The 56,868-nt window shown below is 71.4% G+C and carries 49 protein-coding genes, 1 tRNA gene and 1 riboswitch (2 of these 51 running past the window's edge); of the genes, 20 read left to right on the top strand and 30 right to left on the bottom strand.

Going from position 1 to position 56,868, the window contains the following annotated elements; translation table 11 throughout:
- The 9 genes from eno to AB0K80_RS18160 form a co-directional block, all read right to left on the bottom strand.
- Window positions 1-1,084, bottom strand: the 5' portion of a protein-coding gene (eno, locus tag AB0K80_RS18200) for a phosphopyruvate hydratase (protein WP_365670684.1). 197 nt of this gene lie to the left of the window's left edge; the window shows 1,084 of its 1,281 coding nt (coding positions 1-1,084); its start codon is at window positions 1,082-1,084; its stop codon lies off the left edge, out of view.
- Window positions 1,085-1,323: 239 nt separating this feature from the next.
- On the bottom strand, window positions 1,324-2,016 hold the full coding sequence (locus AB0K80_RS18195; protein WP_365670682.1) for a transglycosylase family protein: 693 nt from the start codon (window positions 2,014-2,016) through the stop codon (window positions 1,324-1,326).
- A 4-nt stretch (window positions 2,017-2,020) separates the two neighbouring features.
- Window positions 2,021-2,189, bottom strand: a riboswitch (cyclic di-AMP (ydaO/yuaA leader).
- 187 nt (window positions 2,190-2,376) lie between these two features.
- Entirely contained in the window at window positions 2,377-3,363 is a 987-nt protein-coding gene (locus AB0K80_RS18190; RefSeq protein ID WP_365670680.1) for a transglycosylase family protein, read from the bottom strand.
- Window positions 3,364-3,509: 146 nt separating this feature from the next.
- Entirely contained in the window at window positions 3,510-4,820 is a 1,311-nt protein-coding gene (locus AB0K80_RS18185) for a cytochrome P450 (RefSeq protein ID WP_365670678.1), read from the bottom strand.
- Window positions 4,817-5,857 (bottom strand): nucleoside triphosphate pyrophosphohydrolase, encoded by a 1,041-nt coding sequence (locus tag AB0K80_RS18180; protein WP_365670676.1) that lies wholly within the window; start codon window positions 5,855-5,857, stop codon window positions 4,817-4,819. Before AB0K80_RS18180 ends, AB0K80_RS18185 begins: the two co-directional genes overlap by 4 nt.
- Before the next feature lie 87 nt (window positions 5,858-5,944).
- Entirely contained in the window at window positions 5,945-6,592 is a 648-nt protein-coding gene (locus AB0K80_RS18175; protein ID WP_365670674.1) for a SurA N-terminal domain-containing protein, read from the bottom strand.
- A gap of 212 nt (window positions 6,593-6,804) precedes the next feature.
- A complete protein-coding gene (locus AB0K80_RS18170) occupies window positions 6,805-8,307 on the bottom strand; it encodes a protein kinase (RefSeq protein ID WP_365670843.1) in 1,503 nt (500 codons plus the stop codon).
- 38 nt (window positions 8,308-8,345) lie between these two features.
- Window positions 8,346-9,020, bottom strand: coding sequence for a hypothetical protein (locus AB0K80_RS18165; RefSeq protein WP_365670672.1), 675 nt, complete (start codon window positions 9,018-9,020; stop codon window positions 8,346-8,348).
- Window positions 9,021-9,228: 208 nt separating this feature from the next.
- Window positions 9,229-11,451 carry an N-6 DNA methylase gene (locus AB0K80_RS18160; RefSeq protein WP_365670671.1) on the bottom strand — a complete coding sequence of 741 codons (2,223 nt, stop codon included), beginning with the start codon at window positions 11,449-11,451 and terminating at the stop codon, window positions 9,229-9,231.
- 216 nt (window positions 11,452-11,667) lie between these two features.
- On the opposite strand from AB0K80_RS18160, the gene AB0K80_RS18155 reads away from it, so the two are divergent.
- Entirely contained in the window at window positions 11,668-12,456 is a 789-nt protein-coding gene (locus AB0K80_RS18155; protein WP_365670669.1) for a hypothetical protein, read from the top strand.
- A 97-nt stretch (window positions 12,457-12,553) separates the two neighbouring features.
- Here AB0K80_RS18155 and AB0K80_RS18150 read toward each other — a convergent pair whose 3' ends face one another.
- The 11 genes from AB0K80_RS18150 to AB0K80_RS18100 all read right to left on the bottom strand — a co-directional run bounded on the left by AB0K80_RS18150 (window position 12,554) and on the right by AB0K80_RS18100 (window position 23,101).
- On the bottom strand, window positions 12,554-13,177 hold the full coding sequence (locus tag AB0K80_RS18150; RefSeq protein WP_365670666.1) for a LysE family translocator: 624 nt from the start codon (window positions 13,175-13,177) through the stop codon (window positions 12,554-12,556).
- 242 nt (window positions 13,178-13,419) lie between these two features.
- On the bottom strand, window positions 13,420-14,652 hold the full coding sequence (locus AB0K80_RS18145; RefSeq protein WP_365670665.1) for a cytochrome P450: 1,233 nt from the start codon (window positions 14,650-14,652) through the stop codon (window positions 13,420-13,422).
- A 7-nt stretch (window positions 14,653-14,659) separates the two neighbouring features.
- On the bottom strand, window positions 14,660-15,199 hold the full coding sequence (gene ectA, locus AB0K80_RS18140; protein WP_365670662.1) for a diaminobutyrate acetyltransferase: 540 nt from the start codon (window positions 15,197-15,199) through the stop codon (window positions 14,660-14,662).
- A gap of 85 nt (window positions 15,200-15,284) precedes the next feature.
- Window positions 15,285-16,547, bottom strand: coding sequence for a diaminobutyrate--2-oxoglutarate transaminase (ectB, locus tag AB0K80_RS18135; protein WP_365670660.1), 1,263 nt, complete (start codon window positions 16,545-16,547; stop codon window positions 15,285-15,287).
- A complete protein-coding gene (locus AB0K80_RS18130) occupies window positions 16,544-16,807 on the bottom strand; it encodes a phosphopantetheine-binding protein (protein ID WP_365670658.1) in 264 nt (87 codons plus the stop codon). The genes ectB and AB0K80_RS18130 overlap by 4 nt, the downstream gene beginning before the upstream one ends.
- Before the next feature lie 51 nt (window positions 16,808-16,858).
- Window positions 16,859-18,409 carry a class I adenylate-forming enzyme family protein gene (locus tag AB0K80_RS18125; RefSeq protein ID WP_365670656.1) on the bottom strand — a complete coding sequence of 517 codons (1,551 nt, stop codon included), beginning with the start codon at window positions 18,407-18,409 and terminating at the stop codon, window positions 16,859-16,861.
- Window positions 18,409-19,338 carry a holo-ACP synthase gene (locus AB0K80_RS18120; protein WP_365670654.1) on the bottom strand — a complete coding sequence of 310 codons (930 nt, stop codon included), beginning with the start codon at window positions 19,336-19,338 and terminating at the stop codon, window positions 18,409-18,411. The genes AB0K80_RS18125 and AB0K80_RS18120 overlap by 1 nt, the downstream gene beginning before the upstream one ends.
- Window positions 19,335-20,618 (bottom strand): diaminopimelate decarboxylase, encoded by a 1,284-nt coding sequence (locus tag AB0K80_RS18115; protein WP_365670652.1) that lies wholly within the window; start codon window positions 20,616-20,618, stop codon window positions 19,335-19,337. The genes AB0K80_RS18120 and AB0K80_RS18115 overlap by 4 nt, the downstream gene beginning before the upstream one ends.
- Window positions 20,619-21,094: 476 nt before the next feature.
- Window positions 21,095-21,382: a hypothetical protein gene (locus tag AB0K80_RS18110; protein WP_365670650.1), complete on the bottom strand. Its 288-nt coding sequence runs from the start codon at window positions 21,380-21,382 to the stop codon at window positions 21,095-21,097.
- Between the two features lie 69 nt (window positions 21,383-21,451).
- Window positions 21,452-22,429 carry a LuxR C-terminal-related transcriptional regulator gene (locus AB0K80_RS18105; RefSeq protein ID WP_365670648.1) on the bottom strand — a complete coding sequence of 326 codons (978 nt, stop codon included), beginning with the start codon at window positions 22,427-22,429 and terminating at the stop codon, window positions 21,452-21,454.
- A 96-nt stretch (window positions 22,430-22,525) separates the two neighbouring features.
- Window positions 22,526-23,101, bottom strand: coding sequence for a CGNR zinc finger domain-containing protein (locus tag AB0K80_RS18100; protein WP_365670646.1), 576 nt, complete (start codon window positions 23,099-23,101; stop codon window positions 22,526-22,528).
- Window positions 23,102-23,416: 315 nt separating this feature from the next.
- On the opposite strand from AB0K80_RS18100, the gene AB0K80_RS18095 reads away from it, so the two are divergent.
- Window positions 23,417-23,605 carry a ferredoxin gene (locus AB0K80_RS18095; protein ID WP_365670644.1) on the top strand — a complete coding sequence of 63 codons (189 nt, stop codon included), beginning with the start codon at window positions 23,417-23,419 and terminating at the stop codon, window positions 23,603-23,605.
- A complete protein-coding gene (locus AB0K80_RS18090) occupies window positions 23,605-24,837 on the top strand; it encodes an FAD/NAD(P)-binding oxidoreductase (protein WP_365670841.1) in 1,233 nt (410 codons plus the stop codon). Before AB0K80_RS18095 ends, AB0K80_RS18090 begins: the two co-directional genes overlap by 1 nt.
- 6 nt (window positions 24,838-24,843) lie before the next feature.
- On the opposite strand, the gene AB0K80_RS18085 is transcribed toward AB0K80_RS18090, so the two are convergent.
- Complete coding sequence (locus AB0K80_RS18085) at window positions 24,844-25,554, bottom strand: HNH endonuclease family protein (protein WP_365670839.1); 711 nt, start codon at window positions 25,552-25,554, stop codon at window positions 24,844-24,846.
- A gap of 416 nt (window positions 25,555-25,970) precedes the next feature.
- On the opposite strand from AB0K80_RS18085, the gene AB0K80_RS18080 reads away from it, so the two are divergent.
- Entirely contained in the window at window positions 25,971-26,744 is a 774-nt protein-coding gene (locus AB0K80_RS18080) for an SDR family oxidoreductase (protein ID WP_365670642.1), read from the top strand.
- Between the two features lie 11 nt (window positions 26,745-26,755).
- Window positions 26,756-27,187: a MerR family transcriptional regulator gene (locus tag AB0K80_RS18075; protein ID WP_365670641.1), complete on the top strand. Its 432-nt coding sequence runs from the start codon at window positions 26,756-26,758 to the stop codon at window positions 27,185-27,187.
- Window positions 27,188-27,196: 9 nt separating this feature from the next.
- Here AB0K80_RS18075 and mfd read toward each other — a convergent pair whose 3' ends face one another.
- From mfd to AB0K80_RS18060, 3 genes are all read right to left on the bottom strand, one after another.
- Window positions 27,197-30,730, bottom strand: a complete 3,534-nt coding sequence (gene mfd, locus AB0K80_RS18070) for a transcription-repair coupling factor (protein WP_365670639.1) — start codon at window positions 30,728-30,730, stop codon at window positions 27,197-27,199.
- Between the two features lie 221 nt (window positions 30,731-30,951).
- Complete coding sequence (locus tag AB0K80_RS18065; RefSeq protein WP_365670637.1) at window positions 30,952-33,516, bottom strand: FtsX-like permease family protein; 2,565 nt, start codon at window positions 33,514-33,516, stop codon at window positions 30,952-30,954.
- Window positions 33,513-34,301, bottom strand: a complete 789-nt coding sequence (locus tag AB0K80_RS18060) for an ABC transporter ATP-binding protein (RefSeq protein WP_365670635.1) — start codon at window positions 34,299-34,301, stop codon at window positions 33,513-33,515. The genes AB0K80_RS18065 and AB0K80_RS18060 overlap by 4 nt, the downstream gene beginning before the upstream one ends.
- A 433-nt stretch (window positions 34,302-34,734) precedes the next feature.
- Here AB0K80_RS18060 and AB0K80_RS18055 point away from each other — a divergent pair, with 433 nt between their 5' ends.
- Window positions 34,735-36,228 (top strand): MFS transporter, encoded by a 1,494-nt coding sequence (locus AB0K80_RS18055; RefSeq protein WP_365670634.1) that lies wholly within the window; start codon window positions 34,735-34,737, stop codon window positions 36,226-36,228.
- Between the two features lie 14 nt (window positions 36,229-36,242).
- Here AB0K80_RS18055 and AB0K80_RS18050 read toward each other — a convergent pair whose 3' ends face one another.
- The gene (locus tag AB0K80_RS18050; RefSeq protein ID WP_365670632.1) at window positions 36,243-37,319 is read right to left on the bottom strand and encodes an alpha/beta hydrolase; all 1,077 of its coding nucleotides are present in this window, start codon (window positions 37,317-37,319) and stop codon (window positions 36,243-36,245) included.
- Window positions 37,320-37,338: 19 nt separating this feature from the next.
- On the opposite strand from AB0K80_RS18050, the gene AB0K80_RS18045 reads away from it, so the two are divergent.
- Both AB0K80_RS18045 and AB0K80_RS18040 read left to right on the top strand, forming a co-directional pair.
- Window positions 37,339-37,557, top strand: coding sequence for a hypothetical protein (locus tag AB0K80_RS18045; RefSeq protein WP_365670630.1), 219 nt, complete (start codon window positions 37,339-37,341; stop codon window positions 37,555-37,557).
- 155 nt (window positions 37,558-37,712) lie between these two features.
- Entirely contained in the window at window positions 37,713-38,231 is a 519-nt protein-coding gene (locus AB0K80_RS18040; RefSeq protein WP_365670628.1) for a GNAT family N-acetyltransferase, read from the top strand.
- Here AB0K80_RS18040 and AB0K80_RS18035 read toward each other — a convergent pair.
- On the bottom strand, window positions 38,215-38,610 hold the full coding sequence (locus tag AB0K80_RS18035; protein WP_365670626.1) for a hypothetical protein: 396 nt from the start codon (window positions 38,608-38,610) through the stop codon (window positions 38,215-38,217). The genes AB0K80_RS18040 and AB0K80_RS18035 overlap by 17 nt on opposite strands.
- Window positions 38,611-38,888: 278 nt before the next feature.
- Here AB0K80_RS18035 and AB0K80_RS18030 point away from each other — a divergent pair, with 278 nt between their 5' ends.
- The gene (locus tag AB0K80_RS18030; protein WP_365670624.1) at window positions 38,889-39,335 is read left to right on the top strand and encodes a DUF485 domain-containing protein; all 447 of its coding nucleotides are present in this window, start codon (window positions 38,889-38,891) and stop codon (window positions 39,333-39,335) included.
- Window positions 39,332-40,945, top strand: a complete 1,614-nt coding sequence (locus AB0K80_RS18025; RefSeq protein ID WP_365670622.1) for a cation acetate symporter — start codon at window positions 39,332-39,334, stop codon at window positions 40,943-40,945. The genes AB0K80_RS18030 and AB0K80_RS18025 overlap by 4 nt, the downstream gene beginning before the upstream one ends.
- A 123-nt stretch (window positions 40,946-41,068) precedes the next feature.
- Here AB0K80_RS18025 and AB0K80_RS18020 read toward each other — a convergent pair whose 3' ends face one another.
- Both AB0K80_RS18020 and AB0K80_RS18015 read right to left on the bottom strand, forming a co-directional pair.
- Window positions 41,069-43,828 (bottom strand): SUKH-4 family immunity protein, encoded by a 2,760-nt coding sequence (locus AB0K80_RS18020; protein WP_365670621.1) that lies wholly within the window; start codon window positions 43,826-43,828, stop codon window positions 41,069-41,071.
- 7 nt (window positions 43,829-43,835) lie between these two features.
- On the bottom strand, window positions 43,836-44,843 hold the full coding sequence (locus AB0K80_RS18015; protein WP_365670619.1) for an SMI1/KNR4 family protein: 1,008 nt from the start codon (window positions 44,841-44,843) through the stop codon (window positions 43,836-43,838).
- 311 nt (window positions 44,844-45,154) lie between these two features.
- Here AB0K80_RS18015 and AB0K80_RS18010 point away from each other — a divergent pair, with 311 nt between their 5' ends.
- Together AB0K80_RS18010 and AB0K80_RS18005 are read left to right on the top strand one after the other, a co-directional pair.
- Window positions 45,155-45,772, top strand: a complete 618-nt coding sequence (locus tag AB0K80_RS18010) for a YwqJ-related putative deaminase (RefSeq protein ID WP_365670617.1) — start codon at window positions 45,155-45,157, stop codon at window positions 45,770-45,772.
- A gap of 78 nt (window positions 45,773-45,850) precedes the next feature.
- Window positions 45,851-46,345, top strand: coding sequence for an SUKH-3 domain-containing protein (locus tag AB0K80_RS18005; protein ID WP_365670615.1), 495 nt, complete (start codon window positions 45,851-45,853; stop codon window positions 46,343-46,345).
- A 27-nt stretch (window positions 46,346-46,372) separates the two neighbouring features.
- Here the strand turns inward: AB0K80_RS18005 and AB0K80_RS18000 are convergent, their stop codons facing one another.
- On the bottom strand, window positions 46,373-47,671 hold the full coding sequence (locus AB0K80_RS18000; protein WP_365670613.1) for a histidine kinase: 1,299 nt from the start codon (window positions 47,669-47,671) through the stop codon (window positions 46,373-46,375).
- A 164-nt stretch (window positions 47,672-47,835) separates the two neighbouring features.
- Here AB0K80_RS18000 and AB0K80_RS17995 point away from each other — a divergent pair, with 164 nt between their 5' ends.
- From AB0K80_RS17995 to AB0K80_RS17960, 8 genes are all read left to right on the top strand, one after another.
- Window positions 47,836-48,696, top strand: a complete 861-nt coding sequence (locus AB0K80_RS17995) for a hypothetical protein (RefSeq protein ID WP_365670611.1) — start codon at window positions 47,836-47,838, stop codon at window positions 48,694-48,696.
- A gap of 14 nt (window positions 48,697-48,710) precedes the next feature.
- Window positions 48,711-48,786 (top strand) — tRNA-Gln (locus tag AB0K80_RS17990).
- Between the two features lie 131 nt (window positions 48,787-48,917).
- Entirely contained in the window at window positions 48,918-50,366 is a 1,449-nt protein-coding gene (gene glmU, locus AB0K80_RS17985) for a bifunctional UDP-N-acetylglucosamine diphosphorylase/glucosamine-1-phosphate N-acetyltransferase GlmU (protein WP_365670609.1), read from the top strand.
- A gap of 138 nt (window positions 50,367-50,504) precedes the next feature.
- Window positions 50,505-51,485: a ribose-phosphate diphosphokinase gene (locus AB0K80_RS17980; protein WP_365670607.1), complete on the top strand. Its 981-nt coding sequence runs from the start codon at window positions 50,505-50,507 to the stop codon at window positions 51,483-51,485.
- Between the two features lie 197 nt (window positions 51,486-51,682).
- Window positions 51,683-52,279, top strand: a complete 597-nt coding sequence (locus AB0K80_RS17975) for a 50S ribosomal protein L25/general stress protein Ctc (protein ID WP_365670604.1) — start codon at window positions 51,683-51,685, stop codon at window positions 52,277-52,279.
- Window positions 52,280-52,352: 73 nt separating this feature from the next.
- On the top strand, window positions 52,353-52,955 hold the full coding sequence (pth, locus tag AB0K80_RS17970; protein ID WP_365670602.1) for an aminoacyl-tRNA hydrolase: 603 nt from the start codon (window positions 52,353-52,355) through the stop codon (window positions 52,953-52,955).
- A gap of 42 nt (window positions 52,956-52,997) precedes the next feature.
- On the top strand, window positions 52,998-53,495 hold the full coding sequence (locus AB0K80_RS17965; RefSeq protein WP_365670837.1) for a hypothetical protein: 498 nt from the start codon (window positions 52,998-53,000) through the stop codon (window positions 53,493-53,495).
- A gap of 138 nt (window positions 53,496-53,633) precedes the next feature.
- On the top strand, window positions 53,634-54,332 hold the full coding sequence (locus AB0K80_RS17960) for an LPXTG cell wall anchor domain-containing protein (protein WP_365670601.1): 699 nt from the start codon (window positions 53,634-53,636) through the stop codon (window positions 54,330-54,332).
- A 68-nt stretch (window positions 54,333-54,400) separates the two neighbouring features.
- Here AB0K80_RS17960 and ppc read toward each other — a convergent pair whose 3' ends face one another.
- On the bottom strand, window positions 54,401-56,868 hold the 3' portion of the coding sequence (ppc, locus tag AB0K80_RS17955) for a phosphoenolpyruvate carboxylase (protein ID WP_365670599.1). Its footprint extends 274 nt past the window's final position; 2,468 of the gene's 2,742 nt are visible here — the last part of the coding sequence; its start codon lies beyond the right edge, outside the window; the stop codon is at window positions 54,401-54,403.

Genomic DNA, 56,868 nt, shown 5'->3' with positions numbered 1-56,868 from the left:
ACATCATGCACTTGTAGCCGTTGCGCTGGGCCAGCTCGACGGCGTCCAGGGTCTCGGTCAGGGAGCCGATCTGGTTGACCTTGACCAGCAGGGCGTTGCCGGCGCCCTCCTCGATGCCGCGCTGGAGGCGCTCGGGGTTGGTGACGAACAGGTCGTCGCCGACGAGCTGGACCTTGTCACCGAGCTTGGCGGTGATGTCCTTCCAGCCCTCCCAGTCCTCCTCGCTCAGCGGGTCCTCGATGGAGACGAGCGGGTAGGCGTCGACGAGCTCGGCGTAGTAGGCGGTCATCTCCTCGGCGGTGCGCTCCTTGCCCTCGAAGACGTAGCGCCCGTCCTTGTGGAACTCGGTGGCGGCCACGTCCAGGGCGAGGGCGATCTGCTCGCCGGGGGTGTAGCCGGCCTCCTTGATCGCCTCGAGGATGAGGTCGAGGGCCTCGCGGTTGGAGCCGAGGTTCGGGGCGAAGCCGCCCTCGTCGCCGAGGCCGGTGGACAGGCCCTTGGACTTCAGGACCTTCTTCAGGGTGTGGTAGACCTCGGCGCCCCAGCGCAGGGCCTCGGAGAAGGACTCCGCGCCGATCGGGGCGATCATGAACTCCTGGATGTCCACGTTGGAGTCGGCGTGCGCGCCGCCGTTCAGGATGTTCATCATCGGCACCGGCAGCAGGTGCGCGTTGGGACCGCCCAGGTAGCGGAAGAGCGGCAGGTCGCTGGCCTCGGAGGCGGCGTGGGCGACGGCGAGCGAGACCCCGAGGATGGCGTTGGCGCCGAGCGAGCCCTTGTTGTCGGTGGCGTCCAGGTCGAACATGGCCTGGTCGATCAGGCGCTGCTCGGTGGCGTCGTAGCCGACCAGCTCCGGGCCGATCTGCTCGATGACGGCGAGGACGGCCTTCTCGACGCCCTTGCCCTGGTAGCGGTTGGGGTCACCGTCGCGGAGCTCGATGGCCTCGAAGGCGCCCGTGGAGGCGCCGGACGGGACGGCGGCACGACCCGTGCTGCCGTCGTCGAGGCCGACCTCGACCTCGACCGTGGGATTGCCTCGGGAGTCCAGGATTTCCCGGGCTACGACGACGTCGATGGACGGCACGAGCATCTCCTTCTTGGGATGTGACGCGGGTTGGCAGTGCCGCGGGGGCTCTGCGAGACGAGCCTAACCGGCCGGGGGCGATCGGCCAGCCGGTCACCCACCCCTTGGACAGAACTGAGCGTAAATTGTTTCCGAACGGAACAAAGGAGCGCCGAGCGCCACAGATGTGCCGCCGGACATGACCCCGCCCCGGCGCGTACGGGGGAACACGCACCGGGGCGGGGAGCAGGGCAGGCCGATCAGCTCAGGTGCAGCTGCTGGCCCGGGTAGATGAGGTTGGCGTCCTCGATGATGTCCTTGTTCAGCTGGTAGAGCTTCTCCCAGCCGCCCTTGACGTCGTGCTGCGCGGCGATCGAGCTCAGGGTGTCGCCCTTGACGACCTTGTACTCGCCGTCGCCCTTCTTGACCTTCTTGCCGGTCGGGGTGGTGACCGTCTTCTGGCTCTGGGTCTTCGGGGTCTGGGTCTGGGCCGGGCGCTCGGTGGAGCGGGAGGCCGTCTGCTGCTCGCTCTGGCGGGTCTCGGTGGAGCCGGAGCTCTGCGCCGAGCCGCCGTTGTACGAGGCGCCGGACAGGTTCTTGCCGCAGACCGGCCAGGCACCCTTGCCCTGGCTCGCGAGGACCTTCTCGGCGATCTGGATCTGCTGGGCCTTGGTGGCCTTGTCGGCGGTGGAGGCGTACTGCGTGCCGCCGTACGCGGCCCAGGTGGAGGCGGAGAACTGCAGACCGCCGTAGTAGCCGTTGCCGGTGTTGATGGACCAGTTGCCGCCGGACTCGCACTGGGCGACGGCGTCCCACTCGGACTCGGTGGCGGCGGAGGCGGTGCCGGCGGCCATCAGCGGCGCGGCCACGGCGGCGCCGGTGACACCGGCCAGGGCGACGGCGCGAACGGCCTTGGACGGACGGCGGTGCTTGCCCTTGCTGGAAAACAGCATGGATGGATCCCCTCACCGACGCCTGCGAGGTGAGCTGTCGGGTTCGGGCCGGTTGAGTTGCCCGGCCGGGTCCCTTGCGGGACTCGGCTTCACCCCTAGCCGGATCCAGCCTCATGTGCTGGGCCCGGCGCCTACCTTGGGTCCCCCGCTCCTGCCCGCGGCGCTTGACGCGACGACTGTTCCCGGGCTGCCACTGGCAGGATTCGGCGTTGCGGCAGCCGGGGCTCGCGGTGGCGAGCGGTCACGACCGTAGCCAGGTGATCCGCGGAATTTCAAAGACGATCAGGGCTTCTGAGATCTATCTCTCATCACGCTTACATGGGACATTAACCGCGAACCGCGAGGGAAACTGCCGCCCTTTCAGGGGTTCTTCTGCCCCGGTTCGACCCCTATGGCAAGCGTCTGACCGGGGAGGATGAGGTCGGGGTCGGCGCCGACGGTGCGCTCGTTGGCCGCGTAGAGCGCGTGCCATCCGCCGCCGAGGTCAAGGGAGTCGGCGATGGACGACAGACTGTCGCCGGTACGCACGGTGTACGAGCCGTCCACCGCGTCCCGCGCGGCCGCGTCCCCGCGCGAGGCGTGCCGTCCCCCCTCCCCGGCCGTACTGCCGGGCGCCGGGGTCTCCTCGGCGCTGGGGCCGCGGTGCCGGCCGGTGCCGGCCGGGGCGGCCTCCGCGTCCGTGCCGGCCAGGGCCGAAGGACCGCCCGCGCGGCTCGAGTTGCCCGAGTCGCCGGAGTGCGAGGTGTCCGCGGAGGAGCCGTCGATGTGCGGCGCGTCGCCCTCCGTGCCTGACGGGGCGTCGGAGGAGGTGGAGGGCGCCGGCGCGTCCGGCGACGCAGAGTCCGGCGACGCCGAGGAACGGAACGACTCGGAAGAGTCGGACAAACCCGATGAGTCTCGCGAGTCGGATGATTCCGCGGCCTTCGGCGAGGAGTCGCCGGCCACGCCCGTGTCGATGTCGGCCGAGGCCGAGTCCTTGTCCAGGCCCGCGAGCAGACCGCAGGTGCGCCAGACGCCGACCCCCTCGTCGGCGAGGACTCTCTCGGCGACGGCTATCTGCTGGTTACGGCTGGCCAGGTCCGGGCTGGCCGCGTAGTCGAGGCCGCCGTGCTTCTCCCAGTCCTCCTGGGACAGTTGCAGGCCGCCGTACAGGCCGTTGCCGCTGTTCTGGCTCCAGGCGCCGCCGGTCTCGCAGTCCGCGACCCGGTCCCAGGTCGTCCCGTCGGCCGCGCTCGCGCCGGTGGCTCCGAGGAGCGGGATCGCGATGGCGGAACCGGTCACTCCGGCCGCGACGAGGAGAGCCGGAGCCTGACGGGGGCGACGGTGACGACCGTTCCCGGAGAGCATACGGAGACCTTTCACGAGACAGCACTGACCCGCGTGGCGGCCGTGACGGGGGCCGCCGCGCTGATGGGTGAACGTATCGGCAGACGATCACCCATCACAAGTTCGTTCCGCGCAGATCACGTGAAGATCACAGTGTTGAGCGTGTGTCACCTTTGCGCAGCGTGCGCCCCTTGCCCCACCGGCGTGAACGCCACCGGCAGGGTGCGCAGTCCCCGCATGATGAGCCCGCCGCGCCAGCGCAGTTCGGACGGGTCCGCCGCGAGCCGCAGGTCGGGGAGGCGGGTGAGGAGGGTGGCGAGCGCGGTCTGGCCCTCCAGGCGGGCGAGCGGGGCGCCGAGGCAGTAGTGGATGCCGTGGCCGTACCCGAGGTGCTGGTTGTCGCGCCGGGACAGGTCCAGCACGTCCGGGTCGGCGAAGCGGTCCGGGTCGCGGTCGGCGGCGGCCAGGACCACGAGGACGGGGTCGCCGGGGGCGATGTCCTGCCCGCCGATGGTCAGCGGCTGGGTGGCGAACCGCCAGGTGGCCAGCTCCACGGGCCCGTCGAAGCGCAGGAGTTCCTCCACACCGGTCTCCAGCAGCTCGCGCTCGCCGGCGGCGAGGGACTTCTGCAGCCGGTCCCGCTGCCCGGGGTGGGTGAGCAGGGCGTAGGTGCCGTTCCCGATGAGGTTGACGGTCGTCTCGAAGCCGGCGAACAGCAGGATGAAGGCCATCGCCGCGGCTTCGTTCTCGGTGAGGTGCTCGCCGTGGTCGGAGGCGCGGATGAGGCCCGAGATGAGGTCCTCACCGGGGGCCGGCTCGGGCGGCAGCGCCGCACGCTTGCGGTGGATGAGGTCGGCGAGGTACCCGCGCATCTTCTTCACCGACCGCGCGACCCCGCCCCTCGGGCCGCCCTGGTGACGGATCATCATCCCCGCCCAGTCCCGGAAGTCGTCCTGGTCCTCGCGCGGGACGCCGAGCAGGTCGCAGATGGCGTGGATGGGCAGCGGGAAGGCGAACTCGTGGATCAGGTCGGCCTCTCCCCGGGCGGCGAACCCGTCGATGAGGCGGTCGGTCAGCTCCTGCACCCGGGGCGCGAACTCGGCGACGCGGCGCGGTGTGAACGCCTTGCTGACCAGCCGCCGCAGCCGGGTGTGGTCCGGCGGGTCGATGTTGAGCAGGTGCGTCATCAACTCGGCCTTGCGCTCCCCGGGGATCCCGGTCTTGCCCTTGGCGTGCGCGGGCTCGTCGTGATGCGCCGGGTTCTTGGACAGCCGGTTGTCGGCGAGCGCCTGCCTGGCGTCGGCGTACCGGGTGACCAGCCAGGCCTCGACACCGCTGGGCAGCCGGGTGCGGTGCACGGGGGCGTGCTCGCGCAGCCAGGCGTACGCCGGGTACGGGTCGGTGGCGAACTCCCAGGTGAACAGCTCCGGGGGTTCGGGCTGCGGGCTGTCCGGGGTGGGCCGGGGCCGGTCGGTCACGTGTCCTGCGCTCCGCCCTGCTGCCCGGCCGGGTCCGTCCGCCGGGCCGTCTCCGTCTGCCTGATCGCGTCGCGGTACGCCCGGGCCGCCGCCCGCAGTGCCGCCTCCGGGTCCACGCCCTGCGCCTCGGCCCGGACCGCCAGTTCCAGCAGTTCGTAGCCGATGCCCTCGGTCCTGGGCAGCGGCACGTCGAGTCCCGCCGTGCGCACCCGGGAGGCCAGTTTGGCGGCGAGCGCCAGGCCCGGCTGGCCGAGCGGGATGCCCTCGGTGACGGAGGTGCGCTGCTTCTCGGCGGCCTTGGTACGCAGCCAGTGCTCCTTGACCTCCTCGGGGGTGGTCGCCGTCGCGTCGCCGAAGACGTGCGGGTGGCGGTGGATGAGCTTGGCGACGATGCCGCCGGCGACGTCGTCGACGGAGAAGGGTTCCTCGGGGTGCTCCTCGGCGATCCGGGCGTGGAAGACGACCTGGAGCAGCACGTCGCCGAGTTCCTCGCGCAGCTCCTCGCGGTCGCCGTCCTCGATCGCCTCGACGAGCTCGTACGCCTCCTCGATGCCGTACTTCGCCAGGCCCTGGTGGGTCTGCTGGGAGGACCAGGGGCACTCGGCGCGGATGCGGTCCATGACCTGCACCAGGTCGAGGAGGCGGGCGCCCGGCAGGTCGTAGGAGGCGGGCAGCAGCTCCAGCTCGGGCATGCGGACCCGGCCGGAGCCGGCCAGCCGCGCCAGGCCGTCGGTGAGGGCCGGCTCGCCCTCGCCGGTCGCGACGAGCACCACCGTGCGGCCGCCTGCGCAGGCGCGGACCAGGTCCTCGGCCGTCGGGGACGCTTGGTCGACCGCTATGCCCGCCTCGCGCAGATACGGCAGCTGCGGATGGGCCGCGTCCGCGCACAGCACCCGGTCGGCCGCGTGCAGGGCCTGCCAGGCGGGCCAGGACAGCAGGCCGGGGGCGACCCGGTGGCTGGTGGTGAGCAGGACGATCCGGCCGGGGGCGGTGTCCGGGCCGGCGCCGGGGGTGGCTTCGGGGCTGGTTGCGTTCACGATTCGAAGCTAACCCACGGCGCCGACAGGGCGATCAGTTGTCCACAGGCCGCGATGCCCGGCGGCGGCCGACCGGCCGGGCGCCTGCTACGCGGTGCGCTCCGCCTGTGCCGCCGAGACGTCCTTCACCCACGGTGTCCTGGCGTCGGCGCGGCTGCTCTTCTCGACGTCCCAGGTGCCGTAGCGCGGGTTGAGCTCGACGTCCAGTTTCGCGGAGGCCTTGGACAGGGCCTTCCAGAAGTCGGGGCGGCTGGTGTCGGTGCCGAGCTTCTCGGCGAGCTTCTGGGCCTCGAGCTGGAGGCGGAGGTTCTCCTCGAGGCGCTGCGGCGGGATGCCGTACCGCTGGAGCCAGGCCGCCTGGAGCGCCTTGGCCCCGCCGGCCTGCTGCTCGAGGCCGGACCGCATCCGCTGGATCTCGCGGCGGGTGACGCTCACGCCCGCGTCCTGGGCGGCCTGGTGCAGCACCCGGTCGAGGACCATGGTGTGCAGGGTGTCGCGGGTCAGGGTGCCGGTCCTGGCGATGACCTGCTGGTACTGGGCGTCGCCGCGCACGGCCGCCCGCTGCGCCGCGCGGACCTCGTCGACCCGCGCCTCCAGCTGGGACACGCTGATCCGCTGACCGCCGACGACGGCCGCCGCACCCGGGTGCGCGTCGTTGCCGCAGGCGGTCAGGAGGGGCGCCGCGGCGGCGATCGCGGCGGAGAGGAGGAGCGCGGTGCGACGGCGGCGGTGCAAGGAGACCTCCCGGTGGAGATTGTGCGACGGTGCACAAAGTCTTGCGGTGATCGATGGTAGGCAGTGGCCCAGCTCTGGCCAACCCATTCGACCAACGATTCACCGCGACTTCCCGCACCGCCGCGCCCGTCCCTGCGGCCAGGGAGGTCTGCGCGGCGACACCGGCCCCGCGTGCCAGAGCCCGCGACGCCGGAACGATCCAGACGACAGGCCTAGCCGCGTACCTGCCCCAGCCACTGCAACGTCCGCCGTACCTCGGCGGCCTGCGGGTGCCCGGGGCCGTGCGTGCGCTCCACGTCGTGCAGCAGGCGGGCCAGGGTGTCGTGGGCGGCGGCGCGGTCGCCCAGGGCGAGCAGGAGGTGGCCGATGCGACGGCGGACGTCGTACGCCAGTTCGGGGTCGCCCGCCGCGACGTACTGGTTCTCGTAGTACGGCAGCAGCGCGCGGTACTCGGCGAGCGCCGCCGCCGGTTCGCCGAGCTGCTCCAGGCACTGGGCGGCCTCGTAGCGGAACCGCAGGGACTGCGGGTCGGCCTGCCCGGCCTCGGCGGCGCGTTCGTCGGCGAGGCGGCGCAGTTCGGGCAGCGCGCGCCGGTACTGCCCGTCGTCCAGGAGCGTGGCGGCGTACTGCTTGCGCAGCGTGCGCACGACCGGGGAGTGCTCGCCGTGCTGCTCGGCGGCGACGGGCAGGATCGCGCCGAGGATGTCCACGGCCTGGGTGATGCGGCCCTCGCCGAGCAGCCGCTTGACCTCGTCGACGGCCCGGGCGATGTCCGGTTTCCCGGCGGCCTGCGGCACCGGGGCGGGCTGGGGCGGCGCGGGCTGGGGCGCGGGGGTGCGGGCGCGGTCGGGCCAGGGGGCGTGCGGGCGCAGGAAGGGGCGGGTGGGGTCGAGGGGCGCCCCGCTGGGGGTGCCGCGCGCGGGCAGGAGGGGCTCGAGCTGCTCGTACACCTCCTGCGCGGAGGCGGGGCGGTGCTGCGGGTCCTTGGCGAGCAGGCGCAGGACCAGGGTCTCCAGGGCCTCGGGGACCTCGGGGCGGATACGGCGTACGGGCAGCGGCGGCTCGTACAGGTGCCGGTGCAGCACACCGAGGGCCGTGGAGCCCGCGAAGGGCACCTGGCCGCTGAGCAGTTCGTGCAGCAGCACACCGAGCGCGTACAGGTCCGTGTACGGGCCGACCGCACCGCCCATCGCCTGCTCGGGGGCCATGTAGGCGGGCGAGCCGATGGGGGAACCGGTGTGGGTCAGGCGGGTGGTGTCGGTGTCCATGACGGAGGCGACACCGAGGTCGAGGACGGTGACCGTGCCGTCCTGGCGCACCATCACGTTGCGCGGCTTGAGGTCCCGGTGGACGATCGGCACGGCGTGCACGGCGCTCAGCACGGCGCACAGTTGCGCGGCGACCGCGACCGCCCACTGCCAGGGGTACGGGTCGTGCTCGGCGAGGTGGTCGGACAGGTCGGCGCCGTCCACGTACTGCATGACGAGGAACAGCTCCTCGCCCTCGCTTCCCGCGTCGTGCACCGTGACCAGGCCCGGATGGTCGACCTGCGCGGTCACCCGGCACTCGCGCACGAAACGGCGGCGCAGCTCGTCCGCCTCCTGGCCGGCCACCTTGTCGGGCCGCAGCAGCTTCACCGCCACGCGCCGGTCGAGCCGCTGGTCGTACGCCGTCCAGACCTGCCCCATGCCGCCCTGCCCGATGAGCGTGGACAGCGCGTAGCGGCCGGCGACGACGCGTCCGGTCGCGACGCTCACCGTCCGCCCTCGGGGGTGCCGTCCTGGTGGCCCTCGTGCCGGCGCAGGTAGTCGCTGAGCTCGTCGAGTTCGGCGCGCACCTGGTCGATGCGGGCGGGCGCGGGGCGCTGCGGCGGCGCGGTGGACAGCGGGGGTTCCGGCACGGGCGTGCGGGATACCGGGGGCGGGGTCTGAGCGGTCCGCGGGTCCTGGGGCCGGGGCGTCGGCGTCGGCGTCGGCGTCGGCGTCGCGGTGTACGGCGACGGAGGGGTGGGCTGCGGGAAGCCGTACGCCGGTGCGGGTGCCGGTACGGGGGCGGGGGCCGGCTGGGGGCCGTACCCGCCGTGGCCGAGCTGCTGGAAGTGGCGGATGTCCGCCGCCAGGTAGTACGCCATGCCGGCCACGAGCGTGCCGAAGAGCAGGCCCATGCCGGTCCAGCCGCCCACGGTGTGGACGTCGTCCCCGGGCTCCTTGCCGATCAGGACGAACGCCAGGACGTCGGCCGCGAGGGCGGCCACGAACAGGCCCCAGTCGAGCCCCCGGCGCGTGACGATCGCCAGGCGCAGCAGCATCACCCACGCCAGCAGACCGATGCTCAGGAACCCCAGCGCCACGAACAGCACGCGCAGGAAGACCAGCCACCCCGTCGCGGGCGGCTGCTTCACCGGCTGCGTGTAGCCGTGGCCATGCATGACAGCTCCTGGATCCTGGGGTGGCGGACGGGCGGACCGGCACGTCCGGTGTCGGGGACGCCGGCCGCACGCATATCGCTTCGAGCGTATAGGCCGACACGGACAAGCGGTCCCGGGTTGTACCGAACCGTTGTCATGCTGATCACTTCGTACGACGCCGCAGGTGCGGCCGGGCGCCGCGGAGCCCGGCCCTCCGGTGTCCTGCGGCTCACTCGGGCGCCACCGTGCCGTCCGTCAGGCCGTCGTACATCCCGCGCACCAGCCGCTCCCCGAGCCGGCTCGCGTGGCGCAGCGCCCGCTCGAACTCGTCGAGGGCGCGGAACCGCGCGCCGTAGCGCCGTTGTTCCTCCAGCGGCAGGCGGGGCAGCTGGAGCCGGCGGACGTCCAGGCGCGTGGCGGTGGACGCGTAGCTGCTGGCCTGGCGGTTGTTGGCGGTGCCGCGCAGGAAACCGGCGAGGAACCAGGGGTCGAGCGCGGCGGGATCGGGGCGCAGCAGGACGAGGTTGCGCCCCAGGGCGGCGCCCTGCGTCTCCGCGTCGACGACGCGCGCCACCGCGCCCCCGCCGAGCACCGGGACCACGACGTCGCCCGGTTCCGTGAGCACCGCCTCCTCGTCGCTCTCGGGCAGTGTCCCGGAGGGGCCGGTGCCGGCCAGCACGTCGTGGTCGGTGAGCACCGGCACACGCGCGTGGCCGCCGTTTCCGCCGGTCCGCATCAACAGGGCGCCGCCGCGCGCGAGCTCACCGACGGTGGTGAGCGGCCAGCGGGGCGCGGCGGGGGCCGGGAGCGCGGGCGGCGGGGTGAGGTCGGCGGTCAGCCGCAGGGTCTGTCCGAGGCGTTCGCGTACGTCGGTGAGCTGCTCGGCGCCCCCGGCGGCCGCCGGGGGCGGCAGATGGCGGGCCGGGGCGAGGTCCACGTCGTCGTCGAGGAGGTCGATGACGGGCACGGAGCGGGCCAGGCCGGGGCGTTCGTCGAGGCGGCCGGCCCCGTCGAAGGCGCACCAGGCGTCGAGGACGGCGTCGCGCACCGCCCGCCAGTCCGGGCCGCCGCGTGCCTCGCCGGCGAACTGCCCCGCGTCGGCGAGCAGCACCTCGGGCTGCGCGACGACCTGCCCGGGCGCCTGCGGGGGCCGCCGCAGCACCCACAGGTGGAGCGGCAGGTTGTACGGCGGTGCCGCGCCGGCGGGCAGCGCGAGGACGGCGCGCAGCGCGCCGCGGCGCAGCAGGTCGGCGCGGATGCGCCGCCCGGAACGGCGGGAGGCGGCGGCGGGCGGCATGAGCAGGACGGCCGTGCCGCCGTCGCGCAGCCGGGCCAGGGCGTGCTGCACCCAGGCCAGCTCGGACTCGTTGCGGGCCGGGAAGCCGTACTCCCAGCGCGGGTCGTAGGCGAGTTCGTCGTGGCCCCAGTTGCGCTCGTTGAACGGCGGGTGGCACAGCACGGCGTCGGCGCGCAGCGCCGGGTGGGCGTCGGCGCGCAGCGTGTCACCGGCGGCGGCGTGCACGGGGGCCTTGGTGTGCAGCGCGAGCCGGAGCGCGGTGAGCGCGGCGAGGTCGGGGGCGCTGTCCTGGGCGTACAGCTCCTGGCCGGGCCGGGCGGCGGCGGCACGCAGCAGGGCACCGGTGCCACAGGCCGGGTCGAGGACGCTGCGGGCCGGTCCGGCCAGGTCGGCCATCAGTCCGGCGAGGTCGGCGGGGGTGAGCGTGTACTGGCGCGGGTTGGCGTCCAGGTGCCGGCGCAGCAGGAACTCGAAGGCCTGGCGGGCGCCGAGCTCGGCGGCGAGTTCGGCGGCGCCGCGCAGCAGGGGGACGGAGGGGAGGAGGGCGGGGCTGGTCGGGGGGTTCACAGCCGGGGTGGGGGCCGGGGTGTTCACAGGCGGGGCGGTGGGGGCCGGGCTGTTCACAGCAGGGGCGGTGGGGGCCGGGCTGCTCACAGCGAGAGCGGGTCCGGCGGGGGTGGGGAGGACCTGTCTGTTCACAGTCGGCTGCGAGAACGCGGCCGCTGCGCTGTGAACACCGCGCTTCCTGCCGGAGGCCGCCGCCCCGAAACGCGGTGTGAGCACCTGCTCCAGGAGCCCGGGGAGCAATGCGGCCAGTCGTTCGTCGGAGCCGGCACTCGCCTCCAGCCAGACGGTGGGCCGGTCGTGGATCAGCAGCAGGACGCAGCCGACGTGGGTGAGGGCGGTGACGGGTCCCTCGGGGTGGCCGGCGAGGTGCTGCCAGACCCGTTCGCGCAGGGGGACTTCGGCGAGTTTGCCGTGCCGGCGCAGCCAGGCCTCGACCTCGGCCAGGGCGAAGGAGGGGCTGGCCTCGGTACCGCCGACGGGTGTGGGGAAGTCGGCGTGCCGGCGGCGCCAGTTGCTGACGGCGGCGCGTCCCACCCCGGCCAGCCGCGCGATCCCGGCGGCGGTCACTTCTGTCGCGTTGTCCTGCACCCGCCCCGCTCCCCTCGTCCCGTTGTGGTGCCGAGCATACCCACGCCCGCAAGACCCGGGCGTTCACGGCGTGTATTGGCCGCATGCTGTTAACCGTGTTGACTCAGTTCACAGCTTTCTGCTCTGATGGGTGCACGAACACGCGGCCACCGATCGGAGTGGTGGCCGCCTCACACGCTTGGGTTGGCACGCCGCCACCCGGGGGGAGACACAGCCATGGGCAGGAAGATCAGGGTCGCGCTGGGTATCTGTCTCGCCGCCGCGGCCACCGCGGGACTCACCGGCTGCCAGCCGGGCGAGAACAAGGCGGGAAGCAAGCCGAGCACCTCCCACTCCTCGAAGGGGACCAAGACGAAGGACCCGTTCGACGGGCTGACCGCGGACGAGATCGCCGACCGGGCCATGAAGGCCACCACCGGCGCCACGTCCCTGCGGATGAAGGGGGAGGTCCCCGACGAGGAGAGCGGCGGCACCATCCGGGTCGACTTCGCCCTGGACAAGAAGGGCGAGTGCGCCGGAACCATGGGCCTCAAGGGCCAGGGCGAGGCCGAGCTGATCAAGACCGGCGACACGCTCTACATGAAGTACGACGAGGCCTTCCTGCGCGCCCAGAGCAAGGGTGAGTCCAAGGCCGACACCGACGCGGCCGTGGCCCTGCTGGCCGGGAAGTGGACCAAGATGTCCGCCAAGGGCTCCGACGCCAAGGACATCGCGAGCTTCTGCGACCTCGACGTGGTCCTCGGCGACGCGGAGGACGGCACCTCCGGCGCCACCCGGGGCAAGACGACCACCGTGGACGGGGCACCGGCCCTCCTGCTGCACGAGAAGGCGGGCAAGGAGCGCCACACCCTGTACGTCGCCACCGAGGGCGAGCCGTACCTGCTGCGCTTCGAGAGCCACACCCCGGGCGACCGGGGCCACCTCACCCTGAGCGACTACAACAAGCCGGTCCCGGCGCAGAAGCCCAGCGGCAAGATCCTGGACATGGACCAACTGGGCGGCTGACCCGCGCACGGCCCGCACCCGGCGACGCCACTGCGCCGGGACGGCGGTCATCGTCAGAACGCCGGCGCCACCGAGCCGATCGTGGCGCCGGCCCCGATCAAGCCAGCAGGATCTCGCCGCAGATCGTCCCGGCCAGCACCACATAAACGGTGCACGCCATGTAGTTCAGCACAGCTGTTGCTTTGGTCGAGTCGACAAGGCGTGCGTGAAAATATCCCGCCAGAATGCCGATGCACCCGTAGAGAATCACCTCCATCAGGATGTCGATCGCACCGAGCATCGCCATCTGCAGTCCCGGGTTGTCCGCACTTCCGATGAACTGCGGGAGCACCGCGAGGAAGAAGAGAATGATCTTCGGGTTCGTGATGCTGACGAGGATGCCTCGCAGATACCAGCGGCCGGCCCTGACATCACTGTGCCCAGTGATCGCCCGACGCGCATGACGCAGCGTCACAAAGGCCAGCCACAGGAGATACGCCGCACCCAGAATCCTGACAGCATCCAGTACCGAAGGGTGCGATCGGGCGATTTTCCCTAAGCCGGCGACGACGGCGGCGGCGTAGACACTCATGCCGGTTCCGATGCCGAGGATCGCTTTCACCGCGGCCCGGCGACCGCCTTCGAGGCCCACCGCGAGCATGTAGGCCATGTCGGGCCCGGGCGGACCGAGGAAGAGCAGGATCACTGCCACGTAGCCCGGCAGCACCGTCAGATCCACCATCGTCAGCGACCTCCACCCCTGGCGTGACGTGCGGGAACTCCGCGGAGCTGGTAGCGATCGCTGCACGCTGGGTTACCGCCGGCGACGGACGGGCACCCGATGCTGACCTTGGAGGGTGTCATGAGATCTCCCAGTCAAGGTAGAACCACCTAAGACGGTTCTACCATACACGCAAAGCCCCTGATGGGCATGGGTGTTCTTGCACGTGACCCATCCACCAGGAGCTTCGCCGTTCGCAGAAGTCAGGAACGCGGGGTGAACGTGATCGGCAGTTTCACCGCGCCCGTGTTCCCGGAATCAGGCAGCCACTCGGCGCCTTCCCCCACATGCAGATCGGTCATCCGCGTGGCCAGCGCCGTGAGGGCCACATTGATGTCCGCCCTGGCGACGAAGTGCCCCAGGCAATGGTGCAGGCCGCCGCCGAAGGCGAAATGAGGCGAGCGCTCAGCATCGAGGTCGATACGGTCCGGGTTGTCGAATGCGGCGGGATCAGTGGCCGACGAAAGGGTGAACAGGTGGACTGTCGTACCTTTCTCGATCGTGCGCTCCTTGTGCTGGAACGTCTCTGCCGCTTCGCGTGTGATCCATCGGCCGATCGGATTGATGCGGAGCACTTCTTCGACCGCCTTGGCGGCGTAGCGGTCCGGGTCCGCGGCCAGCTTCTCCCACTGATCCGGCTGCCTCGAGAACGATTCGACAGCCAGCGCCAGTTGGTTCCGAGTCGTGTCGATCCCCGCGAAGATGAGCAGGATGATGAGGTTGATCAGTTCCTCGTCCGAGAGCCTGCCGTCATCCTCGTCCCTCGTCTCCACCAGGGTGCTGAGGATGTCCTTGCGAGGTGACTGCCTCCTGCTCGCCACCAAGGACTCCGCATATCGAGTGAGTTCGACGACGGCTTCGTCGATCTCAGCGATGTTCTCCTGGATGGAGATGCCCAGACCGAGCCCGATGGTGGACGCCAGCCGAGCGATCTTCTTCCAGTCGCGCTCGTCGATGCCCAGCATCATGCACAGGATTCTGGTCGCATACGGCGCCGCGAAGCGACTGGCGAACTCCGTCTCCCCGTCATCGATCCATTCGTCTATCAGGCTGTCCGCCAGGGCTCGGAACCGGGGATGCAGCGGCTCGATCCGGCGCTGCGAGAACGCGGGGTTGACCAGGCGCCGGATCCTGTTGTGCTCGTCCCCCTCCAGCACCAGCAGCGTCTTCTTCCACCAGCTGTCGAAGTGCCCCTCGACCACTCCGTGCTGAGCCGGCCACTTGGCCGACCCTTGCGTCAGACGGGGGTTCTTCAGCAGGAAACTGCTGTCCTCGTACGAGAGGACGGCGATGCCCCAGTCGGTTTCTGCGTACCAATGTGCAGCTCGCGCCTTCCGCACCTCTTCCGAGTCCATGCGAAAGTACTTGTCGTTGATGTCGAGGTGCAAAGGTGTGGGTTGCTGCGCCATGGAAAACGACTCCTGATCGTCGAACACTGCGGAATCAACCGGCGGTCAACGGGCCGATGCGGTACAGGACCTCGTCGTGGTGGCTGTCGGGGAAGAGGCTGCCGGGGAACAGCACGCGCGTTTCGATGGGCGCCGAGTGCTTCTTGGCGAACTGCTTCAGCACCATGAGGATCGCCTTGTTCTCGGCGGAGACCGTGGCCTCGACGTACCGGGCGCCCCGGGCCACCTGCTGGTCGGCCGCGGCCTGGAAGAGCTTCACCCCGAGGAAGGGGATGCCGTGGCGCGGGTTGACGGCGGTCTGCCAGACGAAGTAGGTCTCGGGCTCGTCGGGGCGGCGGTAGCCGGTGAGGAAGCCGACGATGTCGTCGTCCACGGTCGCGATCAGCGAGCCGTCAGCGAAGTCCCGGAACCACAGCGTGTAGTAGTAGACGCTGTTGGAGTCCAGGCCGGGGGTGTTCTCGACCAGTTTCCACACGGCTGGACCGTCCTCGGGCACCGGTGCCCGGAAGACCGCCTGCTTGGTCGCGACGGTGCTCCGGTCCGCGCCGGCGGCTGGGGTGGCGGAGATCGTCATGGTCAGACCTCCTCGGTCCGGGTCAGCAGCGGGTGGGCCATCATGGCGGGGCGGATCCTTTCTCCCTCGGGGGAACCGGGCGCGGTCATGCCGTTTCGTGGACGGCGCGCTGCACGATGCGCAGCCCTTGGTCGAGTTCGTCGCTGGTGATGGTCAGCGGGGGCAGCAGCTTGACGACCTGGCCGTGCGCTCCGGAGGTCTCCATGAGCAGACCCAGCTCGAAGGCCCGGCGTGCGGCGCGGCCGGCGTGCCCGGGGTCGGAGAGTTCCAGGCCCCACACCATCCCGCGGCCGCGGTAGGAGGAGCCGCTGTGGTGCGCGGCCGTGTCGCGCAGCGCGGCTTCGATGGTCTGGGCGTGTGCCAGGGTCTGCTGCTTCAGCTTGTCGTCGGCCCAGTAGGTGTTCAGGGCGGCGGTCGCGGTGACGAAGGCGGGGTTGTTGCCGCGGAACGTGCCGTTGTGCTCGCCCGGCTCCCACACGTCCAGCTCGGGCTTGAACAGGCACAGCGACATGGGCAGTCCGTAGCCGCTGATGGACTTGGAGACGGTGACGATGTCCGGGGTGATGCCGGCCTCCTCGAAGGAGAAGAACGCCCCGGTGCGGCCGCAGCCCATCTGGATGTCGTCGACGATCAGCAGCATGTCGTGCTGGTGACAGAGCTCGGCGAGGCGACGCAACCACTGCGGGCGGGCCACGTTGATGCCCCCCTCGCCCTGGATCGTCTCCACGATCACCGCGGCCGGCCTGTCCAGCCCCGACCCGTGGTCCCGCAGCAACTGCTCGAACCACAGGAAGTCGGGTGTCCTGCCGCCCATGTAGTGGTCGAAGGGCATGGGAGTGGTGTGCACGAGCGGTACGCCGGCGCCCGCCCGTTTGAAGGCGTTGCCGGTCACCGCCAGGGAGCCCAGTGACATGCCGTGGAAGGCGTTGGTGAAGGAGACGACCGTCTCGCGCCCCTTGACCTTGCGCGCCAGCTTCAGCGCGGCCTCCACGGCGTTGGTGCCGGTCGGGCCCGGGAACATGACCTTGTACGGCAGGTCCCGCGGGCGCAGGATCAAGTTCTGGAAGAACTCGAGGAACGCGCGCTTGGCCGTGGTCGACATGTCCAGGCCGTTGGTGACGCCGTCGCGCTCCAGGTAGTCCAGCAGGGCGCGTTTGAGCACCGGGTTGTTGTGGCCGTAGTTGAGGGATCCGGCGCCGGCGAAGAAGTCCAGGTACGCGTGCCCGTCCTCGTCGTACATCCGGCTGCCCTGCGCCCGGTCGAACACGGTGGGCCAGCCACGGCAGTAGCTGCGTACCTCTGACTCCAGGGTCGTGAAGACGCTCAGGTCGGGCTGGATGAGCGTCATGCCGAGACCTGCTCACGCTGCGTGCGCAGGACGAAGTCGGTGAAGGTGTCCACCGAGACGAAGTCGTCCGCGTCCAGTTCCTCCGGGTCGACGACCAGGCCGATGGAGTCCTCCAGGGCCATCAGCATCTCGAGCATGGTGGTCGAGTCCAGGTGCAGGTCGTCGAAGAGCTTCACGTCGCCGGTCAGGCCGGTGACGGGGCGCTCGAGGACGTCGGTGAGAGCGTTCTCGAGGGCCGTGACAACGTTCTGGCGATCCATGGTCATGTCCTTGTGCGTGTGAGGAGTTGCTGCGGTCGGGTGGGAAAGCGATCAGTGGGCGAGGCCGGCCTGCGGGGCCTCGTCGGTGACCGGGGCGGCCGAGGTCTGTTCGATCAGAGCGGCCAGCTTCTTGCGGTCGACCTTGCCGTTGCCGTTGGTGGGCAGGGCGTCGAGGCGGACGCAGCGCCGCGGGATCTTGAAGGGCTCGATGTGGTCGCGCATGGCCTCGCGCACCTCGTCCGCGGTGATGTCGGCGACCACCGCCAGGAGCGCGCCCCGCTTGCCCTCGGGCGGCAGTACGGCGGCCGAGGTCACCCCGTCGACGCGGGTCGCGGCGGCTTCCACCTCGGTGGCGCTGAGCCGGAATCCCCGCTCCTTGTACAGGTCGTCCCGGCGGCCGGAGAAGTAGAGGTAGCCCTCCTTGTCCAGCCAGCCGTAGTCGCCGGTGCGCAGCTCGGGGAAGAGTCCCTGAACGCGGGGGAAACGCTCGGCGGTCAGCTCGGGGCGTTTCCAGTAGCCCGCCATGACGTTCGGGCCGCGCACGACGAACTGGCCGATCTGTCCGGGCGGCAGCCGGTTCCCGTCGTCGTCGATGACGAAGACCTCGGTGCCCGGCAGCGGCAGTCCGCAGGATCCCGGGTGGTCGAGGTCCCCGTCCGGCGGCATGATCGCCGTGCGCTTGCACTCCGTGAGGCCGTACATGACCTGGATCCTCAGCTGGGGCAGTGCGGCGCGCAGCGCGGACATGGTGGCTTCGGACAGGGCCGCTCCGGTGTTGGTCAGCAGCCGCAGCCGGCTCGGGCCCGCGCTGCTGCGGCGGAGCAGCCAGGCGAGCCGGTCGGCGATGGAGGGCACGGCGGGCAGCACGGTCGCCCCGGCGTCCTCCAGGCTGCGCAGCAGCGGGGGACCGACCTCGGCGACGGTGCCCAGGTGCAGTCGGGCGCCGCTCAGTGCCGCGAGGTAGACCTGGTAGAGGCCGTAGTCGAAGGAGAGCGGCAGCGGGCAGTACACGACGTCGTCGCTGCGGTACTGCAGGCACTCCTGGATCGCAAAGACGGCGAAGAGCACCTGCTGGTGGGTGCTGACCACGGCCTTGGGCAGCGAGGTGGTGCCCGAGGTGTAGATCAGGCTGACCGGGTCCACGGTCAAGGCGCTTTCGCCACTGGGGCTGAGCGAGACGTCGGTGCCCGCGTCGAGCGCGGTGCGGAGCAGCTCGTCGAGCCCGAGGTAGCGCACGTCGTGCTCGGCGGCGGTGCGTCCCGCATCGGGATCGTCGGAGACCAGCAGCGTGGGCTCGCAGTCCCGCAGCACGTGTTCCAAGGGCCCGCCGCGTACCTGTTCGTGCAGCACGCTGAAGACGGCGCCCAGGCGGGAGGCCGCGTAGAGCAGCACGGCGATGCCGATCCCGTCGGCTGCGGTGACAACGATCCGGTCGCCGCGCCGCAGTCCTTCGCGTTGCAAAAGCGCGGCCATCCTGGTACTCGCGGCGTTGAGTTCCGCGTAGGTCAGGCTGCGGCTGTGCGAACTCAGCGCGGCGGATCGGGGGCTGCGGTCGGCGGCCGCATCCAGCAGTTCGTGCAGCAGCTGCGGTGTACGGGCCATCAGGTCTCCTCGGCAACGGGGTTCAGGTCGGTCGCCGTGTCCGTCCTGCGGTAGGGGACGACCGTGGTGGCGGTGGCGGAGCAGACGAGCTGGGGGGCGTCGAGTACTGCGGCGGCGCTCTGTGCTGCTCCTGGCCGGGCGCTGAGGACTTTGTGCGCCTCGAGTTCGACCACCCGGCGCAGCCTGGTGCGGCGTACCAGTCGTGCGCGTGCCTCGATGTAGTCGCCCGGCTTCACGGGTGCGGCGAAGCGGACATCGCTGTACTGGGCCAGCAGCCCCTCGTCGCCGTCCGTGCGGATGGTGATCTCGGTGACCAGATCGCCGAAGAGTCGCAGGATGCGGGCGCCGTCCACCAGATCACCCCCGTAGTGGGCCTCCTCCTGGCCGACTCGTACGCGGAGGAAGGCGGTGATCTCCGGGGTCTGTGCACCGCCGGCACTGTGCTCGGCGGGGGCTGTCGTGTGGGTGCTGGGCGGCGACACGGCGTCAGGCTCCTTCGGTTCTGTGGCTGCTGTGCGTCCGTTTTCGGCTGCCGCACCGCCGGCGCCGGGGATGCCGATGGCGACTGCGGCTACGACGCTCTGTTTGTGGCTGATGGACACGGAGACGGCGGGCGGCGCCAATCGGGCGGCTCTCCCGCGGAAGCGGACGACGGGGGCGCCCTGCGGTGTGGGCTCCACGCATATCTCCCGCGGTGCCACGCCCTGGAGGAAGCCCCTGCCCAAGACCTTGAGGACGGCCTCCTTGGCGGCGAAGCGGCCCGCGAGGAACTCCAGGCGCCGATGACCCGTGAGGGTCTCGGCGTGGACCAGTTCCTCCGGGGCGAAACTGAAGCGCAGGAACCAGGGCCGCTCGACCAGGCGGCCGAGTTCCGAGCAGTCGAGGACATCCACCCCGACCCGGGCGGCCGGGCTTGCCACGGCGGTCATCCGGACGCTGCGCGGAAGTCGACGAGGTGCTGCTTGGCCAGCAGATCCTCTGTGGTGTCGCGTTCCCGGATCAGATGGGCCCGCCCGCGGTGCACCATCACCTCGGCCGGGAAGCCGTGACTGAGGAACAGTCCGGGTGAGGCGGTGGGCCCGTAGGCCCCGGAGCGCTCCACGGCCAGCAGATCCCCCGGCCGCACCTCCGGCAGCCGCACCTTCCTGGCGATGACGTCGTTGGGTGTGCACAGCGGCCCGGTCACGCTGTAGGGCCGCAGGTCTCCAGCCTCCCGGCTCCCCACGTGGCGGATCGGGAAGTTGCGCTTGACGAAGCTTCCGACACCGACGGCGGCCATGTGGTGGTTGGTGCCGCCGTCGGCGACCACGAAGCTCTCCCCCATGGAGTTCTTCACATAGCGGGCCCGGATGAGGTAGATGCCGGCCATGGCCGTCAGGAACCGGCCCAGCTCCATGATCATCCGGCAGCGCGGGTTGCGTGCGGAGAAGGAGGAGACGACGTCCGCCAGTCCGGTTCCCAGCGCGGCGAGATCCAGGTCCTCCTCGTTGTCGAAGTAGGCGACGCCGAGTCCGCCGCCGAAGTCCACGGTCTCCAGGGGGAAGCCGAGCCGTCCGGCCAGATCCTCCGCGGTGGCGAGGATCTGCCGGGTGTTGTGGACGACGTCTTCATGGTTCAGGAACCGTGTCCCCATGTAGGCGTGCACCCCCTTCACCCGGATGTGGCGCAGGGCTGCGAGCCGGTGCTTGGAGTCACGCAGTTCGGCCTCGTCGATACCGAACTGCCGGGGCTTGCCCCCCATGGCCAGTCCTGACCCCTTGCTGCCGAAGGCAGGGTTTATGCGCAAGAGCACCGGGAACTCGTCACGGCCGGCGGTTTCCAGCAGCGAGTCCAGCAGGTCGAGTTCGTCCAGCGATTCGCAGACGATCGCGTGGATTCCGGCGTCGATGCAGGCGGTGAGCTCTCGTTCGTCCTTGCCGGGGCCGAGGAAGAGGATGTCCTGGGGCGCGACCCCGGCTCGCAGCGTGGTGACCAGTTCGGCATACGAGGAAACCTCGGCGCCGGCACCGAACGAGTTCAGCAGGGCGCAGACACTGACGTTCGGGTTGGCTTTGAGGGAGTAGAACACATCGACACTGGCGGGGAGCACACCGCGCAGCTTGCGATACGTGTCTTCCAGGATGTCCGCGTCGTAGACGAACAGCGGGGTGCCGAACTCGTCGGCGAGCGCCGCCATCGTATTGCCCTGAATGTGGTCGGAGGTAGCCATACAATCACTGCCATCCGCCGTCATCGAGCCGGCGGCTTACGGTCCGCTCCTTCGCGAGTGAGCTGCCTGAGGTGGATGTCCGCTCTTTCATCGCTCGCCTCTCTCACTGGTTCGTTCTCCAGCAATCACGATTCTGCGAGCTCTCGCACGGCAAAGGAAGAAGTGACGGGTGGACAGAATGGGTCCTGACCTATTCAGGCCCCCGGCCGGACTGGGTATCCGCCCCACCGGTCGGCGGGGTTCGCGATATTCCCCGTGCACACTGAATCAAACTTATGAAAAAGGGGCCGGTTTCGCGCGCAAGGACATCCACACGAAAGGCATGGCCGCACTCGGCCTGGCACCTCGGCCGCCCGGGCAGCACGTCTGGACGCGCCGCCGAGAAGATCGCAGAAGATCGCTGAGGGCGGCGCGTCGTCATCCTGCTCGCCGGCAGGGACACCCTGGTACGGATGATCAGATCAGGGTGAGAGAGCTCAGTCCGTCTCGTAGCGCATGAGCGGCGCTTCAGCGCGTCGCAGGCCCCACTCAGCCAGCTGAGGGCATGCGGCGGCCGCGCGCACCCAGATCTGCTCCGCGGTCGACTCGGCCTCGTTCAACGACGCGACGCGCAGGAAGAGACCGATGACAGGGTGAGGCCGTGACTGGCGATGCACGCTGACGTGTTCCAGGACGTCCGGTGCGGTGGCTTCCAGCATCTGCCTGATCTCAGCAGGCAGGGGTACATCGCCTGGAGGGGAGACAGCGAGATGGACGAGATACATGAGGCAACTGTCCTCTTCGGATCGTCAGCCCTTCCACTACTTGTCGACCAGTGACCACACGGACCGTCGTCATGGCCGGATGAGCCCCCTCGCGACCGCGTGAACACCCGCCTGGAAGCGGCTGCGCGCGCCGAGGTGGTCCATGAGTTTCGTGGCGATGCGGCGTGCCGTGCGAGCCGACACACCCAACCGCGCCGCGACGGATTCGTCGGTGTGCCCTTGGGACAACAGCCGCAGGACTTCCGTCTGCTGCGGACTGAGCCGCTGTGTGTCCGCGGGTGACGCGGTCGCGCCCATCGGCCGGGCGGACTGCCAGACACAATCGAACAGGGCGTACAGCGAGGAGACGACCCCTGGCGTCTGCAGAACCACTGCCCCGGCAGCCGTGTCGTCGCAGTCAGCGGCGACGACGGCGATCCTCCGGTCGCAGATGATCATGCGGTTGGGTAAGGCGGGGACGGTCCGTATCCGCGCGCCCAGCGCGGCCAGCCACTCCGCGTGCGCCACCGTGGCGGGGTCGTTGCGGGCGCTGTCCAGGTAGACGGTGCGCATCCGCACGCCGCGCTCGAGCAGGTTCTCCGCGAGCGGCCGCGAGCTGCGCACGTTGGCCGCCGTCTGGGCCCCGCCCGGAGCGAAGGTCAGCAGTTCGTCCTCGACGCTGTCGTACAGAGTCGCCAGGTAGTCGCGGACGCAGTCGACCCCGTTCAGGCGAAGTAACTCTTCCCTGTCCCGGCTGAACTCCGATTTGAGACGCACAGCGGCAGCCTGAGCCTCTTGTACGCGTTTTTGCTGCTCGGCGAGTTCGGCTCGCTGCCGGGCCAGCAGAATGTCTGCCGCCAGGTGCGGGTCAACCGCGTGGAAATTGCGGGGATCTTCGGAGGAACTCCGTATCAGGGCCAGTTCGCTGAGGGTGTCGAGCGCTGTCAGAACCGCCTGCTCAGTCAGCTGGAGGCGGCGCATCAGATCGGCCACACCGTCCTGCGGGTGCGCCAGCATCTCGCGGTAGACCACCTCGGCCGTGGCGTCCATTCCCAGAACATCGAACATGTGATTCCCCCTTTGAGCAGCGTGCGGCAGCGAGACCATGGAGCACAAAAGCCTCGATACTACGAAATCACGATGACCAGCGATCGGACAGCACGGTCAGTCGACACGGCTCGACTTCTTGCGCTTGTTGGCGAGGAAGCGTGCCTTTTTCTCACGATTCCCACACGTGTTCATGTCGCACCATTTGCGGGTGTGGCCGCGGCTGGTGTCGACGAAAGCGGCTCGGCACGTCGGAGATGCACACAACGAGATCTTTCCTTCTCGTTCTCCCGAAAGGAGGCTGATCGCGTCGGCGGCGATCACGCTGAGCGCGTCCTCCACGGCAGCAGAACCCAGCCGCCACTCCCGCTTTCCCTCGGGTGTCAGGACCGCCGAGGCCAGACCGTGAGTACTGCAGTCATTGATGACTCGGACTGCCGAAGAGGGAAGCGGGTCCTGTTTCGCGACGGCGGTGGCAGCCGCGTGAATGGACTCCCGCAGCTCCCGGGCGCGGTCGAGCTGGGACTGGCTGCAGGAGTCGACGTCGAGTCCGTGGATGGCCAGCCAGTCCGCGAGCCGGGACGGCACGGGAATACGCTCCAGCGCCTCGCCGTAACGTTCCGACAGGGTCCCCGTGAAGCTGGTCGCAAGCACCTTGCCCAGACGGAACTCGGGAAAAGACACCACCGCCATGGAACCACCTTAGCCGGTTGACTCCCAGTAGCGCAAGCATACGCGAACCACCGCATATCGTTCCATGCGACTCGGGGGGACCGCGCACCCTCACCCCCCAAGGTCAACTTCGGGTGCCCGGGCGTCAGTTGAAGAAACCCGGCGCGGACGCCGGCTTCGCCGGCCCGGCCCCCGAGCCGCCCACCACGGGCCTGAACAGGCCAGGACCGCTTCAGGCCACCCGTCACGCCTTCCTCCGCCGCGTGGCGGCTCGTAGGGTCGTGATCGCCGGAGCATGGGCCGGTGAAAGGGACGAGCGATGGAAGACCAGGGACCATGAAGATTTTTGTCGACAGGGTCAAGTGCCAGAACCATGGACAGTGCGCGATCTCGGCCCCGACCAACTTCGAGCTCGACGCCAATGGGGAGCTTCAGTACCAGGAAGCGTTCGATGAAGAGAACATCAGCGATATCGAGGACGCTGTCGACTCCTGCCCCCTGCAAGCGATCTACCTGAAGCCGTGATGCCGCCGGTGGCTGAGGGGCGGCCGCTGATCGGCATAGTCGGCTCCGGTATAGCCGGACTGCGGGCGGCCAAAGCGATACTCACCTGCAACGCCGACGCCAGAATCGTGGTCTTCGGAGACGAGACCCACCGCACCTACAACCGGCCAGGTCTGACGAAGAAGCGGTATCCCCTCTCGGATGCCCTCGACATGACGATCGCCGACGATGTGAAGGTCGGCGGAGCCGAGAACGACGCCCTGACCTGGCGCCTGGGCACCAGAGTCGAGAGTGCGGACCTGCGTGACAGGGTGCTGCACCTGAGCACTGGTGAAGACTTCCAGTACGACGGCCTGGTGATCGCTGCGGGGGTACGCCCGCGTACCTCGGTCGGGGGCGACGGGGCGTGCGGGCTTCACACGCATCGGACCCTGCGTGGTCTGGGCGATGCGCGCTACATCCACCATCGGCTCCAAGCGAGCGAGAAGGTCACGATAGTAGGCGCCGGATTCGTCGCTTGTGAGGTTGCTTCGCTGGCCAGAGAGTACGGCTGCGAAGTCCTCATGCTGGAACCGCTGCGACGCGGGCCCTTCGAGAGCATCCTCGGTGAGCCTGTTTCGCTCGCGCTGGGCCGCTGGCTCGTTCAGCACGGCATCACGCTGCTGACGGGCGATTCCGCACGGGAACTGCTGTGTGATGCGAAACCGTCGCATCCGGAGCCCTTGTCCGACCGGTCCGACCGGCCTCTTCTCATCGAGGCGATCGGAAGTGTTCCCAATGTGGAATGGCTGGAGGGAAACGGCCTGGATCTGTCCGACGGGGTGCGTGTCGACGAGTACATGCGTGTGTCACCGTGGGCGAACGTGTGCGCGGCCGGGGACATTGCTCGTTACCCTGACCCGTGGGCGGCCGGCGACTTCACGCGCATGGAATTCTGGAAGAACGCCATCGACACCGGCGCCCTTGCGGGCAGGTCTCTGGCGTCGTCCTTGGGCCACGGTTCGGTGACCTCCCGGATCGGATACTTCCCCAGCATGTCCACGGAAGTACTCGGGCTGCGCATCCAGATCTCCGGCAACCCGAGGAAGTCGGATGCGATGGAGATCGTCTGCGGAGATCTGGATCAGCCGGACCAGGGCGTGCTCGTCGCGTACCTCCGGGACGGCACCATGGTCGGGGCTGCCTATATGGACAAAGGCGCTCGGTTCAACAGTGCCTATATCAAACTCGTGAAGTCGTTGCGGGAACGCTGAAGAACCTCACCCACCGCACTGCTGCAGCATCATCTGCTTGTCGGGGGCCGTCACCGGCAGCTCGTACTTGAGGGCGACCTGGGCGAAGCGGACCGCGTACGCGCAGCGGATCAGCTTGTTCGGCGGGAGCCAGGCGGCGGGCCCGGAGTCCCCTTTGGCCGAGTTGGCCCGGCCCTCGACCGGGATGAGGTTCAGGGTGTCGTTCGCCAGTTGTTCGCGCTTCTTCTCCGGCCAGCGCGAGGCGCCCATCTGCCAGCTGTAGGAGAGCGGAACGACATGGTCGATCTGGACCTCGGTGGCCTTCTGCTTGCGCCACTCGATGGTGGTGCCGGTGTACGGGTCCCGCAGGGTCATCGCGATGACCACACAGTTCGAACCGGCCCGGAAGCGCACCTCCTGTCCGTCGCGCTGCAGGAGGTCGTTGCGGGTGTCACAACCGTTCCTCGCCAGCGGCACTCCGTCGGCCGTGTCCATCCACGCGTAGCCGAACTCGTCCCGGTCGTAACCCGTCTTCGGCCCGCGTCCCTTCGTGGCCACCCGGTCGATGATCTCGCGGGCCGTGGCCTGGTCGGCCCCGGTCGTCACCGGTGCCAGGCCGGGCTTCGTGCCGTCCGGGTTCTTCAGGGGGCTGACGGCGTGTCCGTCCGGCGCGGCCGGGCCGGATCCGGCGGGAGTACCGCTGTCTTCGAGACCCTCGCACCCGGCGGCGAGCGTCAGGACGGCGAGTGCGGCCACGGCGGTGCGGACGGATCGTGCAGCCCGGCCGTGCCTGGCGCGCTTCCCGCCCGGCACAGCGAACCCCTCCCGCGGGCCTGTGGAGTCCGGCAGTCGGCCGGTGCACCCGGCCTCGGCGGACCCCCTCGCGACGGCCAGGGCCGCCTCGTCCTCCAGACGCGTCACGGTGTGACCCTCCCCTTGCTCGCCTGCTGCCGCCCCGCACGGGCGGAGCCGTGCCCACGGTAGCGGGCACGCACGGTTGTTCAGACTGTGCCTGTACCCGGCGTCGGCGCCGGAACGCGCCGGGCCGGGGCCGACGTCTCGTCCCCGCGCCACGGCTGCCCCACGCTGCCGCACCCGGATCAGCCGCCAGGCGCTTGACCTTGACGCCGGTGTCAGGGTTCGACGATTCCCCCATGCAGACCGTGTCCCGCATGCAGACCGCCAACAGCCCCCGCACCGTCGTCGTCACCGGCGCCGGAACCGGCATCGGCCGTGCCACCGCCCACGCGTTCGCCGCCGAGGGCGCACACGTGGTGGCCGTCGGCCGCCGCCCGGAGCCGCTCGCGGAGACCGCCGCGTACGACCCGTCCCGCATCACCCCCCTCACAGCCGACATCACGGCGGAGGACGGCCCCGCCACCGTCGTCCGTACGGCCCTCGACCGGTACGGCCGCCTCGACGTCCTCGTCAACAACGCCGCCGTCGTCACCCCGCAGTCCCTGCGCACCTACACCCGCCCCGCCGCCGAGACCCAGCTCGCGACGAACCTCATCGCCCCCGTCCTGCTCACCCAGGCCGCGCTCCCGGCCCTGGAGGACAGTCGCGGTGTGATCGTGAACGTGTCGACGTCCGTCGGGCAGCGCGGCTGGCCCGGCAACTCCCTGTACGCGGCGGGAAAGGCGGCGCTGGAAGTGCTGACGCGCGGGTGGGCGGTGGAGCTGGCCCCGCTCGGCATCCGGGTCGCCGCGGTGGCGCCCGGCGCGATCGACACGCCCATCGGCGACCACGCCGGCTACACCCCCGAACAGCGCGCGGCGATCCGCGCCTGGCAGCTGGAGCACACTCCGCTGGGCCGGGTGGGCCAGCCGCAGGAGGTCGCCTGGGCCATCACCCAACTGGCCTGTCCGCAGGCGGCGTTCATCACCGGAGTGGTGCTCCCGGTGGACGGCGGCGCGGTCGTCGCATGAGACTGGCCCGCATGGAACAGTCCCGCACGGCACCGGCCCGCACGGAGCAGCCCCGCAGGGCACAACGGCCCCTCCGGATCGGCGAGCTGGCCGAAGCCACCGGCACGTCACCGCGCGCCCTGCGCCACTACGAGCAGGCGGGACTGATCACCTCCGAGCGCGCGGCGAACGGCTACCGCCTGTACGACCCCCAGGCCGTCGTCCGCGTCCGCAACATCCGCCGTCTCGTGGACGCGGGGCTCACCCTGGACGACGTACGGGTGTTCCTGCCGTGCCTGGACGGGGACGTCACCGCCGCCCCGCCGACCGGCCGGACCCTTCAGGTGGCGCTGCGGCGCCTGGCGGTGATGGACGAGCGGATCGCGGCCCAGGTCGCGGTCCGCGACCGGCTGGCGGCCGCCCTGCGCGAGGCCACCGGCGGACGCGTCCGGCCGGTGGCCTGACGGCCGGGCCTACGAGCCCAGGACCGACGTGAGGAACTCCCCGACCCACGCCAGCAGTTCGCGCCCGACGACCGGCTTCCCGCCGACCTTCGCGGTCTTCGGGCGCGGCACCAGCACCTGGTGCGCGGCCGGCTTGATGACGGTGCCCGGGTAGAGCCGCTTGACCCGCAGTTCCTGCGACTCGCGCAGGCCCACCGGCGCGAAGCGGATGGTGGTGCCCTGCAGCACGATCTCGCCGACCCCGCACGCGCGTGCCAGCATCCGCAGGCCCGCCACCAGCAGCAGGTTCTCCACCGGCTCGGACAACTTGCCGTAGCGGTCGACGAGTTCCTCGCGTACGGCCTTGATGTCCTCCTCCGAGTTGGCCGAGGCGATGGCGCGGTACGCCTGGAGCCGCAGCCGCTCGCCGGGCGCGTACTCGTGCGGGACGTGCGCGTCGACCGGCAGCTCGATCTTGACCTCGAGCGGCTCCTCCTCCTGGACCTCGCCGGTCTCCAGCTGACGCCGGTAGTCGGCGACGGCCTCGCCGACCATCCGCACGTACAGGTCGAAACCGACGCCGGCGATGTGGCCGGACTGCTCGCCGCCGAGGAGGTTTCCGGCTCCGCGGATCTCCAGGTCCTTCATGGCGACGTACATGCCCGCGCCCATCTCGGTGTGCTGGGCGATGGTCGCGAGCCGCTCGTGCGCGGTCTCGGTCAGCGGCTTCTCCGGCGGGTACAGGAAGTAGGCGTAGCCGCGCTCGCGGCCCCGGCCGACCCGGCCGCGCAGCTGGTGCAGCTGGGACAGGCCGAAGGTGTCGCCGCGCTCCACGATCAGCGTGTTGGCGTTGGAGATGTCGATGCCGGACTCGACGATCGTGGTGGAGACCAGCACGTCGAACTTCTTCTCCCAGAAGTCGACGACGACCTGTTCCAGCGCCGCCTCCGACATCTGGCCGTGGGCGGTGGCGATGCGCGCCTCGGGGACGATGTCGCGCAGCCGGGCCGCCGCGCGGTCGATGGACTCGACCCGGTTGTGGATGTAGAAGACCTGGCCCTCGCGCAGCAGTTCGCGGCGGATGGCCGCGCCGATCTGCTTCTCGTCGTACGGCCCGACGAAGGTCAGCACCGGGTGGCGCTCCTCCGGCGGGGTGGTGATCGTCGACATCTCGCGGATGCCGGTGACCGCCATCTCCAGCGTGCGCGGGATGGGGGTGGCGGACATGGTCAGCACGTCCACGTTGGCGCGGAGCTTCTTCAGCTGCTCCTTGTGCTCGACGCCGAAGCGCTGCTCCTCGTCGACGATGACCAGGCCCAGGTCCTTGAACTTGGTCTCGGACGAGAACAGCCGGTGGGTGCCGATGACGACGTCCACCGAACCGTCCCTGAGGCCCTCCAGGACCGCCTTGGCCTCGGAGTCCGTCTGGAAGCGGGACAGCGCCCTGACGTTCACCGGGAACTGCGCGTACCGCTCGCTGAACGTGCCGAAGTGCTGCTGCACCAGCAGGGTGGTGGGGACGAGGACGGCGACCTGCTTGCCGTCCTGGACGGCCTTGAAGGCGGCCCGCACCGCGATCTCGGTCTTGCCGTAGCCGACGTCGCCGCAGATCAGGCGGTCCATGGGGACCGACTTCTCCATGTCCTCCTTGACCTCGGCGATGGTGGTGAGCTGGTCGGGCGTCTCCGCGTACGGGAAGGCGTCCTCCAGCTCGCGCTGCCAGGGCGTGTCGGGCGCGAAGGCGTGGCCGGGGGCCGCCATGCGCGCGCTGTACAGCTTGATCAGGTCGGCGGCGATCTCCTTGACGGCCTTCTTCGCGCGCGCCTTGGTCTTCGTCCAGTCGGCGCCGCCCAGCCGGTGCAGGGTCGGGGCCTCGCCGCCGACGTACTTGGTGATCTGCTCCAGCTGGTCGGTGGGGATGTACAGCCGGTCGCCGGGCTGGCCGCGCTTGGCGGGCGCGTACTCCACCACCAGGTACTCGCGGGTGGCCCCCTGCACGGTGCGCTGCACCATCTCGATGTAGCGGCCCACGCCGTGCTGTTCGTGGACGATGTAGTCGCCCGCTTCCAGGGTGAGCGGGTCGATGGTCTTGCGGCGGCGGGCCGGCATCCGGGTGCCGTCGCGGCCCGCGGCCTTCTGGCCGGACAGGTCGGTCTCGGTGAGCACGGCGAGCTTGAGCGCCGGGTCGACGAAGCCGTGCTCGATCGAGCCGCAGGCGACGTGCACCACGGACGGGGAGATCTCGCCGAGGTCGGTGTCGAGGCGCGCCGCGATGCCCTCGCCGCCCAGGACCTCGACCGTGCGGGCGGCCGGGCCGTGGCCCTCGGTGACGAACACCGTGCGCCAGCCGTCGGCGAGCCAGCCCTTGGTGTCGGCGAGCGCCCGGGCGGTGTCGCCGCGGTAGGTCTCCGGGGCGTGCATGCCGAGCTTGAGGGTGTCGGCCTCGAGCTCCTCGTCGGCGGCGAACGGCGACACCGACCACCACATCATGTCGCGCTCGCGGGCCCGGTCCCGCACGTCCGCGATGGACCACAGGGAGGCCGCGCCGACGTCGATGGGTGCCTCGCCGCCGCCGGCGGTGGCGGCCCAGGACGCCTGGAGGAACTCCTGGCTGGTGGCCACCAGGTCGGCGGCCCGGGTGCGCACCCGCTCCGGGTCGCACACCACGGCCATGGAGCCCTTGGGCAGCACGTCCAGCAGCAGCTCCATGTCGTCGACCAGGACCGGCGCGAGGGACTCCATGCCCTCCACCGCGATGCCCTCGGCGATCTTGCCGAGCAGTTCGCCGAGCTCGGGGTGTTCCTCGGCGAGGGCACGCGCGCGTGCGCGGACGTCGTCGGTGAGCAGCAGCTCCCGGCACGGCGGCGCCCACAGGCCGTGCTCGGCGACTTCCAGGGAGCGCTGGTCGGCGACCTTGAAGTAGCGGATCTCCTCGACCTCGTCGCCCCAGAACTCGATGCGCAGGGGGTGTTCCTCGGTGGGCGGGAACACATCGAGGATGCCGCCGCGCACGGCGAACTCGCCGCGCTTCTCCACCAGCTCCACGCGCGCGTACGCCGCGGCCGCGAGGGCGTCGACGATTTCCTCCAGGTCGGCGCTCTGGCCGGTCTTGAGGGACACCGGTTCCAGGTCGCCGAGGCCCTTGACCTGCGGCTGGAGCACGGAGCGTACGGGCGCGACGACGACGGAGACCGGGCCGGTGTCGGGGTCGTCGGCGCTGGGGTGGGCCAGGCGCCGCAGGACGGCCAGGCGCCGTCCGACGGTGTCGCTGCGGGGGCTGAGCCGCTCGTGCGGGAGCGTCTCCCACGACGGGTACTCCACCACCCCTTCCGGCGGCAGCAGGGAGCGCAGGGCGGCGGCCAGGTCCTCCGCCTCGCGTCCCGTCGCCGTCACCGCCAGCACGGGGCGGCCGGCCTCGCGGGCCAGGGCGGCGACGGCGAAGGGGCGGGCCGCGGGCGGGCCGACCAGGTCGACGTGCATGCGGTTGCCGTCGGCGGCCGCCTTGACCGCTTCGGTGAGGGCGGTGTCCTTGACTACGGCGTCGAGCAGACCGTGCAGGCTCATTCGGGAGTGCTTCCGTCCGGGGGGTGGGCAACACGACGGGCCCGACGCGTGCTGCGGGCCGGGGGTCTCCAGCGTACGACGCTGCCCGGGTTCGGCGGCGGGGCTGTGGATGACGTCCGGTGCCCGGTGCCCGTGCCGCTGGGGCCAGGGGGCTCGCGCACGCGCGCGGCGCCGGGGGCCTCCCAGGGCTCCCCGGCGCCGCACTGGTCCGTGCGCGGTGGTCACTCGGTGGCGATCGCGTTCAGGACGTTCATGCGGCCGGCCCGGAACGCCGGGATCAGGGCGGCGAACAGGCCCACGAACGCCGAGCCGACGAAGACGCCGATGATCGTCGGCCAGGGGATCTCCAGGACGTTCAGGCCTTCCAGGGCGAGCAGCCGCTGGGCGGTCGCGCCCCAGCCCATCCCGAGACCGAGGCCCAGCAGGGCGCCGAAGAGGGCGATGACCACGGACTCCATGCGGATCATGCGGCGCAGCTGGCGGCGCGAGAGGCCGATGGCCCGCATCAGGCCGATCTCCCTGGTGCGCTCCACCACCGACAGGGCCAGGGTGTTCACCACGCCCAGCACAGCGACGATGATCGCCAGGGCCAGCAGGCCGTAGACCATGTTGAGCAGCTGGCCGACCTGGTCCTTCAGCTCCTCCTTGTAGTCGGTCTGGTCGCGGACCTGGTACTGCGGGTAGGGCTCCATCGCCTTCTTCAGCGCCGCGTACGCCTGCTCCGCCCGGCCCTCCTCGGCCTCGGCGAACATGATCGTGCTGGGCGGTATCAGTCCGGCCGGGACGTACTTCTCCATGGTGGCGGTGCTGATGTAGCGCGCGCCCTGGTCGAAGGCGGAGTCGTCGTCCGTGATGGCCGCGACCTTCAGCCTGGCCGTCTTGCCGCCCTTGAAGGCGACGGTGAGGGTGTCCCCGACGTGCACGCCGTGCGCCTTGGCGTAGTCGGAGCCGACCGACATGGCGTCGGTGCGGTAGGCGTCGGTGAGGCTGCCGGCCGTGGTGGCGCGGCGCAGGTCCTCGGCGTAGGTGGGGTCGGCGGCCGTGACGCCGGTGGCGTCGCTGCGGCCGTCGGGCGAGGTCAGGGTGGCCTCCAGCTCCCGGTAGCGGGTGACGTGGGCCAGGCCCTCGCTGTGCTGCATGGCCTTCTCGGCCTGCGGCACGATCCGCTGGTTGCCCTGGACGATGAAGTCGGCGCCGACCGACCTGTCCAGCTCGCTGGTGGCCGAGGCGACCATGGAGGAGCCGACCACGGACAGGCAGGCCACCAGGGCCAGGCCGATCATCAGGGCCGCGCCGGTGGCGCCGGTGCGGCGCGGGTTGCGCAGGGCGTTGCGCTCGGCCAGGCGCCCGACGGGGCCGAAGGCCCGCAGCAGCACCGCGCTGATCACCCGGACCACCCCGCCGGCCAGCAGCGGGCCGATGACGACCATCCCGATCAGGGACAGCACCACGCCGGCGCCCAGCGTCAGCGCGCCGTCGCTCGCCTTGTCGGCGGTGGCCGCCAGGGACAGGGCGGCGACGCCCGCGCCGGTGAGGACCAGGCCGGTCACGCCCCGCACCCAGCCGGCCCGGCCGTCGGCCGGGGTGCCGGCGTCGCGCAGCGCGGCCATCGGGGAGACCTTGCCGGCGCGGCGGGCCGGCAGGTACGCGGCGAGCACCGTGACCACGATGCCCAGCAGCAGACCGGCCACCGGGGTGCTGATCCGCACGGTCAGGTCGTCGGTGGACAGGTTCATGCCCGACATGGACATCAGCTTCATCAGGCCGATCGCGACGCCGACGCCCGCGCCGACCCCGAGGACCGATCCGACGACGCCGAGCAGCAGCGCCTCCACCAGCACCGAGCGGTTGACCTGCCGGCGGGAGGAGCCGATGGCCCGCATCAGGCCGATCTCGCGGGTGCGCTGGGCGACCAGCATCGAGAACGTGTTGATGATGAGGAAGACGCCGACCAGGAACGCGATCCCGGCGAAGCCGAGCATGGCGTACTTGATGACGTTCATGAACTCGCCGACGTCCTTGCGGTTCTCGTCGGCGTTCTCCTTCTGCGTCTGGATCTTGTACGTGCCGTCCAGCGCGCGGGAGACGTTCTGCTTGAGCCGCTCGTCGCTGACCCCGGCGGCGGCGGTGACGTTGATCTGCGTGTAGCGGCCGGTGGCGCCGAGCAGGTGGCGCTGCGCGGTCGGGGTGTCGAAGAAGACGATCGCGGCACCGGGGTTGGTCACCTTGAAGGTGGCGATGCCGACGATGCGGGCGGTGAAGTCACCGGCGACGGAGATGGTGCGCAGTTCGTCGCCGAGCTTCAGGTCGTGCTTGTCGGCGGTGTCGGCGTCGACCATCATCTCGGTCGGCCCGCGCGGGGCGTGCCCGGAGGTGATGTCCATCGACCGCAGGTCGTTCTTCGTCCAGTTGCCGGCGATGGTGGGGGCGCCGTTGCTGGAGCCCATGTTCTTGTTGTCGCGGTCGACGACGGTCACGTTCATCGAACTGACCGCGCCCTCGGCGGACTTGACGCCGTCCGCCTTCGTCACCTGCTGCAGGGCGGCGGCGGGCAGCGACGCGGGCTTGCCGTTCTGCGGGGTGTCGTCGCTCCTGGCGTCCTTCGGGGCGACCGTCACATCGGACGCGGTCGCCGCGAAGAGCTTGTCGAACGTCGTGTTCATCGTGTCGGTGAACACCAGCGTGCCGCACACGAACGCCACCGACAGCAGCACCGCCACCGCCGACAGGGCCATGCGTCCCTTGTGCGCGAAGAAGTTGCGCAGCGAGGTCTTCACGACGGTCATGACGTGCGCCCCCGGGCGTCGAAGTCCTTCATGCGGTCCAGGACCTGCTCGGCGGTCGGCTGGTGCATCTCGTCGACGATGCGGCCGTCGGCCAGGTACAGCACCCGGTCCGCGTAGCTGGCGGCCACCGGGTCGTGGGTGACCATCACGATGGTCTGCCCCAGCTCGTCCACGGACCGGCGCAGGAAGCCCAGCACCTCGGCGCCCGCGCGCGAGTCGAGGTTTCCGGTCGGCTCGTCACCGAAGATGATCTCGGGCCGGGCCGCCAGCGCCCGGGCCACGGCCACCCGCTGCTGCTGCCCGCCGGACAGCTGGGTCGGCCGGTGCTTGAGCCGCCCGGCGAGCCCCACGGTCTCCACCACCCGTGCCAGCCACTCCCGGTCGGGCTTGCGGCCGGCTATGTCCATGGGCAGGGTGATGTTCTCGAGCGCGTTGAGCGTCGGCAGCAGGTTGAACGCCTGGAAGATGAACCCGATGCGGTCCCGGCGCAACTGCGTGAGCTTCTTGTCCTTCAGCCCGGTGATCTCGGTTTCGTCCAGGTAGATCTGCCCGGACGTCACGGTGTCGAGCCCGGCCAGGCAGTGCATCAGGGTGGACTTGCCGGACCCCGAGGGGCCCATGATGGCGGTGAACTGGCCACGGGCGATGTCCACGTCGACGTGGTCGAGGGCGACGACGCGGGTCTCCCCGGAGCCGTACGCCTTCACGACCTGGCGGGCCCGCGCGGCAACGGCCGTACGCCGTCCAGTACCCCCGTGCCTGGGAATGGTCACAGCCGATGTCACGGTATGTCTCCTATGTCGGTCAGTAAACGAAAAGGCGGTGCGGCGGTCTCGCTGTGCGGTGGGACGGACGCGTTCGGTCCGACGTGCCTCAGTCTCGCGGTGGAAGGGGGCCGGGCGCGCTGGTGTTCAGCGCACTCTTTTCCTGAGGAAAACCCCACCCCCGTCCCTGCGGTTCACCGCCCCCCAGCGGCGTAAGGCCAGGTTAGGGACCGGTCTGCCGCCGCCTCGTCCTCCGCCGGTACGAACCCTCCCCAAGACGTAGTACGGAGGTACCCCTAGGGGCAGTCCACCCGAGGGTGGAGACCGGCTCAGGGTTCACTGCGCCCACCGGCCCACTCAGGCTCCACCCTCCCGCGGCGTCATGGTCAAGTGGCAGGCTGTCCGACGGCAGACAGGTGCAAGGGACACGCAGAAACGAGGGAGAGGATTCCGGGTGGGCAGCACCAGACCCGCGACGCGCGGCACCGCACAGCCGCCCGCCACCGGCCGGCGCGGCGCCGTCGTCGCCGCCCTGATGCTGGCGATGGCGCTGGCGGCGCTCGACTCCACCATCGTCTCCACCGCCGTCCCCCAGATCGTCGGCGACCTGGGCGGCTTTTCAGTCTTCTCCTGGCTGTTCTCCGGCTACCTGCTGGCCGTCACCGTCGCCCTCCCGGTCTACGGCAAGCTGTCCGACACCTTCGGCCGCAAACCGGTCCTGGTGGCGGGCGCCGCGGTGTTCCTGCTGGGCTCGCTGCTGTGCGCGCTGGCCTGGAACATGGCCGCGCTCATCGCCTTCCGCGTCGTGCAGGGGCTGGGCGGCGGCGCCCTCCAGGGCACGGTGCAGACCCTCGCCGCCGATCTGTACCCGCTGGAGGACCGGCCCAGGATCCAGGCCAAGCTGTCCACGGTGTGGGCCGTGTCGGCGGTCGCCGGCCCCGGCCTGGGCGGTGTGCTGGCGGCGTACGCCGACTGGCGCTGGATCTTCCTGGTCAACCTGCCGATCGGCGCGGTGGCCTTGTGGCTGATCGTCCGTCATCTGCGGGAGCCGGAGCGGGAGCCGGCCGCACGCGCGCGTGTGGACTGGCCGGGCGCGCTGGCGGTGTTCGCCTGCGGGGGCGTGCTGCTGACGGCGCTGGTGCAGGGCGGGGTGGCCTGGCCGTGGCTGTCCGGTCCCTCCCTGCTGCTGTTCGGTACGGGACTGGTGCTGCTGGCCGTCGTGGTGGTCGTGGAGCGCCGGGCGGCGGAGCCGATCATGCCCGGGTGGGTGTGGCGGCGCCGGACCATCGCCGCGGTCAACCTCGCCCTGGGCGCGCTGGGCGTGCTGATGGTGGCGCCGACCGTGTTCCTGCCCACCTACGCGCAGTCGGTGCTGGGTCTGGCCCCCGTCGCGGCCGGATTCGTGCTGTCCGTATGGACGTTGAGCTGGCCGGTGTCGGCGGCGTTCAGCCAGCACGTGTACCGGCGGATCGGCTTCCGCAACACCGCCGTACTGGGCATCGGCGCGGCGACGCTGATCCTGCTGGCGTTCCCGTTCCTGCCGTATCCGGGGCGGGCGTGGCAGCCGGCGCTGCTGATGCTGCTGCTCGGTGCCGCTCTCGGCCTGTTCCAGCTGCCGCTGATCGTCGGCGTCCAGTCGACGGTCGGCTGGTCGGAACGCGGCACGGCCACCGCCTCCGTCCTCTTCTGCCGCCAGACCGGCCAGACGGTCGGCGCGGCGGTCTTCGGCGCCGTCGCCAACGGGGTGCTGGCGGCGCGGCTGGGCGGGGCCGGTGACCTGGAGTCGGTGACCCGCGCCCTGGACGCGGGCACCGCGCCCGAGCAGACCCGACGGGCGATCGCGGACGCGGTGCACGCCGTCTATCTGGGCGCCTCCTGCGCGGCGGCGGTGGCGTTCCTGGTGCTGCTGTTCCTCGCCCCGCGCAGGTTTCCGGTGCTCAAGGGGTGACGGGCCCGGGGACGTCAGGGCAGCCGGACCGACACCTCGGGGTGCGCGGGTGAGGGGCCGTCGAACAGCGGCTGGGGGGCCTTCTTCAGGTGCAGGTCGAAGAAGGCGGCGACGTACGCGCGCGTGAGGGCCGCCGCACGCTCGAAGGGCAGCGGTGCGGTGTCGGGGATGCCGAGCAGGCCGGTGAGCAGCGGCGCGTCGGTGAAGGAGCCGTGGTCGGCTCCGGTGACCGTCAGCCAGCGCTTCCAGCCGTCGAGGTCGGCCCAGGTCCAGTCCCAGGAGGCGTCGGTGAGCCGGTCCTTCGCCCCGAACATCAGGAAGGGGCGGCCGTCCAGGCCGCTGCCCGGGACGGGGGCGAAGAAGGTGCCGTCCATGTTCACGCCGGCCCGCACGCGCGCGTCGGCGGCCATGGTCGCGGCGGTGGCGTTGCCGCCGATGGAGTGCCCGGCCATGCCGATCCGCTCCGGGTCGATCACGCGCGCGTGCCGCCACGCCGGGTGACGGCCCGTCAGTTCGTCCAGTACGAAGGAGAGGTCCTTCGCCCGGCTGCGGGCGACGGCCTGGGGTCCGCCCTCGGGAAACCCGTCGCACAGGGCGCACGGCAGGGTCTGCCCGTCGGGCAGCGTCGTCCCGGTGTTCTCGTACGGGTGGTCGACCAGCGCGACGACATAGCCCCGGCTGGCCAGGTCCTCGGCGAGGCCGGTGAGGGTGGCGCGCGGGAGGGTGAACCCGGGCGAGAGCACGACCAGCGGGAACCGGCCGCGTACCGGCCGCGCCCCGGAGCGCGCCCAGGTACGGACAGCGCTGAGCGTCTCGGGCGGGGCCGTGGCGTCCGGAACCCTCACCTCCAGCAGCAGGCGGGCCTCTTCGGTGGTCATGTAGGGGGCCCGCGGCCCGCCCGTGCCGGGCCGGGCGGGGTAGTACAGGGACAGCATCAACTGGCGCGGCCCGGCGGCCGGCACCCAGGGGTCCGGGCGGCCGGTGTCGACGAGGCGCAGCGTGTCGCGGCCGACCGCGTGCGGGCCGGTCGGGCGGGGCAGCCGGGCGGGGGCGGGCGAGGCGGGCGTGTTGGACGCGGGTGCATCCGACACCCTCACGGCCGACGCGCCCGTGCCCGACACCCTCGCGGCCGACGCGCCCGTATCCGACACCGCCCTCGCGGGCGACGCGGTCACGGCCGATGCAGTCGTCGACGTGACACCCGGGCGCAGCGGTGCGGCGGACGCGGCGGGGCTCGCGGCCAGCGCCGGTAACGGAAGGGCGAGGCCGAGCGCGACGACGGCCGCGGCCCAGCGGGAACGGGAAGGTGTGTTCATGTCCATGCCGTGACGCTAGGCGGCGGCCTGGACGGCCGTCATCGCCGCGCGGTCGGACGGCGGGTAGTCCCGTGGGCCGATGAGCCTGGTCCCGTGGTACCACCGACCGGCCGCCGCTCCCCGACAAAGGAGGAGACGACCGGCAGGGCGGTCCCTATCGTGAGGCCCATGGTGAAGCTGGAGCGGCTGAGTGCCGACCACGCCGAGGCGTTGCTGGCGTTCGAGCGGGAGAACCGGGCGTACTTCGCACGGTCGGTCCCGGACCGGGGGGACGCGTACTTCACCGCGCCGGGCTTCGCCGAACGCCTTGCCTCCCTCCTGGCCGAACAGCAGGCGGGCGTCTGCCACTTCCACGTGGTCCTGGACGAGGAGGGCAACCTGGTCGGCCGCGTCAACCTGATCGACGTCGCGGACGGCTGCGCCGAACTCGGTTACCGCGTGGGCGAGCGCGCGGCCGGCCGGGGCGTGGCCACGGCTGCGGTCGCCCAGGTGTGCCGGCTGGCCGCGACCGACTACGGCCTGACGTCCCTCACGGCGGTCACCACCCTCGACAACACGGCGTCCATGACGGTCCTGGCCCGCAACGGCTTCATCCGTGTCGGGAACACGACCGTGGACGGCCGCCCCGGGGTCCGCCACCTCCTCCGCAGCCTCGCCACCACCGCCGGCGTCACCTCCCGCGCGTGAACCAGGCGCCCGACTCCGGCAGAAGCAGCAGGACGACAGCGGGCAACCCCAGGGCGAGGCGCAGCGCGGCGTCCAGGAACTCGCCGGGCGTCGCCGCCTCCCTCACCTGCCCGAGCGAGCTGACCAGGGCCAGGACCAGCAGGACCAGCGTGGCGGTGCGCACCCCGCCCCGTGCACTGCCGTCGTACGTCAGGGCGAGCAGGGCACTGCCCCAGACGCAGATCCACGCCCCCATCAGCAGGCCCAGCCCGTAGGACGTCGCCCCCTCCGACCGCGCGAGCACGACGACCAGGCCGGTGAACGCCAATATGTACAGGAGCACTTGAGCGGCCCGGACCTGCCGGGGCATCACGGCGGCTTCCTGGGCTTCGTTCGTCATCCGGGCTGCTCATTTCGTCGGTGGTCCCTGGCGTCGCGGAAACCGTCAGATCCTTCCACACCCCACGCACGCGTTCGAGGGATACCGAAGATTCCAAGTTGACACCCGGTAACGTCACAGCTCGGCGAAGCAAGCGCATACCGACCACTCAGTTTGCCGAAAGGGCGGCGCGTTTTCGGCCAGCCGAGTAGCGTGCGTGGCTCGCACCCCCCGCTCTCGCACCCCCCAACCTCCCTGCGGTCCGCCGCGCCGGACCCGAGCCGCGCAAGGAGCACGGGATGTCCCACGACCCGTTCCCGCACCACCCCCGCCCGCCCCACGACGCCTCACCGCCGTACCCGATCCACCCGACCTACCCCTGGCAGCCCCCGGCACCGCCGCCCGAGCCGGACACCCGGCGGGCACCGCGCCGGCCCGCGGTCGGGCACCACAGCGACCTGCGCCTGCTGCGCGGCGCCTACCGCCGGCAGCGGCGTACCGCCACCCTCACCGCGCTCGGCTACTTCGTGCTGTTCCTCGTCCTGTCGGCGGCCGGACCGTCGTTCATGACCAGCACCGTCACCGCCGGGCTGCCCACCGGCCTGCTGCTCGCCCTGGTGCAGGTGCCGGTCACCTGGCTGGCGGTCGCCCTGTACGAGCACACCGCCCGCCGCCGCCTCGACCCGATCGCCGAGCGGATCCGCCGGCAGGACGCCCTCAACGCCAGGCGGGAGGCCACCGGATGACCACCGAGTTCAGCGGCAACGCCCAGGCCATGTCCCTGGTCGGCTTCTGCGCCGTCGCCACCGTCACGCTGCTGCTGTGCGTGATGACCGGCCCGGACCGCGACGACCTCGACGAGTTCTACACCGGCTACGGCTCGCTGTCCGCGCTGCGCAACGGCCTGGCCATCGCCGGCGACTACATCTCCGCCGCGACCGTCCTCGGCACCACCGGCGTCATCGCGCTGTGCGGTTACGACGGGGTCGTGCTCGCACTCAGTACGGCTCTGTCGCTGATGCTGCTGATGTTCCTGCTGGCCGAACCCCTGCGCAACGCGGGCCGGTTCACCATGGGCGACGCGCTGACCCGGCGCATGCCCGGGCGCGCCGTCCGTATCGCCGCCTGCGCGGTGACCCTCGCCGCGCTGCTGCCGATGATGCTGGTGCAACTGGCCGGCACCGGGCAGCTGATGGCGTTCCTCCTCGGCTTCTCCGGCGAGTTCCTGCAGACCGGCTGCATCATCGGCGTCGGCGCGCTGATGATCAGCTACGCGGCGATCGGCGGTATGAAGGGCACCGCCCTCATCCAGATCCTGAAGATCGTGATGCTGCTCGGCTCCGGCGCCGTGGTCGCCGTGCTGATCCTCGCCCGGTTCGACTGGGACCCGGGCGCCCTGTTCACCGCGGCCGCCGGCAACAGCGGCGTCGGACCGGCCTTCCTCGCCTCCGGGCTCCAGTTCGCGGGCGGCCCCAGCCCCGGCCTGGACATGATCAGCTCACATCTGACGATCGTCCTGGGCGGCGCCTGCCTGCCGCACGTCACCATGCGCATGTACACCGCCTCCAGCGCCCGGCAGGTGCGCCGCTCGATGTCCTGGGCGGTGTCGTGCGTGGCGCTGTTCGTGCTCGTCATCACCGTCGTCGGCTTCGGCGCGACCGCGCTGGCCGGGCGGGCGGCGATCGCCCAGGCCGACCCGCGCGGCAACACCGCCTACCTGCTCGGGTCCCGGGCCGCGTTCGGCGCGCAGGTGTCCACCGCGGAGACCTTCCTGTTCACCACCGTGACGACGGCGCTCTTCCTCACCCTGCTCGCCTCCGTCGCCGGCATGATCCTCGCCTGCGCCAACTCCCTCGCCCACGACGTCCTCACCACCCGCGGACGGCAGACGCCGGCGCGCCGCGAGATGGCCCTGGCCCGCCTCTCGGCCCTCGCGGTCGGGGTCCCGGCCGTCCTGCTGGCCACCGTCGTCCAGCACCACAGCCTGCAACCCCTGGTGACCTTCTCCTTCTGCCTGGGCGCCTCGGCCATCGCCCCCGCCCTCGTCTACAGCCTCTTCTGGCGCCGCTACACCCGCGCCGGCCTGCTGTGCACCCTCATCGGCGGCTCCCTCGCCGTCCTGCTCCTGATGCCCGGCACCAACCTGGTCTCCGGCTCACCCGCCGCCGCCTTCCCCGACGCCGACGTCAACTGGTTCCCCTTCACCACCACCGGCCTGCTCTCCATCCCCTTCGGGTTCCTGTGCGGCTGGCTGGGCACGGTGGCCTCCGGCCGCACCGGGACGGAGGAACAGCGACGGCAGTACGAGGCGGTGGAGGCGTGGATCCTGGCGGGGGCGGTACGGAAGGAGAGGTGAGCAGCAGGACCGCGGCGCCCGTGGCCCCTGCGCGCGGCCGGGCCCGCCCCCGGCAACGCGAAGAGCCGGGCAGGTCCCGTCCTCAGGACCTGCCCGGCTCCCCGGAGCGTCAGCCGCCGTACCTCACAGCAGCCCGTCCCACATCTGCTCCAGCAGCACCGACCACCAGCTCTCCGGCGACCCCAGCGCCGCCGGGTCCAGCGCCGCCAGCTGCGCCTGGAAGTCGACGGTCCAGCGGCCGGCCTGCTCCTGGTTCAGCCCGAACCGCAGCCGCCACATCCGCCCCAGCAGCCCGAGGCAGCGCTGGAACTCCGGCAGGCCGGTGTTCACGAACTGCGGCGGTACGGGCGCCCCGCCCGGCCCCGCCTCCACCGGCACGGCGACGATGTGCGCGGTGCCGTACTGCACACAGATCGCCTTGCCGAAGTCGCTGCCCAGCACCAGGTACGAGCCCGCGTCCGAGGCCGGCTGCACCCCGCGCTCGGCCGCCAGCTCCGCCAGCGTCGGCACCGGCCGCCCCGGCTGGGCCTGCGCCCAGAAGAACGGGCCCATGTCCACCGGCAGACCCGCCACCACCAGCGCGTGCGCCACCACCGGGGGCACCCCCTGCCGGGACACCGCCTGCTGCTCGAACCGGAAGACGCCCGGCCCGAACGCCGCCGCCAGCTCCTGCGCGATGCCCTCCGGCGGAACCGGCGGCACGGGCTGCACCGGCGGCAGCGGCGCCCGGACCGGGGCCGGACGCGCCGGGCCGTCGGCGACCTGGTGCAACTCGCCCTGGTGGGCGAGGAGTTGCTGCATGCCCTGCTGCCGGCTCGCGTGGTCCGTGCCGTACGGCGCGATCGACGTGATGCGCGCCTGCGGCCACTGCTCCCGGATCATCCGCGCGCAGTAGGCACCCGGCAGCTGACACGACTCCAGCTCCGTGTGCAGCTCCAGCACGCGGTCCGGCGGCACGTTCATGGCCCGCAGCTCGTGGAAGATCTGCCACTCCGGGTGCGGCATGCCCGGCGCCGAACGCCGGATCAGCTGCTGCTCGGAGCCGTCCTGCGCGCGGTAGCGCAGCACGGCCTGGTAGCCGGGGCCGACGGTGGGCTGCCCGGGGGGCTGCTGCGGATAGCCGTACGCCGGCGGCGGCCCGGGCACGGGCTGACCCGGCACCGGCTGACCCGGCACCGGCTGACCCGGCACCGGCTGGCCCGGGACCGGCGGACCGGGGTGCGGCATCGCGCCGGGCGGCATCGGCTGCGCTCCGCCGGGCATCCCGGGGGCGCCGGGCGGCGGCGGAGGCGCACCAGGGGCGCCGACCGGGGGCCCGGCCAGCACGGTCTCCGCGTGGTGCACCGGCGCGGGGGTGCCTCCCGGCGTGCCCTGCGTACCGGGCCCCCCGGGGGCGCCGGGCGCACCGGGCGGCTTGGGCGCCCCGGGTGCCCCCGGAGGACCGGGCGGCTGCGGCGCGCCCGGCCGCCCCGGGTCCGAGAACATCGTGGCGGCGTGGTGGACACCGCCGGGCGGCGTACCCCCGGGGGTGTGCGGCGGGGCAGGGGGAGCCGGAGGCTGCTGGGCACCCGGCTGGGGGGCAGCACCGGGCGCGCCCGGAACCGGCCCCTCCGGCCCGAGCGCCGACACCATCTGCGTCGGCACGTAACCGCCCGCCGGACCACCCGCGGGGCCACCCGGCACACCGGGCGCCGACGGCGGCGGAGGCGTGGCCGGACCAGCGCCCCGCCCGCGACGCGGCGGCGGAGCCGCCTTGCTGGTCGCGGCATCGGCGATGTCCCCGGCGTGCGGCGCCAACGGCCGCTGCGCCCCGGCCCCGCCCGGCCCCTGCGGCACACCGGCAGGGGGCGTACCCGGCCCCTGCGGACAGCCGTACGACGGCACACCCTGGGGAGGTGTCCCCGGCGCACCCGGCGCAGGCGTGGGAGGAACACCCGGCGGAGGCGTCCCCGGCACACCCTGCGGCGGCGTACCCGGCGCACCCGGCTGAGACGCACCGGGCGCGCCCGGCGGCGGCGTACCCGGCACACCCGAGGGAGGCGTACCCGGCACACCCTGCGGAGGCGTACCCGGCACACCCGGCTGGGACGCACCCGGCGCACCCGGTGCCCCCGCCCCCTGCGCAGCGCCCCCGGCGGTGTCGCCGACAGCCGGGGCCACCGCCGTCGGCGGCAACTGGCTGCCGCCCGACATCAGCGCCGTCTTCGCGTCCGGCGTCACCGCCGGCGACGGCACCTCGTCCCCGGCCTCGCTCAGCGGCGGCGCGAACACGGTCTCGGGCAGCGGCACCGAACGGTCCTCGCCCCCATCGGCGTTGGTGTCCGTACCGGCCCACGGCGTCGCCCCCGCGGGCGCGCCCGGCGCACCGGAGTCACTCCCTCCGGCAGCGGGCCACGCCGCACCACTCGCAGGCGCGCCACTGGCAGCCGCACCACTTCCGGGCGCCCCCGCACCGGCGGCGGCCCCCTCACGCTCGTCCCCGTCCGAGGCCTCACCCCGCCGGTCGGGAATGCCCAGCTTGTCCGCCGCCTCCTGCAACCACTGCGGCGGAGTCAGCAGGAACGACGTCTGGTTCAGATCCACCCGCGCGGCAGGCGCCGGCGCGGGCTCGTCCACCGCGTCCGCACGGCCGTACTCCTCCTCGTACCGGCGGATCACCTCACCCACCGGCAGCGCCGGCCACAGCGTCGCCTCCCCGCTGTCCCGGGCGATCACCAGCCGCTGCTCGCCCCCGTCCGACCGCGGCCCGTCCGCACGGTCCTCCGCCCACACCACGAACCCGAGGTCGAACTCCCGCACCCGCACCTCACGGTGCTGGTACGCCGGCACGTCCCCGTTGATCCACTCCTCGGCGCGCTCCTGCGCCTGCGCGAACGTCACCATCGCCAGCTCACTCCCCCACCGAGGACGCCGAGGCCGCGGCGTCGACGGGCACCGCCCGCGCGAACCCGCCGTCGACCATCAGATTCGCCACCGTCTCCAGCTCCGGCGGATTGCCCGCCAGCCGGGACAGGAAGACGTCGAAGTCCTCCCCGCACGGCAGCAGCAACCGCTCCACCCGCTCCGCCGGCGACCACGAGGGATCCACGTCCCGCACGTCGTCGTACGCGCAGAACCACACCGAACCGGCCCGCTCGCCCTTCACCTTCACGGCCAGCAGACCACCCTGCACGAACGCCACCCCGAGGTAGTCCTTCGTCAGGTGGTCCCGCAGACACTTGTTGACGTACACCAGGTCGTTGACCGCCGCCTGGTCCCGCACCGTGAAGAACGGCTGGTCGATCAGCAGCCCCAACTCCGCGTCCAGCGCGGTCCCCACCGGCGCGCACCCGCCCGCCGCCTTCAGGAACGACCGGTACGCCCCCGGCAGCCGGTACCCCAGGTCCTCCTCGACCTGCTGCACCTGCGCCTCCGTCACCGCCACGCCCGACTTGGGCAGTCCGAAGTGCGCCGGACGCGTCTCCTGCAACGGCCGCGTGCCCCGCTTGGCCTGGTCGACGTGCGCGGTCGCGACACCCCCGTGGTGCCGCAGCAACGCCTTCACCTCGACCGGCACCAGCTCCAGCCGCCGCGTCCCCGCCACGTGGTGCCACGTCCAGCCGTGCGGCGTGGCCACCGCCGGCACCGTGTCCCACAGCGCGTGCCCCGACGCGGACAGCGCCGCGTTCGCCGACACATAGTCCGTCAACCGCAACTCGTCGACACCGAAACCCTCCGGCGGCTCGGCGATCTCGGCCGCCGCACGCGCGTAGGGCGAGAAGTCGGGGTAGCCGCGCTCGTCGACCCGCACCCCTCTCGGGTGACGGGAGGCCCGGACCGGGTCCGGGAAATGCACGACCTGCCCGGCATAGGCCGCGTTCGGCGGCGCGGCTTGCTGCCCGAGCCGACCTGTCGTCATGGCGGTTGCCCCCTGCGGCACTCTGTACGGCCCGTACTGACCACCTCTGGCGCACTACGACCCGTATCGACTGTCACGTCCACGCCCCGTGCGTCAACCGCACGGACCGCGGTGCCGACAGCCTATGCGGTACGCCGACACCGGTCACCGGCACCGGTCGCCCGCCCCCCTCCCCGTCCGTGACCAGCCGTCACCCCACCGTGACAGCCCGCCCCGGCCCGGGCGTGTCGCCCCGCCCCAGCTTCCGCACGGCGCGCGACATTTGGCACTCTGTGACCTCCCGGGGGATGCACAGGAGGGGAAAGACGATCATGAGCGCGACGCAGACGGGACCACACACGGGCCGCCCCGGCGACCCTCACCCCGGCGACCCCCGATCCGCCGCCCCCCACCCCGGCACCCCGCACCCCGGCCCGCGCACCGGCACCCCGCATCCGGGCGGCCCGCGCTCCGGCGACCCCCGCATCGGCTGGAGCGCCACCGACACCCCGCCCACCCCCGTCCTGCGCCACCGCCGCGACGGCATCCTCCCCACCGTCGCCGCCGCCCTCTCCGTCCGCGGCGCCACCCTCACCGGCACCGCCGCCCGCGGCGACACACCCCCCGCCCTGCACCCCCTCGTCCAGGACTTCCTCGACGCCCTCACCAGCGCCCAGCGCGACCGCTTCACCGGACGCTGCGCCGAGACCATCCTCATCTCCCGGCACATCACCGCCGCCGACGCCGCCCGCAGCAAGCGGGCCGCCCGCAGACCCATGACCAACGGCGAGGCCCGCAAAGCCCTCAAGCACGCCAAGCTCACCGCCCGCCGCATCCGCGAGGACGGCGACCCCCTGCACGGCACCTTCGCCGCCCCCTGCCGCGCCTGCACCGCACTCAGCGCCCACTTCGGCGTCCGCATCGTCGACCCGGGCGCCACCGACGACTGACCCCTCCCCCACCCCCCGCACCACGGCGCCCACCACCCAAGGCGCGCCGACCCATGACCTCGACGAGACGAAGGGCAGATGCACCCCGACCGCCACTCCACCACCCGCTTCCCCGTCCCCGTCGACGCGGCCCTGCGCGCCGCCGGCTGGCAGCCCGGACGCTGGGACATCAAACAGGCCGAGATCTGGGCCGACGCCCTGCGCGACCACGTCTCCCCCGCCGGACACCGCCACACCGTCTTCCCCGCCGCGGTCGAGGCCTGGGCCGAGTTCGGCGGCCTGCACATCACCCCCACCGGCCCCGGCCGCCAGGTCGCCCCCGCCGCCTGCCACCTCGACCCCCTGCACGGCCTGCACATGGCCCGCACCCTCGCCGACCTCGGCCGCGCCCTCGGCACCGAGGTCTGTCCCCTCGGCGCCGAGACCGACACCCAGGCCCTCCTCGCCATCGACGCCGAAGGCCGCGTCTACGCCCTCGACCACACCGGCGACTGGTACCTCGGCGCCGACATCGACCAGGCCCTGTCCACCCTCGTCTCCGGCACGGCACCGGTACGGCTGACCGTCGGCTGACCCGGACGGCCCAGGCGCACCAGGCGGCTACGACGCCGGAATCACCGCCGACACCCGGAAACCCCCCGCCTCCGTCGGCCCGGACACGAACACCCCGCCCAGCGCCGACACCCGCTCCTTCATCCCCACCAGCCCGTTCCCCCCGGACGGCAGCCGCGCCGACGCCGACTCCTCGGGCGGCGGCTCGTTCTCCACCTGCATCGCGATCTCCGACGCCCGGTGCGCCAGCCGCACGTACGTCTTCGCCCCCGCCGCGTGCTTGTGGACGTTCGTCAACGCCTCCTGCACCACCCGGTACGCCGTCTGCTCCACCTCCGGCGCGTACGACCGGGCCTCCCCCTCCACCGACAGGTCCACCACCATCCCGGCGGCAGCCGACTGCCCGACCAGCTCATCCAGGTCCGACAGGCACGGCCCCTCCTCGTCCACCGCCCGCGACGCCGCGGCGGCCGCGGCCACCCGCACCGCCGCCAACGGCACCACCGGCTCCCGCCGCACCGCCGTGTCCCCACCGCTGCGCAGCACCCCGAGCATCTCCCGCAACTCGGTCAGCGCCTGCCGCCCCATGTCCCCCACCAGCGCGGCGTTCTTCACCGCCTTCTCAGGGTCCTTCCGCGCCACCGCCTGCAACGCCGCCGCGTGCACCACCATCAGACTCACCCGATGCGCGACCACGTCATGCATCTCCCGGGCGATCCGCGTCCGCTCCTCGCTCCGCGCCCACTCGGCACGCTCCTCCGCCCGCTCCGCGAGCAGCTGAAGCTCCCGCTCCAGACTGTCCGCCCGCTCCCGCAGACTCTCCATCAGCCGCCGCCGCGCCCCCACATACAGCCCCAGCAGCACGGGAGGCGCCGTCAGCCCCAGGGACGTGGTGATCGCGGCGAACGGCAGGAACCAGTTCCCCAGGTCCAGGTCCCCGCGCACCATGCTCTGCCGCACCCGTACGAACGTCACGATGAGCGTGCCCACCAGGGACATCCCCGCCAGCCACGCGGTGATCCGCCGCGGCAGCTCCGAGGCGGCCAGCGTGTACAGGCCGACGACCCCCATCAGGAAGCCCATCTGCGCCGGCGTGATGGCGATCGTCACCAGCACGACGGCGACCGGCCACCGCCTGCGCACCACCAGCACGGAGCCGGCCAGCAGCCCGAACACCACCCCCGCCGCCACGGGAACCCCCGCGTCGCGCGCGAACGGAACCCCCTCCACCGCGCACTCCACCGCGGACAGCACACCCAGCCCGACGTCCAGCACGGCACTGCGCCGCCGGGCCCACCACCACGGCCCTCCCCGGACCGTCACGTGCTCTTCCCCCGTCGTGGTCATGCCTCCAGCCTACGGTCGGCCCCTGCCGGTTTTCCGGTGAGTTTCGACGACCGGCCTACACACTCGGCGACCGTTCACGTGCGGATCCACCCGATATCCCTCGAACTGCCGAATCGCTCACCGTTCGACCCCGGAACCGATCATTCCGCCCGGACGGTATGCGTATGGCACATGCAACCGGCAAATACGCCGACTTCGAGGGTCTGCGGGAGCGGGCGGTGGCGCTGCGGCGGGCGGGACTCAGCCGACGCCAGATCCGCGACCGACTGCACATCGACAACAACGACATCCTCAACCGCCTCCTGGAAGGCGAGCCCCCGCCCGAGTGGACCAAGCGCCCGAACGCGAAGGACGACCTCAGGGAGAAGGCCAGGAACCTCCGGCTCCAGGGCTGGACGTACGACCAGATCCAGGTGGAGCTGGGCTGCTCCAGGAGCTCGATCTCGCTGTGGGTGCGGGATCTGCCGAAGCCGGAGCCGCGATACACGCCGGAGGAACGGCGGGCGCTCATGCAGGCGGGGCTAACGCGCCTGCGCAGCGCGCAGGACGAGGAACGCACGCGAACCCGGGAGAACGCGGTTCGGGAGATCGGCGAGCTCACCGGCAGGGAGCTGTTCATGACCGGTGTTGCGCTGTACTGGGCCGAAGGCGCCAAGAGCAAGCCGTACGACCGACGGGAGCGCGTCGTCTTCGTCAACAGCGACCCTGGGGTGATCCAGGTCTATCTGGCCTGGCTCGACCTCCTCGGCGTGAGCCGGGACCGACTGGGCTTCCGCGTACTCATCCACGAGTCCGCGGACGTGGAGGCTGCCCAGCGCTACTGGGCCGACCTGGTTGACGCCGAGGCTTCCGCCTTCGCCAAGCCGACGCTCAAGAAGCACAACCCGAAAACCGTCCGCAGGAACACAGGCGAGGGCTACCACGGCTGCCTGGCCGTCACCGTGTCGAGGGGCGCCGAACTGTACAACCGGATCGAAGGCTGGTGGAGCGGCATCGTTGCCCACGCGCAAGCACGTCTCCGGTAAGGTCTGAAGCGCTGTCCCCCGTGGTGTAACTGGCAGCACACTGGTTTTTGGTACCAGCAGGACAAGGTTCGAATCCTTGCGGGGGAGCCACAGCACCCAAGACCTCAGATCGGGTCCTGACTGGCATCCCCCGGTCGGGACCCGCACCCATGCCCCCCACAAAACCCCCCGGTATCCTGCGGATGTCCACCCCCACCCCATCCACAGCCGAAGGGCATCCCGTGAGCGCCAACCGCCCGGCAGCCGTCGTTGTTCTCGCAGCGGGTGAGGGCACCCGTATGAAGTCGGCCACACCCAAGGTCCTGCACGAGCTCTGCGGTCGCAGCCTCGTGGGGCATGTGCTCGCCGCCGCCGGTGAGCTGGAACCCGAGAACCTGGTCGTGGTGGTCGGGCACGCCCGTGAGAAGGTCACCGCCCACCTGGCCGAGATCGCCCCCGACGTCCGCACGGCCGTGCAGGCGCAGCAGAACGGCACCGGGCACGCCGTGCGCATGGCGCTGGAGGAGCTCGGCGGTGCCGTGGACGGGACGGTGGTCGTCGTGTGCGGCGACACCCCGCTGCTGACCGGGGAGACGCTCCGGGCCCTGGCCGCGACCCACGCCGGGGACGGCAACGCGGTGACGGTGCTGACGGCGGAGGTGCCGGACGCGACGGGGTACGGCCGGATCGTCCGGGACGAGGCGACCGGTGCCGTCACGGCGATCGTGGAGCACAAGGACGCGACCGAGACGCAGCGCGAGATCCGGGAGATCAACTCGGGTGTGTTCGCGTTCGACGGCCAGTTGCTGGCCGAGGCGCTGAAGAAGGTGCGCACCGACAACAGCCAGGGCGAGGAGTACCTGACGGACGTGCTCGGGATCCTGCGGGAGGCGGGTCACCGGGTGGGTGCGTCGGTGGCCGGGGATCACCGGGAGATCGCGGGGATCAACAACCGGGTGCAGCTGGCGCAGGCGCGCCGGATCCTGAACGACCGGCTGCTGACGCGCGCGATGCTGTCGGGTGTCACGGTCGTGGACCCGGCGACGACCTGGGTCGATGTGACCGTGACGTTCGAGCAGGACGTGACGGTGCACCCGGGCACCCAGCTGCAGGGCGCCACGCATCTGGCCGAGGGGGCGCAGGTCGGTCCGAACGCGCGGCTGACGGACACCCGGGTCGGGGCCGGCGCGCGCGTGGACAACACCGTCTCCGTGGGTGCCGAGATCGGCCCGGAGGCGTCGGTGGGGCCGTTCGCGTATCTGCGTCCGGGGACGCGTCTGGGCCCGAAGGGCAAGATCGGTACGTACGTCGAGACGAAGAACGCGACGATCGGCGAGGGGACGAAGGTGCCGCACCTGTCCTATGTCGGTGACGCGACGATCGGTGAGTACACGAACATCGGCGCCGCGAGCGTCTTCGTGAACTACGACGGGCAGGAGAAGCACCACACGACGGTGGGCTCGCACTGCCGTACCGGCTCGGACAACATGTTTGTGGCGCCTGTCACGGTCGGGGACGGTGCGTACACCGCTGCCGGGTCGGTGATCACGAAGGACGTGCCGCCCGGTTCGCTGGCCGTGGCCCGTGGTCAGCAGCGGAATATCGAGGGCTGGGTGGCTCGCAAGCGTCCGGGGAGCGCGGCCGCGAAGGCGGCGGAGGCGGCTTCCCGGAAGGCGGACAGCGAAGGCTGACCGGAAACCGGTGCGCTGAACAGGGCGTACCGTGATAAGTGCACACCCGCACCCCACCAGCTGAGACGGTTCCCCGCACCCAGCCGGGGCGGCCTGCTCGAAAACACCCAGCTGCGACACCTCTGAGGAGAAAGTGCTGTGACCGGGATCAAGACGACCGGCGAGAAGAAGCTGATGTTCTTCTCCGGCCGCGCCCACCCCGAGCTTGCCGAGGAGGTCGCCCACGAGCTGGGTGTCGGGGTTGTTCCGACGAAGGCCTTCGACTTCGCCAACGGCGAGATCTATGTGCGGTACCAGGAGTCGGCGCGTGGTGCCGACTGCTTCCTGATCCAGAGCCACACGGCTCCGATCAACAAGTGGATCATGGAGCAGCTGATCATGATCGACGCGCTGAAGCGTGCGTCGGCGCGGTCGATCACGGTGATCGTGCCGTTCTACGGTTACGCGCGGCAGGACAAGAAGCACCGGGGACGTGAACCGATCTCGGCGCGTCTGATCGCGGACATGATGAAGACGGCCGGTGCGGACCGGCTGCTGACCGTGGATCTGCACACGGACCAGATCCAGGGCTTCTTCGACGGACCGGTGGATCACCTGTTCGCTCTGCCGCTGCTGGCGGACTACGTGGGCGGCAAGGTGGACCGGGACAAGCTGACGGTGGTCTCCCCGGACGCCGGGCGCGTGCGGGTGGCGGACCGCTGGTGTGACCGGCTCGGTGCGCCGCTGGCGATCGTGCACAAGCGCCGGGACAAGGACGTGGCGAACCAGGTGACCGTCCACGAGGTCGTGGGTGAGGTCGAGGGCCGCGTGTGTGTGCTGGTGGACGACATGATCGACACCGGTGGGACGATCTGTGCCGCTGCCGACGCGCTGTTCGCGCACGGGGCGGAGGACGTGATCGTGACGGCGACGCACGGGGTGCTGTCGGGTCCGGCGGCGGACCGGCTGAAGAACTCGCGGGTGAGCGAGTTCGTGTTCACGAACACGCTGCCGACGCCGATGGAGCTGGGCCGGGATCTGGACAAGATCAAGGTGCTGTCGATCGCGCCGACGATCGCGAGTGCGGTGCGTGAGGTGTTCGAGGACGGTTCGGTGACGAGCCTGTTCGACGAGCAGTAAGGGTTCTTCCCCGGACGGGCCCTGTAGATCGTTTTGGGTGCGGCCTCCTTCTGCGAGTAAACTGCTGCAGTTGCTCGGCGAGGGAGGCCGTACTCCGTGGATGAACGGTGTGCCGGCGGTCCGTTATCGACGCGCTCTTCGTAGCAGGCCGTTCGTGGCCGGGTGACCACGTCCGTTTCTGACTTCGAGGAGTGAACATGTCCGAGGTGAAGCTCACCGCCGAGACGCGCACCGAGTTCGGCAAGGGTGCCGCCCGTCGTATCCGTCGTGACAACAAGGTTCCGGGTGTGCTGTACGGGCACGGTTCTGACCCGCTGCACCTGACCTTCCCGGGCCACGACCTGCTGCTGGCGCTGCGTACGCCGAACGTGCTGATCAACCTGGACATCGACGGCAAGTCCAGCGAGCTGGCGATCCCGAAGTCCGTGCAGCGTGACCCGCTGAAGGGCTTCCTGGAGCACGTGGACCTGCTGCTCGTGCAGCGCGGCGAGAAGGTCACCGTCGAGATCCCGGTGCACACCGAGGGCGAGCTGGCCCCGGGTGGCAACCTGCTGGAGCACGTGCTGAACGCGCTGCCGGTCGAGGCCGAAGCGACGCACATCCCGGAGCACGTGACGGTGTCGGTGGAGGGCCTGGAGGCCGGTGCCTCGATCCTCGCCAAGGACATCGCGCTGCCGAACGGCGTCACGCTGGCCGTCGAGGAGGACGCGGTCGTCCTTCAGGTGCTGGCCGCGCAGGCCGAGGAGGCGCCGGAGGGTGCCGAGGGCGAGGGCGAAGAGGCCGCGGAGGCCTGATCCCCTCTCATCGTCGTCGTTTCGTCGGCCGCTGTTCCCTCGTGGGGCAGCGGCCGACGCGTATGAAGGAGACATGGACGTGACGACCGAGGCCAACGCCCCCTGGCTGATCGCCGGTCTGGGCAATCCGGGGCCGGAGTACGCGGCGAACCGGCACAACGTGGGGTTCATGGTGGCGGATCTGCTGGCGGAGCGGATCGGGGGGAGGTTCAAGCGGGCCGGGAAGGCGCAGGCGCAGGTGGTCGAGGGGCGGATCGGGCCGCCCGGGCCGGGGAACCGGCGGGTGGTGCTGGTCAAGCCGATGGCGTACATGAACCTGTCGGGCGGGCCGGTGAAGGCGCTGGCGGAGTTCTACAAGGTGCCGGTGGCGCACATCGTCGCGGTCCATGACGAACTCGACATCGACTACGGGACGTTGCGGCTGAAGCTGGGGGGCGGGGACAACGGTCACAACGGGCTGAAGTCGATCACCAAGGCGCTGGGGCCGGAGTACCACCGGGTGCGGTTCGGGATCGGGCGTCCGCCGGGGCGGATGCCGGTGGCGGATTTCGTGCTGAAGGACTTCTCCTCGGCGGAGCGCAAGGAGCTGGACTACTTCGTGGACCGGGCGGCGGACGCGGTGGAGTGTCTGGTGATCGACGGGCTGGAGCGGGCGCAGAGTACGTACAACTCCTGACTTGTCGCCCGGCGAGGTTGACCGGCCGTGCGGGTATGGCCAATGATCCCGGCCATGCCTGCGACTGCAGCCCGTCCGCGTGCCCGTGCCGCCCTGCGGTTCGGGCGGTTCGCGGTGATGGGCGCGGTCACGGTCGTGATCCTGGTGGCGGGCGTGTGGGCGTCGTGGGGGACGGCGCAGCACGTGATGCTGACGAAGGGGCGGGAGCACGGCACGGTCGAGGTGCGGGACTGTGACGCGGACCGGTGCTCGGGGCCGTACAGGCCGGTGTCGGCGGGGTCGCGGGCCCGGGAGCGGGTGGTCATCGAGGACACGGTGGCGGTGTCCGAGGGGGGCACGTACACGGTGGTCGTGAAGCCCGGCAGTGACGAGGTGGTCCGTTCGGGGCCGGCCGGGGTGCTGTACGCGTGGATCCCGCTGGGTGGTGCGCTGTTGCTGGCGTCGGTGGTGGTGGCGGGCGGGCTGCTGCGCACGCGGTCGGCGTGGGTGCTGGCGGGGGCGGGGTTCGCGCTGCTGACGGCGGCGTTCGTGACCATCTGAGGGGTTCGGGCGTTCTCGCGTCTGTGGAGGGTCCCGTGTGTTGTCTGTTCGTGCTTGACGGGCCACCGGGCGGGGCTGGAAGCTGAGCCGCCCCCTCCACATCTTCCCGTTCCCCTCTCGAAGATGGATCACTGCTCCATGCGAACCCTCAAGCGCGTCGGCGCTGTCTGCGCCCTCGTCTCGGCGGCCTTCCTCCTGGCTCCGGCCGCTCACGCCACGCCTCCGGGCGACAACGGCACGGTGAAGATCCACGATGCCTCGACCGGGGAGGAGCTGCCCCGCAACGAGCCGCACGTGTGCACGTTCTACCTGGACGCCTTCGGGTTCGACGGTCTGCAGAAGGTCGACTGGCACATCGACGCCATCCCGCCGAGCGAGAACAAGGGCGAGACGGTGAAGTCCGGTGCGATCACGCTGGACGACCAGGGCCACGGCCGTACGGCGGACCTGTCGCTGCCCGACGGGCACTACAAGCTGTACTGGAACTTCGAGGGCGAGAAGGGCTCCGCCAAGCACAAGGTGTTCTGGACGGACTGCGAGGACTCCGGCGAGCCGGGTGGTGCGACGCCGTCCGGGTCGGCTTCGCCGTCGGCCTCGGCCTCGGCGTCCGCGTCCGAGGAGCCGTCGGGCGACCCGTCGGGCGACCCGTCGGCGTCCGCGAGCGAGCCGGCCGGCGGGTCCGGGGCGGCGTCCGCGTCGCCGCAGGGCGGTGCGGACGGTGACCTGGCCGAGACCGGCAACGGGGCCCCGGTGGGTCTGCTGTCCGGTGTGGCGGCGGCGCTGGTCGCGGCGGGCGGCTACCTGGTGCTCCGGCGCAGCAAGGCGCGGCAGGACTGACGTACGGCACGAAGGTGCCCCCGGGCTCGGTGTGAGCCCGGGGGCACCTTTGTCGTGCTGCCGGCGGGTCAGCCGGTGTTGCGCAGGCCCGCGGCCACGCCGTTGACGGTGAGCAGCAGGGCGCGCGAGAGCAGCGGGTCGGGTTCCTCACCGGCGGCCCTGGCGTCGCGCTGGCGCTTGAGCAGGGCGACCTGGAGGTAGGAGATCGGGTCGAGGTAGGCGTCGCGGATGGCGAAGGTCTGCTTCAGGACGGGGTGGGCGTCCAGGAGTTCCTGTTCGCCGGTGACGCGCAGGACCTCGGCGACGGTGAGGTCGTGTTCGGCCTTGATGGTGTCGAAGACGTGCTTGAGCTCGTCGGGGACGAGGGTGTCGACGTAGTGCTGGGCGATCCGCAGGTCGGTCTTGGCCAGGGTCATCTCCACGTTGGAGATGAAGTTGCGGAAGAAGTGCCACTGTTCGTGCATCTCGTCGAGCACGGTGTCGAGGCCGGCCTCGCGCAGGGCCTTCAGGCCGGAGCCGACGCCGAACCAGCCGGGCACGATCTGCCGGGACTGGGTCCAGCCGAACACCCAGGGGATGGCGCGCAGGCCGTCGAGCGAGACGCCGGAGCCGGGGCGGCGGGCGGGCCGGGAGCCCAGGTGCAGGTCGGCGAGCTGGTCCACCGGCGTCGACGCGAGGAAGTACGCCGGCAGGTCGGGGTCCTCGACCAGGCGCCGGTAGGCGGAGTGGGCGGCGTCGGAGACGACGTCCATGGCGGCGTCCCAGCGGGCCAGGGCCTCGGTGGACTGGCGGGGCGCGGTGTGCAGGGCGGAGGCCTGCAGGGTGGCGGCCACGGTCAGTTCCAGGTTCTCGCGGGCCAGGGACGGGATGAGGTACTTGTCGGAGATGACCTCGCCCTGCTCGGTAACCTTGATCTCGCCCTCCAGGGTGCCCCAGGGCTGGGCGAGGATGGCGTCGTGGGTGGGGCCGCCGCCGCGTCCGACGGTGCCGCCGCGGCCGTGGAAGAGCCGCAGGCGCACCCCGTAGCGGTGGGCCACGTCACGCAGCCGCCGCTGGGCGCGGTGGATCTCCCACTGGCTGGTGGTGATGCCGCCGAACTTGGAGGAGTCGGAGTAGCCGAGCATGACCTCCTGGACGTCGCCCCGCAGCGCGACGAGGCGCCGGTAGGACGGGTCGGAGAGCATGTCCTCGAGGATGGTGTCGGCGGCCTTGAGCTCTTCGGTGGTCTCCAGCAGCGGCACGATGCCGATCTTGGCCCAGCCGGCGTGCAGGTCGATCAGGCCGGCCTCGCGGGCGAGGACGGCGGCGGCGAACACGTCGTCGGCGCCCTGGCACATGGAGATGATGTACGACTCGATGACCTCGGGTCCGAAGACCTCCAGGGCCCGCCTGACGGTCTGGAAGACGCCGAAGGTCTTGGCGCCGGCGGCGTCGACGGGCGGCGGGGTGGGCGCGAGGGGGCGGCGGGAGCGCAGCTCCTTGGCGAGCAGCTTGGCGCGGTACTCGCGGGGCATGTCGGCGTAGCGCCAGGACTCCTCGCCGAGGCGGTCGAAGAGCTGGCCGAGGGCGTGGTGGTGGGCGTCCGCGTGTTCGCGTACGTCCATGGTGGCCAGCTGCAGGCCGAAGGCGGCCAGGGTGCGGATGGTGCGGGCGAGGCGGCCGTCGGCGAACAGTCCGCCGCGGTGCTCGCGCAGGGAGTCCTGGATGATCCGCAGGTCCTGGAGCAGTTCGCTGGTGCCGAGGTAGTCGCGGCCCGGCTCGTGCGGGGTGCCCTTGGCGAGGCGCTGCTTGGTGTTGACGAGCTTCTGGCGGATGCAGGTGGCCTTGAGCCGGTAGGGCTCCTCGGCGTTGAGGCGCTTGTAGCGGGGGCTGATCTCGGGGAGGTTGTCCAGGTCGGCCTGGAGGGAGGTCAGCAGGTCCTCGGTGGCGCCGGCGTAGCGGATGGAGTTGGACAGGAAGCCGCGCAGCTCGTCGATGGTCTCCAGGGCGTCGTTGATGCCGTGCTCGTGCTGGAGGATCAGGACGTCCCAGGTGACCTGGGGGGTGACGTTGGGGTTGCCGTCGCGGTCGCCGCCGATCCAGGTGCCGAAGGTGAGGGGGCGAGTGCCGTCGGGGAGCTTGACGCCGACGCGCTCCAGCTCGGCGGTGAGGTCCTCCAGGACGTCGCCCACGGCGCCGGCGTGCAGTTCGTCGAGGTAGTAGATGGCGTTGCGGGCCTCGTCGGTGGGCTCGGGGCGTACCACGCGCAGCTCGTCGGTCTGCCACACGAGGTCGATGTTCTCGGCCAGGCGGGTGTCCAGGCGGCGGCGGTCGGACTCGAGGACCGGGGTCTCCAGCAGCGCGGCGATGCGCCGGAGCTTGTTGAGGACGGAGCGGCGTGCGGCCTCGGTGGGGTGGGCCGTGAAGACGGGGCGCACGTTGAGGTTGGCGACCGTCTGGCGCAGGTGCTCGGGGTCGGCGTCCTTGAGCCGGTCGGCGGTGCGGGCCAGCAGGCCGCCCTCGGCGGCGCGCCGGGCGCGCAGTTCGCGGCCGCGGT

It is taken from the genome of Streptomyces sp. NPDC052682 (genome assembly GCF_040678435.1).
Taxonomy (GTDB): Bacteria; Actinomycetota; Actinomycetes; order Streptomycetales; family Streptomycetaceae; genus Streptomyces.
Note: the sequence above shows the minus strand (reverse complement) of the source record. Positions and strands in the feature narration are given on the sequence as shown.

Coding starts and splice junctions, on each gene's coding strand:
- AB0K80_RS18150 (WP_365670666.1), bottom strand. CDS start 13,177: ATGGTGGATCTGACGGTGCTGCCGGGCTACGTGGCAGTGATCCTGCTC.
- AB0K80_RS17965 (WP_365670837.1), top strand. CDS start 52,998: ATGATCCCGGCCATGCCTGCGACTGCAGCCCGTCCGCGTGCCCGTGCC.
- mfd (WP_365670639.1), bottom strand. CDS start 30,730: ATGAGCCTGCACGGTCTGCTCGACGCCGTAGTCAAGGACACCGCCCTC.
- AB0K80_RS18020 (WP_365670621.1), bottom strand. CDS start 43,828: ATGGTGACGTTCGCGCAGGCGCAGGAGCGCGCCGAGGAGTGGATCAAC.
- AB0K80_RS18040 (WP_365670628.1), top strand. CDS start 37,713: ATGGTGAAGCTGGAGCGGCTGAGTGCCGACCACGCCGAGGCGTTGCTG.
- AB0K80_RS18115 (WP_365670652.1), bottom strand. CDS start 20,618: ATGGCTACCTCCGACCACATTCAGGGCAATACGATGGCGGCGCTCGCC.
- AB0K80_RS17975 (WP_365670604.1), top strand. CDS start 51,683: ATGTCCGAGGTGAAGCTCACCGCCGAGACGCGCACCGAGTTCGGCAAG.
- AB0K80_RS17960 (WP_365670601.1), top strand. CDS start 53,634: ATGCGAACCCTCAAGCGCGTCGGCGCTGTCTGCGCCCTCGTCTCGGCG.
- AB0K80_RS18125 (WP_365670656.1), bottom strand. CDS start 18,409: ATGGCCCGTACACCGCAGCTGCTGCACGAACTGCTGGATGCGGCCGCC.
- AB0K80_RS18130 (WP_365670658.1), bottom strand. CDS start 16,807: ATGGATCGCCAGAACGTTGTCACGGCCCTCGAGAACGCTCTCACCGAC.
- AB0K80_RS18075 (WP_365670641.1), top strand. CDS start 26,756: ATGGAACAGTCCCGCACGGCACCGGCCCGCACGGAGCAGCCCCGCAGG.
- AB0K80_RS18100 (WP_365670646.1), bottom strand. CDS start 23,101: ATGGCGGTGGTGTCTTTTCCCGAGTTCCGTCTGGGCAAGGTGCTTGCG.
- AB0K80_RS17995 (WP_365670611.1), top strand. CDS start 47,836: ATGGCACATGCAACCGGCAAATACGCCGACTTCGAGGGTCTGCGGGAG.
- AB0K80_RS18155 (WP_365670669.1), top strand. CDS start 11,668: ATGGGCAGGAAGATCAGGGTCGCGCTGGGTATCTGTCTCGCCGCCGCG.
- AB0K80_RS18195 (WP_365670682.1), bottom strand. CDS start 2,016: ATGCTGTTTTCCAGCAAGGGCAAGCACCGCCGTCCGTCCAAGGCCGTT.
- AB0K80_RS18090 (WP_365670841.1), top strand. CDS start 23,605: ATGCCGCCGGTGGCTGAGGGGCGGCCGCTGATCGGCATAGTCGGCTCC.
- AB0K80_RS18005 (WP_365670615.1), top strand. CDS start 45,851: ATGCACCCCGACCGCCACTCCACCACCCGCTTCCCCGTCCCCGTCGAC.
- AB0K80_RS18110 (WP_365670650.1), bottom strand. CDS start 21,382: ATGTATCTCGTCCATCTCGCTGTCTCCCCTCCAGGCGATGTACCCCTG.
- AB0K80_RS18010 (WP_365670617.1), top strand. CDS start 45,155: ATGAGCGCGACGCAGACGGGACCACACACGGGCCGCCCCGGCGACCCT.
- ectB (WP_365670660.1), bottom strand. CDS start 16,547: ATGACGCTCATCCAGCCCGACCTGAGCGTCTTCACGACCCTGGAGTCA.
- AB0K80_RS18065 (WP_365670637.1), bottom strand. CDS start 33,516: ATGACCGTCGTGAAGACCTCGCTGCGCAACTTCTTCGCGCACAAGGGA.
- AB0K80_RS18030 (WP_365670624.1), top strand. CDS start 38,889: ATGTCCCACGACCCGTTCCCGCACCACCCCCGCCCGCCCCACGACGCC.
- AB0K80_RS18015 (WP_365670619.1), bottom strand. CDS start 44,843: ATGACGACAGGTCGGCTCGGGCAGCAAGCCGCGCCGCCGAACGCGGCC.
- AB0K80_RS18035 (WP_365670626.1), bottom strand. CDS start 38,610: ATGACGAACGAAGCCCAGGAAGCCGCCGTGATGCCCCGGCAGGTCCGG.
- AB0K80_RS18025 (WP_365670622.1), top strand. CDS start 39,332: ATGACCACCGAGTTCAGCGGCAACGCCCAGGCCATGTCCCTGGTCGGC.
- AB0K80_RS18165 (WP_365670672.1), bottom strand. CDS start 9,020: ATGCATGGCCACGGCTACACGCAGCCGGTGAAGCAGCCGCCCGCGACG.
- AB0K80_RS18105 (WP_365670648.1), bottom strand. CDS start 22,429: ATGTTCGATGTTCTGGGAATGGACGCCACGGCCGAGGTGGTCTACCGC.
- AB0K80_RS18000 (WP_365670613.1), bottom strand. CDS start 47,671: ATGACCACGACGGGGGAAGAGCACGTGACGGTCCGGGGAGGGCCGTGG.
- pth (WP_365670602.1), top strand. CDS start 52,353: ATGGACGTGACGACCGAGGCCAACGCCCCCTGGCTGATCGCCGGTCTG.
- AB0K80_RS18190 (WP_365670680.1), bottom strand. CDS start 3,363: ATGCTCTCCGGGAACGGTCGTCACCGTCGCCCCCGTCAGGCTCCGGCT.
- ectA (WP_365670662.1), bottom strand. CDS start 15,199: ATGACGATCTCCGCCACCCCAGCCGCCGGCGCGGACCGGAGCACCGTC.
- AB0K80_RS18095 (WP_365670644.1), top strand. CDS start 23,417: ATGAAGATTTTTGTCGACAGGGTCAAGTGCCAGAACCATGGACAGTGC.
- AB0K80_RS18120 (WP_365670654.1), bottom strand. CDS start 19,338: ATGACCGCCGTGGCAAGCCCGGCCGCCCGGGTCGGGGTGGATGTCCTC.
- AB0K80_RS18080 (WP_365670642.1), top strand. CDS start 25,971: ATGCAGACCGTGTCCCGCATGCAGACCGCCAACAGCCCCCGCACCGTC.